Annotated in this window: 45 protein-coding genes (1 of these 45 running past the window's edge); 17 read left to right on the top strand and 28 right to left on the bottom strand. The window is 69.2% G+C overall.

Annotation, left to right across the window (positions count from 1 at the left end; all coding sequences use genetic code 11):
• A protein-coding gene (locus tag Vlu01_RS15410) for a hypothetical protein (protein ID WP_203999567.1) crosses the window boundary here: on the top strand, positions 1-369 show its 3' end. 984 nt of this gene lie to the left of the window's left edge; 369 of the gene's 1,353 nt are visible here — the last part of the coding sequence; its start codon lies off the left edge, out of view; the stop codon is at positions 367-369.
• A gap of 51 nt (positions 370-420) precedes the next feature.
• On the opposite strand, the gene Vlu01_RS15405 is transcribed toward Vlu01_RS15410, so the two are convergent.
• Both Vlu01_RS15405 and Vlu01_RS15400 read right to left on the bottom strand, forming a co-directional pair.
• Positions 421-891, bottom strand: a complete 471-nt coding sequence (locus Vlu01_RS15405; RefSeq protein WP_239095914.1) for an SRPBCC family protein — start codon at positions 889-891, stop codon at positions 421-423.
• A 60-nt stretch (positions 892-951) separates the two neighbouring features.
• A complete protein-coding gene (locus Vlu01_RS15400) occupies positions 952-6,450 on the bottom strand; it encodes an ATP-binding protein (protein ID WP_203999561.1) in 5,499 nt (1,832 codons plus the stop codon).
• A 307-nt stretch (positions 6,451-6,757) separates the two neighbouring features.
• On the opposite strand from Vlu01_RS15400, the gene Vlu01_RS15395 reads away from it, so the two are divergent.
• The 4 genes from Vlu01_RS15395 to Vlu01_RS15380 all read left to right on the top strand — a co-directional run bounded on the left by Vlu01_RS15395 (position 6,758) and on the right by Vlu01_RS15380 (position 10,522).
• Positions 6,758-6,979 (top strand): hypothetical protein, encoded by a 222-nt coding sequence (locus Vlu01_RS15395; RefSeq protein WP_099851929.1) that lies wholly within the window; start codon positions 6,758-6,760, stop codon positions 6,977-6,979.
• Positions 6,980-7,142: 163 nt separating this feature from the next.
• Positions 7,143-8,618: a DEAD/DEAH box helicase gene (locus Vlu01_RS15390; protein ID WP_203999558.1), complete on the top strand. Its 1,476-nt coding sequence runs from the start codon at positions 7,143-7,145 to the stop codon at positions 8,616-8,618.
• A gap of 132 nt (positions 8,619-8,750) precedes the next feature.
• Positions 8,751-9,125, top strand: coding sequence for a PadR family transcriptional regulator (locus Vlu01_RS15385; RefSeq protein ID WP_204000023.1), 375 nt, complete (start codon positions 8,751-8,753; stop codon positions 9,123-9,125).
• The gene (locus tag Vlu01_RS15380) at positions 9,122-10,522 is read left to right on the top strand and encodes a permease prefix domain 1-containing protein (protein WP_203999555.1); all 1,401 of its coding nucleotides are present in this window, start codon (positions 9,122-9,124) and stop codon (positions 10,520-10,522) included. Before Vlu01_RS15385 ends, Vlu01_RS15380 begins: the two co-directional genes overlap by 4 nt.
• A 39-nt stretch (positions 10,523-10,561) precedes the next feature.
• Here Vlu01_RS15380 and Vlu01_RS15375 read toward each other — a convergent pair whose 3' ends face one another.
• The 4 genes from Vlu01_RS15375 to Vlu01_RS15360 form a co-directional block, all read right to left on the bottom strand.
• Positions 10,562-11,314 carry a YqjF family protein gene (locus Vlu01_RS15375; RefSeq protein ID WP_204000020.1) on the bottom strand — a complete coding sequence of 251 codons (753 nt, stop codon included), beginning with the start codon at positions 11,312-11,314 and terminating at the stop codon, positions 10,562-10,564.
• 64 nt (positions 11,315-11,378) lie between these two features.
• Positions 11,379-12,971, bottom strand: coding sequence for a GGDEF domain-containing protein (locus Vlu01_RS15370; protein WP_203999553.1), 1,593 nt, complete (start codon positions 12,969-12,971; stop codon positions 11,379-11,381).
• A 50-nt stretch (positions 12,972-13,021) separates the two neighbouring features.
• Positions 13,022-14,254, bottom strand: coding sequence for an MFS transporter (locus Vlu01_RS15365; protein WP_203999551.1), 1,233 nt, complete (start codon positions 14,252-14,254; stop codon positions 13,022-13,024).
• A 227-nt stretch (positions 14,255-14,481) separates the two neighbouring features.
• Entirely contained in the window at positions 14,482-14,676 is a 195-nt protein-coding gene (locus tag Vlu01_RS15360) for a helix-turn-helix transcriptional regulator (protein ID WP_203999549.1), read from the bottom strand.
• A 638-nt stretch (positions 14,677-15,314) separates the two neighbouring features.
• On the opposite strand from Vlu01_RS15360, the gene Vlu01_RS15355 reads away from it, so the two are divergent.
• Positions 15,315-16,577 carry a hypothetical protein gene (locus tag Vlu01_RS15355; protein ID WP_203999547.1) on the top strand — a complete coding sequence of 421 codons (1,263 nt, stop codon included), beginning with the start codon at positions 15,315-15,317 and terminating at the stop codon, positions 16,575-16,577.
• A 63-nt stretch (positions 16,578-16,640) separates the two neighbouring features.
• Here the strand turns inward: Vlu01_RS15355 and Vlu01_RS15350 are convergent, their stop codons facing one another.
• The 6 genes from Vlu01_RS15350 to Vlu01_RS15325 form a co-directional block, all read right to left on the bottom strand.
• Positions 16,641-19,034, bottom strand: a complete 2,394-nt coding sequence (locus tag Vlu01_RS15350) for an RICIN domain-containing protein (protein ID WP_203999545.1) — start codon at positions 19,032-19,034, stop codon at positions 16,641-16,643.
• A gap of 196 nt (positions 19,035-19,230) precedes the next feature.
• Positions 19,231-20,082 (bottom strand): sugar phosphate isomerase/epimerase family protein, encoded by an 852-nt coding sequence (locus tag Vlu01_RS15345; RefSeq protein WP_203999543.1) that lies wholly within the window; start codon positions 20,080-20,082, stop codon positions 19,231-19,233.
• A gap of 7 nt (positions 20,083-20,089) precedes the next feature.
• Positions 20,090-21,277 (bottom strand): substrate-binding domain-containing protein, encoded by a 1,188-nt coding sequence (locus Vlu01_RS15340; protein ID WP_239095913.1) that lies wholly within the window; start codon positions 21,275-21,277, stop codon positions 20,090-20,092.
• Positions 21,278-21,288: 11 nt separating this feature from the next.
• Complete coding sequence (locus Vlu01_RS15335) at positions 21,289-22,272, bottom strand: ABC transporter permease (protein ID WP_203999539.1); 984 nt, start codon at positions 22,270-22,272, stop codon at positions 21,289-21,291.
• 1 nt (position 22,273) lies between these two features.
• Entirely contained in the window at positions 22,274-23,248 is a 975-nt protein-coding gene (locus tag Vlu01_RS15330) for an ABC transporter permease (protein ID WP_203999537.1), read from the bottom strand.
• A 76-nt stretch (positions 23,249-23,324) separates the two neighbouring features.
• Positions 23,325-24,836, bottom strand: a complete 1,512-nt coding sequence (locus tag Vlu01_RS15325; protein WP_203999535.1) for a sugar ABC transporter ATP-binding protein — start codon at positions 24,834-24,836, stop codon at positions 23,325-23,327.
• Positions 24,837-25,363: 527 nt separating this feature from the next.
• On the opposite strand from Vlu01_RS15325, the gene Vlu01_RS15320 reads away from it, so the two are divergent.
• Positions 25,364-28,915, top strand: coding sequence for a ThuA domain-containing protein (locus tag Vlu01_RS15320; protein WP_203999533.1), 3,552 nt, complete (start codon positions 25,364-25,366; stop codon positions 28,913-28,915).
• Between the two features lie 146 nt (positions 28,916-29,061).
• Here the strand turns inward: Vlu01_RS15320 and Vlu01_RS15315 are convergent, their stop codons facing one another.
• Genes Vlu01_RS15315 through Vlu01_RS15280 form a run of 8 tightly spaced genes read right to left on the bottom strand, consistent with a single transcriptional unit; the run spans position 29,062 to position 37,055 of the window.
• Complete coding sequence (locus tag Vlu01_RS15315) at positions 29,062-30,042, bottom strand: aldo/keto reductase (protein WP_203999531.1); 981 nt, start codon at positions 30,040-30,042, stop codon at positions 29,062-29,064.
• On the bottom strand, positions 30,039-30,914 hold the full coding sequence (locus Vlu01_RS15310; protein WP_239095912.1) for an amidohydrolase family protein: 876 nt from the start codon (positions 30,912-30,914) through the stop codon (positions 30,039-30,041). Before Vlu01_RS15310 ends, Vlu01_RS15315 begins: the two co-directional genes overlap by 4 nt.
• The gene (kduD, locus tag Vlu01_RS15305; protein ID WP_203999529.1) at positions 30,911-31,672 is read right to left on the bottom strand and encodes a 2-dehydro-3-deoxy-D-gluconate 5-dehydrogenase KduD; all 762 of its coding nucleotides are present in this window, start codon (positions 31,670-31,672) and stop codon (positions 30,911-30,913) included. The genes Vlu01_RS15310 and kduD overlap by 4 nt, the downstream gene beginning before the upstream one ends.
• Positions 31,669-32,694 carry a zinc-dependent alcohol dehydrogenase gene (locus tag Vlu01_RS15300; protein ID WP_203999527.1) on the bottom strand — a complete coding sequence of 342 codons (1,026 nt, stop codon included), beginning with the start codon at positions 32,692-32,694 and terminating at the stop codon, positions 31,669-31,671. Before Vlu01_RS15300 ends, kduD begins: the two co-directional genes overlap by 4 nt.
• 55 nt (positions 32,695-32,749) lie before the next feature.
• Positions 32,750-33,976: a mandelate racemase/muconate lactonizing enzyme family protein gene (locus tag Vlu01_RS15295; RefSeq protein WP_203999524.1), complete on the bottom strand. Its 1,227-nt coding sequence runs from the start codon at positions 33,974-33,976 to the stop codon at positions 32,750-32,752.
• A 1-nt stretch (position 33,977) separates the two neighbouring features.
• Positions 33,978-34,805, bottom strand: a complete 828-nt coding sequence (locus Vlu01_RS15290) for a carbohydrate ABC transporter permease (RefSeq protein WP_203999521.1) — start codon at positions 34,803-34,805, stop codon at positions 33,978-33,980.
• Positions 34,805-35,749, bottom strand: coding sequence for a carbohydrate ABC transporter permease (locus tag Vlu01_RS15285; protein ID WP_239095911.1), 945 nt, complete (start codon positions 35,747-35,749; stop codon positions 34,805-34,807). Before Vlu01_RS15285 ends, Vlu01_RS15290 begins: the two co-directional genes overlap by 1 nt.
• 40 nt (positions 35,750-35,789) lie before the next feature.
• A complete protein-coding gene (locus Vlu01_RS15280) occupies positions 35,790-37,055 on the bottom strand; it encodes an ABC transporter substrate-binding protein (RefSeq protein ID WP_203999516.1) in 1,266 nt (421 codons plus the stop codon).
• Positions 37,056-37,197: 142 nt separating this feature from the next.
• Here Vlu01_RS15280 and Vlu01_RS15275 point away from each other — a divergent pair, with 142 nt between their 5' ends.
• The gene (locus tag Vlu01_RS15275; RefSeq protein WP_203999514.1) at positions 37,198-37,968 is read left to right on the top strand and encodes a FadR/GntR family transcriptional regulator; all 771 of its coding nucleotides are present in this window, start codon (positions 37,198-37,200) and stop codon (positions 37,966-37,968) included.
• Positions 37,969-38,051: 83 nt separating this feature from the next.
• Here Vlu01_RS15275 and Vlu01_RS15270 read toward each other — a convergent pair whose 3' ends face one another.
• The 3 genes from Vlu01_RS15270 to Vlu01_RS15260 form a co-directional block, all read right to left on the bottom strand.
• Positions 38,052-39,449, bottom strand: coding sequence for an RICIN domain-containing protein (locus Vlu01_RS15270; protein ID WP_203999512.1), 1,398 nt, complete (start codon positions 39,447-39,449; stop codon positions 38,052-38,054).
• 348 nt (positions 39,450-39,797) lie between these two features.
• A complete protein-coding gene (locus Vlu01_RS15265; protein WP_203999510.1) occupies positions 39,798-40,901 on the bottom strand; it encodes a glycoside hydrolase family 53 protein in 1,104 nt (367 codons plus the stop codon).
• Positions 40,902-41,103: 202 nt separating this feature from the next.
• Entirely contained in the window at positions 41,104-42,036 is a 933-nt protein-coding gene (locus Vlu01_RS15260; RefSeq protein ID WP_239095910.1) for an alpha/beta fold hydrolase, read from the bottom strand.
• 81 nt (positions 42,037-42,117) lie between these two features.
• On the opposite strand from Vlu01_RS15260, the gene Vlu01_RS15255 reads away from it, so the two are divergent.
• Positions 42,118-43,344: a trypsin-like serine peptidase gene (locus tag Vlu01_RS15255; protein ID WP_203999508.1), complete on the top strand. Its 1,227-nt coding sequence runs from the start codon at positions 42,118-42,120 to the stop codon at positions 43,342-43,344.
• 100 nt (positions 43,345-43,444) lie between these two features.
• Positions 43,445-44,353, top strand: coding sequence for an SMP-30/gluconolactonase/LRE family protein (locus Vlu01_RS15250; protein WP_203999506.1), 909 nt, complete (start codon positions 43,445-43,447; stop codon positions 44,351-44,353).
• Here Vlu01_RS15250 and Vlu01_RS15245 read toward each other — a convergent pair.
• Positions 44,325-44,513, bottom strand: coding sequence for a hypothetical protein (locus Vlu01_RS15245; protein ID WP_203999504.1), 189 nt, complete (start codon positions 44,511-44,513; stop codon positions 44,325-44,327). The genes Vlu01_RS15250 and Vlu01_RS15245 overlap by 29 nt on opposite strands.
• Positions 44,514-44,714: 201 nt before the next feature.
• Here Vlu01_RS15245 and Vlu01_RS15240 point away from each other — a divergent pair, with 201 nt between their 5' ends.
• From Vlu01_RS15240 to Vlu01_RS15230, 3 genes are all read left to right on the top strand, one after another.
• Positions 44,715-46,790, top strand: coding sequence for a HelD family protein (locus Vlu01_RS15240; RefSeq protein ID WP_203999502.1), 2,076 nt, complete (start codon positions 44,715-44,717; stop codon positions 46,788-46,790).
• 175 nt (positions 46,791-46,965) lie between these two features.
• Entirely contained in the window at positions 46,966-48,945 is a 1,980-nt protein-coding gene (locus Vlu01_RS15235; RefSeq protein WP_203999500.1) for an acyl-CoA dehydrogenase family protein, read from the top strand.
• A 37-nt stretch (positions 48,946-48,982) separates the two neighbouring features.
• Entirely contained in the window at positions 48,983-49,669 is a 687-nt protein-coding gene (locus Vlu01_RS15230) for a GntR family transcriptional regulator (protein WP_203999498.1), read from the top strand.
• Here Vlu01_RS15230 and Vlu01_RS15225 read toward each other — a convergent pair.
• Positions 49,666-50,154 (bottom strand): MarR family winged helix-turn-helix transcriptional regulator, encoded by a 489-nt coding sequence (locus tag Vlu01_RS15225; RefSeq protein ID WP_203999496.1) that lies wholly within the window; start codon positions 50,152-50,154, stop codon positions 49,666-49,668. The genes Vlu01_RS15230 and Vlu01_RS15225 overlap by 4 nt on opposite strands.
• A 121-nt stretch (positions 50,155-50,275) precedes the next feature.
• On the opposite strand from Vlu01_RS15225, the gene Vlu01_RS15220 reads away from it, so the two are divergent.
• Positions 50,276-50,923: an FMN-dependent NADH-azoreductase gene (locus Vlu01_RS15220; RefSeq protein ID WP_203999494.1), complete on the top strand. Its 648-nt coding sequence runs from the start codon at positions 50,276-50,278 to the stop codon at positions 50,921-50,923.
• 105 nt (positions 50,924-51,028) lie between these two features.
• Here the strand turns inward: Vlu01_RS15220 and Vlu01_RS15215 are convergent, their stop codons facing one another.
• The 3 genes from Vlu01_RS15215 to Vlu01_RS15205 form a co-directional block, all read right to left on the bottom strand.
• A complete protein-coding gene (locus Vlu01_RS15215; RefSeq protein ID WP_203999491.1) occupies positions 51,029-51,496 on the bottom strand; it encodes an SAM-dependent methyltransferase in 468 nt (155 codons plus the stop codon).
• An 874-nt stretch (positions 51,497-52,370) separates the two neighbouring features.
• The gene (locus tag Vlu01_RS15210; protein ID WP_203999487.1) at positions 52,371-53,267 is read right to left on the bottom strand and encodes a hypothetical protein; all 897 of its coding nucleotides are present in this window, start codon (positions 53,265-53,267) and stop codon (positions 52,371-52,373) included.
• Positions 53,264-53,647 (bottom strand): PadR family transcriptional regulator, encoded by a 384-nt coding sequence (locus Vlu01_RS15205; RefSeq protein WP_203999484.1) that lies wholly within the window; start codon positions 53,645-53,647, stop codon positions 53,264-53,266. The genes Vlu01_RS15210 and Vlu01_RS15205 overlap by 4 nt, the downstream gene beginning before the upstream one ends.
• Positions 53,648-53,786: 139 nt before the next feature.
• On the opposite strand from Vlu01_RS15205, the gene Vlu01_RS15200 reads away from it, so the two are divergent.
• From Vlu01_RS15200 to Vlu01_RS15190, 3 genes are all read left to right on the top strand, one after another.
• On the top strand, positions 53,787-55,139 hold the full coding sequence (locus Vlu01_RS15200; protein ID WP_203999481.1) for a TolB family protein: 1,353 nt from the start codon (positions 53,787-53,789) through the stop codon (positions 55,137-55,139).
• A 128-nt stretch (positions 55,140-55,267) separates the two neighbouring features.
• Positions 55,268-55,963, top strand: a complete 696-nt coding sequence (locus Vlu01_RS15195; protein WP_203999479.1) for a proteasome protein — start codon at positions 55,268-55,270, stop codon at positions 55,961-55,963.
• 140 nt (positions 55,964-56,103) lie between these two features.
• Complete coding sequence (locus tag Vlu01_RS15190; RefSeq protein WP_203999477.1) at positions 56,104-57,309, top strand: polysaccharide deacetylase family protein; 1,206 nt, start codon at positions 56,104-56,106, stop codon at positions 57,307-57,309.
• Positions 57,310-57,671: the final 362 nt, after the last annotated feature.

Raw genomic sequence — 57,671 nt, 5'->3', positions numbered from 1 at the left:
GGCGGCTGCGCCGTGCTCCTCAAGGCCGACGTTGCCGCGCTCACGCGATCCGAGTTCGCGGTTCTCAACGACCGCCGGACGGCCGTCGGTAGTGCCGAGTTCGTCGCCGTGCCGTTGCCGGGTGAGACCGCCGGTGTGCTGGTGGCCGGGCCGCGAACGGGGGCGCGCGCCGAGTTGGTCGACGCCCGGGGATCGACGGTGGCGGACGGCCCTCTCGCGGCCGGAACGGGGGTCCTTCAGGTCGACCATCGCAAGGTCGCCAAGGTGAGAGTTCTCGACAGCGACGGGCAGCTCCTACTCACCGCTGCCACATCACACCTCACCGACTACCGTGACCACCTCGCCGAACCAACGCTCTGGGCCTGGTGAGGAGCCGGCGTCGTCCCCGGACCCGCCAAGCTTCGGGGACGGCCCGTGCGGCTACGCCGCCATGCGGCGGGTCAGCTCGGCCGCCCGGTACGCCGCGACCCGACGGGCCTGACCGGCCACGAAGCGTCGCAGCGGTGCCGGCGCCTCGGCGGTGACCCGCTCGTGCACCCGGGTGCCCTCCGGTACGGCGGTCAGCGTCACCACCGCGCGCAGGGACACCCAGCCCGGGCTGCGCACCTCGCTGACCAGCGGTCCGTGCGGCGGTGTCGACACCATGCGTACCCGGATGCGGTTGTCCCACCGCACCGGGCCGACCAGCCGGAACCGCTCGACGGCGACATACTCGGCCACTGCCCGGCCCTCGGTGTCATGGCTGTGCCGCACGCCGTCGACCGCCACGATCAGCGGCGACAGTCCAATGTAGCTGCGCGGATCGGCCAGGTGCTCATACACCACCTCCGGCGGGGCCGCGACGGTGCAGGTCGTCTCGAACGCGATCGACGGCTTCCGGTTCTCGGGCACGACCCATGGTGGCACGCCGGTGGCGCAGGCGTACCCCGCGCCACCGGCATGACCGACAACTCAGGACGGTACAGCCGTCTTCGCCAGACCCCGTTCGACGGCCGCGACGAGCTGCGGGCGCAGCTCCTCGGGGCGGATGATGGCGTCCACCGAGCCGACCTCGACGGCGCGCTGGATGCTGTGCACGCCGTCGAACTCGGCGGCCACCTCCGCCAGCTTCTCCGCCCGCACCGAGGCGCGTACGTCCATCAGCTGCGTCACCAACGCCGCCCGCTCCCCGCCGGTCGCCGCCGCGACGCGCGCCTCCAGCTCGGCCACCCGCGGATCCTTCGCCGTACGCGCGTTGACGTCACCGGCGAACACCACGGCAGCAGCTGGCGCGCCGCCGATGACAGAGGCGAACGAACCTTCCACCGCGAGGACCGTCATGTTCGGGTTGAGCGCCTTGGAGAAGACCACGAACGCGCCACCGTGGTACCGCGAGATCACGCAGAAGACGATCGGTCCGTCGAAGTTGACGATCGCCCGGCCGATCTCCGCGCCGTACTCCAACTGCAACTGCCGCATCGACTCCGGTGAGCCGTCGAAGCCGGAGAGGTTCGCCAGCACCACCAGCGGCCGGTTTCCGCTGGCCGCGTTGATCGCCCGCGCGGCCTTCTTCGACGAGCGTGGGAACAAGGTGCCGGCGGTGTAGGTGTCCGGTCCGTCGGTGGGCGGGAACCCGCGCCTCGGCACCGACCGGGACTCGATGCCGAGCAGGCACACCGGGATGCCGCCGAGATGCACGTCCTGCACCACCGCCGTCTCGGCGTCGGCCATGCCCGCCCAGCGTTCCAGGATCGCGTGATCCTGGTCAGCCAGGGCCCGCATCAACGTACGGATGTCGAACGCCTTCTTGCGGTCGGGATTGCGCTCCCGGGAGAAGATCTCGCCCACGGTGGTGAAGTCGCTGTCCGGCACCGCGTGCGGGTAGTCGGAGATGTCGCGCTCGACCGGATCGGTGGTGACCGCCCGGCGCGGCCGGGTCTCACCCGGTGCCACGTAGGCGTGGTCGTGGTACGTCATCAGGACCTGGTGCGCGCCGCGCAGGTCCGGTGCCCAGTACTGGGCCTGGCCGTTGGGGCCCATCACCCGGTCGTAGCCGCCGATGCCGAAGTTGTCCTCGGCGGACACCCCACCGGAGAAGTCCAGCGACTGCTTGCCGGTCAGCACCATCGCCGAATCCGGCGTCATCACCAGGATGCCCCGGGTGTGCATGAGCATCGTGGCCTCGGCGTTCCAGTACGGCTGGGCCCCCACGGTGATCCCCGCGACGACGATGTTGATCTCACCGCCGGCCTGGGTGAACTCGACGATCCGCTTCAGCGCGGCGGCCACCCAGTCCATGTTCTCGGTGCCCGAACTCATCGAGATCCGGGCGCCGGCGGACAACGCGAACCAGTCGACCGGTAGGCGCATCCGCTCGGCCAGGTCGAGCGCGGCGATCACCCGGGCACACTCCGGCTCGGCCAGCGCGCCCAACGCCCTGGTCGGGTCGCCGAGCAGCACCACCCGCGTGACGCCCTCCGGGTAGCGCTCCGTGGGCGTGCTCGCCACACCGACGACGATGCCGGCCCGGTTCTGCCCCTTCGGCCGCTGCACCGGGACCAGTTCGCCGGACTCGTCCAGGTCGTACTCGACGAAACTGCCGTCCCGGCCAGCCAGCATGTCGGTCAGCTCGTACGGGTACGACGTGCCGCGTCGCCGCGCCGACAGCACCTTCTGCCGGTAGTCGTCGAGCGGTTGGATCAGCTCCGCCGTCGGCTCGGTGACCGAGATCCGCATCCCCTCGTCGTAGGAGACCTGCACCGCGATGTCGATCAGCTCGCCGGTGGCCTCGTCCCGCTGGCGGCCGAGGAACAGCACCTCCTCCAGCCCGGAGTCCGCGGTGAGCGGCAGCACCCGCTGGGCGACGGTGTTCAGGTCCTCGATGCTCAGGTCGTTGGGCGGCCAGACGAAGAGGGTGATCCGGTTGGTGTCGAACCGCTTCTTCGCCGGGCGCTGCGCCTGCACCTTGCGGATCGCGTCGAGGCAGGCGTCGAGTGCGCCCTCGACCGCCGGCAGCGCCAGGATCCGGCCGTCGGTGTCGCGCAGCGGGGTGAGGTCGCGTACCTGGGCCATCGCGGCCAGCCGCTCGTCGGCCGGATTGTTCGGCGCGACGCAGTGGAAGAGGTACACCTCCTCGTCGGCCGAGGGCAGCCGGGTCAGGTCGAATTCGCGGAGCCGGGGCAGCTGCAGGCGCTGGGCGATCAGCGGGTGCAGGCCCCGGATCACCCGGTCCTCGCCGAGGTCGGAGCGGAAGGTGAAGTGGTGGTGCATCTCGGCGCCGTTGCGTCCGGCCACCGAGATCGTCGCCCGCTGCAGCACGTTCAGCAGACCCGCCTGGTCGAGCACCTCCCGCAGGGTCTCGGCCATCGCCTCCACGTCGGGCTGTTCGGCCCAGGTCAGGTACACGTCGGCGACAGACGAGCCGGGTTCGCGGCGGGCCGCCGGGCCGGAGCCGTCGCCGCCGGCCAACCCGGCGACCTTCGTCAGGGTCGCCGGCAGGCCGTCGAAGTCCGTGGCCGCGGCCACCAGCCGGAAGCGTTCGCCGTCACGCTCGTACCCGGCGGTGAAGAACGACTGCCCCGCCACCTCGACGGCTCGGGCGTCACTCGCGCCCCGGTTGCCGTAGTAGCGGCGGCTGAGCACCTCCAGCATCGGGCCGTGATCCACGCCCGGCCGGCCGATGCGTTGCGCGAGCAGCCGAACCAGCGGCTCGGGTGAGGCGACCATCGTCGCGATCCGCTCGGCGCGGTCGGCCGCGTCCGGGTTCTGGTCGAGGTAGCGCAGGTTGCGGCGCACGTCGGCGTACACCTCGGCCCGCTTGCGGCGCAGCATCGGCTGCGCCGCCCAGCGGAACACGACGCTGCGGGCGAGGTCGCCGACGACCGGGAACCGCCGCTGGGTGGCGAAGATCAGGTGTTCCAACGCCTGCCCGACCAGCTCACGCAGGCCCTCGGCCGGCGGAGGCTCGGTCAACCACCGTTGCAGGAAGGTGACGATCACCTTCACGTCGGCAGCCGCCCGCTGTTGCGCGAGGAAGATCCGGAAGACCGCCTCCTCCAGCTCCGGCGTGCGCTCGAAGCCGTCGACACCGTAGTGGGCAAGCACCCGGGCGAGGCGCTGGCGGAACGTCTCCGGCAGTGCGGCCCGATCGACGTCGAGACACTGCAGGTAGCTGTGGAAGTACTCGCGCGGGCTGTGCACCCGGGTGTCGGCCCGGCCCTCCTCGCCGGCCGGCCGGTTACGGCTGAGCTCGGACAGGTCGGCGAAGACCTGGAGCAGCTCGACCTCCTCCTCCAACGGCCGGTGCGGCAACTCTGCGCGCGCGGCCAGGTAGGCGACGAGGGCCCGGCGTTCGTCGCGGGGGTCCCGGTCGTAGCCGAGCAGCAGACTGCGCAGGTCGACGATGCCCCGGGCGACGCGATCCCCGGCGGACAGGTTGGTCGGCTCGGGTGGCAGCTCCAGGTCCACCGCAGCGGACTCGGCCGGCTCGCTCGCCGCCCCGTCACCGAGCGGTTCCAGGCGCAGCAGCGGTGCGCCGGTCTCCACCTGGCTGCCGACGGTGACCAGGCACTCGCGCACCTTCGCCGCGAACGGGGCGCGCAGCACGGTCTCCATCTTCATGCTCTCCAGGACCAGCACCGGCGCGCCGGCCTCGACCTCGTCACCCACCGCGAGCGGGGTCGCCACGACCAGCGCGGGTGACAGGGAGCGCAGCACCCCGCCCTCGTCCCGACTGACTCGGTGCGTCACACCGTCCACCTCGACCAGGTGGATGGGCCCGTGGGTGTCGGTGACCAGCCGGAACCGCCGACCGTTGACCAGGATCCGCCCGCTGTGCTCGTCGAAGCGTTCCAGCTCGACGTCCACCGTGGATGCGTCGCCGACGCCGACCCGGAACCGGTGCGCTCCGGTCTGCGCGACGCTGACCCGGTAGGTCGCGCCGCGCAGCTTCAGGTCGATCGGTCGGCCGCTGACGTGCTGGACCTGGGGACGCCCACCGTGGGCGGTGGAGAGCAGTCGCTGCCGTTCGATGTGCGCCTCGTCCTCGTACGCCTCGATGGCGGCGGCGGCCAAGGCGACGCCGGAGTGCCGGGTGGAGACCAGGCGGCCCTGCGCGCGGACCCGGTCGATCCAACCCGTGTCGGCGCTGGCGTCGATCACCTCGGGCTGTGCCAGCAGGTCGAGCAGGAAGCTCTTGTTGCTCGCGCCCCCCTCGATGATCACCGTGGTCTCGGCGACCGCGCGCCGCAGCCGGCTCAGTGCCTCGTCGCGGCTGCGGCCGTACGCGATGATCTTCGCGATCATCGAGTCGAAGTCGGCGGGGATCACGTCACCCTCGCTGACGCCGGTGTCCACCCGTACGCCCGGCCCACTGGGCAGCACCAGCCGGACGATCCGGCCGGGCGACGGCGCGAAGTCCCGGTCAGCGTCCTCGGCGTTGAGCCGGGCTTCGACGGCGTGCCCCGCCTCGATCGGGATCCGGTCGCCGAGCCGGCCGCCGGCAGCCACCTGGATCTGAGCCTTGACCAGGTCGAAGTCGGTGGTGGCCTCGGTGATCGGGTGCTCCACCTGCAACCGGGTGTTGACCTCCAGGAAGGCGAACATCCGGTCACCTGGGTGGTAGAGGAACTCGACGGTGCCCGCACCGCGGTAGTCCACGGCCAGGGCGAGCCGCTCGGCCGCCTCCTTCAGCTCGCGAGCCTGCTCGGCGGAGAGCACGGGCGAGGCGGACTCCTCGATCACTTTCTGGTTGCGCCGCTGCACCGAGCAGTCCCGTACGCCCAACGCCCAGGCGGTGCCCTGGCCGTCGGCGATGACCTGCACCTCGACGTGCCGCGCACCGGTGACCAGCCGTTCCAGGAAGACCACGCCACTGCCGAACGCGCGCAGCGCCTCCATGCTCGTGCGCTCGTACGCCTCGGCCAGGTCGGCGTCGCTGCGCACCACCCGGATGCCTCGGCCGCCCCCGCCGGCGGTCGCCTTCAGCATCAGCGGGTAACCGATCTCGGCCGCCGCGCGTCGGGCTGCGTCGAGGCTCTCCACCGCGCCTCGGCTCCACGGCGCCACCGGGACACCGACCTCCTCGGCGATCAGCTTGGCGCCGATCTTGTCGCCGAGCTTGCGCATCGCCTCCGGGCTGGGGCCGATGAAGGTGACGCCGTTCTTCTCGCACAGTTCGGCGAAGGCCGGATCCTCGGCCACGAAGCCCCAGCCCACCCAGGCCGCGTCGGCGCCCGTCTCGTGCAGTGCCCGTTCGAGGATCCGGTGGTCCAGGTACGGCCGCGCCGACGCGGGACCGAGGCAGTAGCTGTGGTCGGCCTCCCGCACGAAGGTGGCCGAACGCTCCGCCTCGGTGTAGAGCGCGACGGTCTCGATCGGCGGGGCGTCGGTCTCGGCGTTGAGCTCGCGAACAGCGTGGATCAGCCGCATGGCGGCTTCTCCCCGGTTGACGATGGCGATGCGGCTGAACACCGAGCAGGCCTCCGGAAGATCGTCCCTGACTGGAGGGGACTCTCCCTCGGACAAGGGGGTCCCGCTCCACCAACCTTCGTGGCTACCGGCAAGTAATGAAGGGGTGGGAACTACCACCTCCGGACAACGGATTTTGTCGGAACCCACCAAACCAGCTCTCCGCCGCCGACCCTCGGTGACTTCCGACACCGGGGACGAGCGGGCGACGAACACAGCCAGTCGAAGTAGCAAACACCCTGCGTGGCAGCAGTGTCCGGCCAAGATCATCAACGTTTCCCTAACGGACCTGGTGTTATACGGTCAGCAGGTGAGAGTTGAGCGTCACTGGTGGAACGGCGACCACACCCCGCGCGGGCGTCGCGACGTCTACATCCGCACCGACGGCGAGTCGTGGGAGGTCGAGGCCCGGGCCGGCGGCGGCACCGGCCGCTCGAAGATCTACCCCTGCCCCGGCCGCAAGTCGGCGGAAATCCTGGCCGGGGCATGGATGGGCGGCCAGAGCCGCTGGCGGGTGGTGGCACCTTCCTGAACCTCAGCCACGGCAACCTCCATGCCGCCGGTCGGGTAGGCTGATGGTGCGACCCGCTTGAGCGGGTCCGATTCGATGTTCCACGCCCCGCGCCTTCGATGCGCCGGGCCACGGCCGGCACCGCCGCGCCGGTGGGACGTCCCCTTCGACGTTCGGAGCCTTCATGGCGGCACGCCGCCCACAGCAGCAGAACACCTCACCCACCCTGCCGACCTTCGCCGACCTCGGCGTGCCCGAGGCGCTCACCCGCGTACTGGCCGCGACCGGGGTGGATCGGCCGTTCCCGATCCAGGCCGCAACCCTGCCCGACGCACTCGCCGGTCGGGACGTGCTCGGTCGGGGTCGCACCGGGTCGGGTAAGACATACGCCTTCGTCCTGGCCGTGCTCACCCGGCTGGCCGCGACCGCCACGCCGCGCCGGCCCGGACGCCCCCGGGCGCTCATCCTCGCGCCCACCCGGGAGTTGGCCACCCAGATCGACAGCGTGATGGCGCCACTGGCCCAGGCGCTGTCACTGCGGACCATGACCGTCTTCGGTGGCGTCGCCGCCCGGCCACAGATCACCGGGTTGCGCGCCGGGGTCGACATCCTGGTGGCCTGCCCTGGCCGGCTCGCCGACCACGTGCAGGCCGGACACGCCCACCTGGACGCCGTCGAGATCAGCGTGCTCGACGAGGCCGACCACATGGCCGACCTCGGGTTCCTGCCGACCGTACGCCGGCTGCTGGACCTGACTCCCCGTCGCGGGCAGCGGCTGCTCTTCTCCGCCACCCTGGATTCCGGCGTCGACGTGCTGGTCCGGCGTTACCTCACCGATCCGGTGGTGCACAGCGTCGACTCGACCCTGTCGCCGGTCACCGCGATGACCCACCACGTCCTGCACGTGCATGCCGAGGACCGGTTCGCCGTGCTGGTCGACCTGACCGCCGCGCCGGGACGGACAGTGGTCTTCACCCGCACCAAGCGAGGGGCCAAGACCCTCACCCGTCGGCTGGTCGCGGCCGGGGTGACCGCGGTGGAGTTGCATGGCAACCTGGCCCAGAACGCGCGTACCAGGAACCTCAAGGCGTTCTCCGACGGCGCGGCGCGGACGCTGGTGGCCACCGACATCGCGGCCCGGGGGATCCACGTCGACGACGTGGCCCTCGTCGTGCACGCCGATCCACCCGTCGAGCACAAGGCGTACCTGCACCGCTCGGGGCGTACCGCCCGGGCCGGCGCCGCCGGAACCGTCGTCACACTGATGACCGACACGCAGGCGCCCGAGGTGCGGGAGCTGACCCGCAAGGCAGGCATCGCGGCGACCACCACCCGACTGCGTCCGGGAGACGCCCTGCTGCGTGAACTCGCTCCTGGGGAACGGACGCTGGCGGTCGCCCCGGTCGCCGGTCAGCCGACCAACCGGCGGGAGGCGTCGCCCACCCCGGCAGGCCGGAGTCGCCGCGGGGGCAAGCCGGCGCAGACCGCGTCGACGCGGACCGCTCCGGCCGGCTCAGGACGCTCCGCGCCGGCCACCTCCGGGCGATCCGCTGCCGCCGCCTCGGCGCGGTCCGGTGCCTCGGCACGGTCCGGCACCGCGCGGTCCGGTGCCGCGGCCTTCTCCGCCCGAGCCCGGCCCGGACGCGGCAGCGGTCGCTGAGCGACGAAGCCCGCACCTTACGCATTTCCCTCCTGGATGCCCGCCGGCGATGCCGGCGGGCATTCCTTGCGCCTCCGGATACCTAGAACTACTATGCCTAGTAGTTCTAGGTATAGATGATGGGTGGGTCTCATGAAGGTCACCAAGGATCTCGTCGCCGCCTCGGCGACGCCGATGGTGCTGGGCATCCTGGCCGACGGGGAGAGCTACGGGTACGCGATCCTCCGACGCATCAACGAGTTGTCCGACGGCGAGCTGGACTGGACCGAGGGGCTCCTCTATCCCCTGCTGCACCGGCTCGAACGCCTCGGCCACGTGGAGTCGAGCTGGCAGTCGGTTCCCGGAGAGCGGCGACGCAAGTACTACCGGATCACCAGCAGTGGCCTGGCGGAACTCGCCGAGCAGCAGCGCCAGTGGGACACCGTGGTCAGCGCCCTCAAGGCGATCTGGGTCGACCCCGGCGACGTCCGGCGTTCGGCGGCGACTCCGCTCGGAGGTCTGGCATGACCGCGCCCGGCAGTCCGGACGGCACGACGGCCTCCTCCGGACAGGACACTCTGGAGGCCCAGTTCGCCCAGTGGCGACACTACGTACGACGCCGCCCCGAGTTGCAGCGCTCCGACACCGAGGAGTTGGAGGACCACCTGCGCGGCTCGGTCGACGAACTCGTCGCCGCCGGGCTACGTCCCGACGAGGCGTTCCTGGTCGCGGTCAAACGTCTCGGCGGGCTGGACGAGCTGTCCCGCGAGTTCGCCCGGGAGCACTCGGAACGGTTATGGAAACAACTGGTGCTGACCGGCGGCACCGATGACCCGGAGACGGACACCCGATCCCGACGTGATTTGATCGCGATGATCATCTGCGCGGTGGGTGCGGCCGTGTCGATCAAGATACCCGAGCTGTTCGGCCTGGGTTTCCAACAGGACGGCGCGTTCTACGCTCCCAACTTCTCGCTGTTCGCACTGCCCTGGCTGGCCGCGTACCTGGCCTGGCGACGCCGGGCCGGGACCGCGCTGATCGGTGTGATGGTGGCGTTGTTCGCGCTCGGCGCGGTCGCCGCCAACGTCTACCCGCTCGCGGAAGACTCCCAGTCGCTGGTGCTGACCACCATCCACCTGCCCATCGCCATGTGGTTCGTGGTCGGCCTGGCGTACGTGGCCGACGACCCGCGCTCGTCGCGACGACGCATGGACTTCATCAGGTTCACCGGCGAATGCTTCGTCTACTTCGTCCTCATCGCCCTCGGCGGCGGTGTGCTGACCGCCTTCACCGTCGGGACCTTCCAGGCCATCGGCATCGACCCGGAAGGCTTCATCTCCCAGTGGTTGCTGCCCTGCGGCGTGGTGGCCGCGGTGGTCGTGGCGGGCTGGCTCGTCGAGGCGAAACAGAGCGTCGTCGAGAACATCGCTCCGGTACTCACCCGCCTGTTCACACCGCTGTTCACCGCCGCGCTCCTGGCCTTCCTGGTCGCCCTCGTCTGGACCACCGCCGGCATCAACGTCGAACGGGAAGCGCTGATCCTGTTCGACCTGCTGCTGGTCGTCGTGCTGGGGCTGCTGCTCTACTCGATCTCGGCCCGCGACCCGCTGGCCCCGCCCGGCCTGTTCGACAGGTTGCAACTCGCCCTCGTGGTCAGCGCGCTCATCATCGACGTGCTGGTGCTGTGGGCGATCACCGAACGCATCACCGAGTACGGCACCACCCCGAACAAGGCCGCGGCGCTCGGCGAGAACGTGATCCTGCTGGCCAACCTCGCCTGGTCGGCGTGGCTGATGCTGGGATTCGTCCGGCGACGTACCCCGTTCGCCGCCCTGGAACGCTGGCAGACCGGTTACCTGCCGGTGTACGCCGGGTGGGCCTGGATCGTGGTCCTGCTCTTCCCGCCGCTGTTCAGCTACCTCTGAGGACGGGCCCGCTCGCTCAGCATTCGGACCGGCCTACGGTCAGCGGGTCTCCCGAGCGGAACCTGCTGACCGGGGCTGGCCGAAGGCTACCGGCACCCCCGGTGAGTAGAGCACGCTGGTCGGTGGCCCTTCCGGCGACGGCAGCCCGGCGGCGGTCACCAGTTCGTCGTCCACGGCGAGCAGCTCCGCGTGGTGCAGGGGCCAGCGGGGGTGCCAGTTCGGCAGGTGCAGGGTACGTCCGTACGCCCGGGTGTGCAGGCCCCACCGCGCGGTGACGAAGTGCTCCAGTGGCGTCGGCTCGGCGATCGGCCCACCAACCCGGACCTCGATCCGGCTCGTCGCGCCGGCCGGGCCGGGCCAGCGACGCCGGCAGCGGTAGCTGAGTCGGTCGCCGTCGCGTGCCAACCCCATCGACGACCACATGTACGGCAGCCGCAGGGTCGCCCGGGCGACCAACACCGGCACCAGCCGGGACGCGTCGAGCGAACGGAACACCACAGCCCGCCGGCCAGCGCCGTCCACCGAGTACAACCGGACGTTGGTCTCCCAGAAGCTGCCGAAGTACGGCACGCCGGGCCCGAATCCGAGCCCCAGCCCGACCATTCGGAAGCCGATCAGCCCGACGTAGGTCAGCCCGTCGAGCGTGTCGGGCCGGGTGCCGGCGGGCAGCAGCGGTGCGACCCGCTCCGGCTCGACCGGCCAGTGCAGAAAGACCAGATCCTCCCACCGTTGCCGAAGCATCGCACGGGTGAATCCCTGGCTGGGCGCGGCGTCGACCGGCTCGATGTGCACCTGCCGATCCTCCCGGATTCGGGCGGTTGCCGTCACCCGCCGGCACCGGACCGTCGATCGACCCTCAGGCACCCGGGTGGCGGCTGCTCACCCGGTTCCCGCCCGCCCGCTTCGCCGCGTACATCGCACCGTCCGCCTTCGCGAGGGTCTCCCCGACGGTGTACGCGGAGCCGCTGGCCACTCCGACGCTGACCGTCACCTGCCACGCCGTCATCCCGGCCACCGCCTCGACCGTCCGCTGGGCGACCTGCTGAGCGGCACCGATATCCGCGCCCGGCAGGATCGCCACGAACTCGTCACCGCCCAGCCGGGCGACGAAATCGTCCCGACGGACGCTGGCCTCGGTCACCTGTGCCACCGCCCGCAGCACGTCGTCGCCGGTGGCGTGCCCCAACGAGTCGTTGATGTCCTTGAACCGGTCCACGTCCACCATCAGCACCGCCACCGGGTCGGTCGCGGCTGCGGTGGGAGTGGTCAGGCTCTCCAGGAACTTCTCCAGCCCACGCCGGTTGGCCACCCCCGTGAGCGGGTCGATGCGCGAGGCCCGCTCGGCCCGCTCATGCTGCCACCGCAGCAGGTCGTACGACTGCATCGTCACCGCCGCGTGCAGCCACCGGTGTCGCTGGCGCCACAGCAGTTCCGCGAGCGCGTCACCGTAGGTGAGGCCCGGCACCGCGTCGCGCGCTCCGTCCTTGGCGAGCAGCACCGCGTGCGTACGGTGCAGCGCCGCGGTGATCAACCAGTCGTGGTCGGGGGACAGGCTGGCCACCGCCTCCTCGATGACGCGTAGCGCCTCGCCCGCCCGCCCGGACCGGCTCAGCGCGACGGCGTGGAACGGTCGACACAGCAACTGCTCCTGGTGACTCTGTTCGACGCCCTGTGCCTGCAACAACGCGAGGAACCTGGGGATGTCCTCGGCGGCGTCGGCCGGATCCTGCCGGTCGGCGCGGGCGCACGCCGCGAACAGCGACGCGGACAGCCGCCACACCTCCGCCCTGGGCCCGGAGGCCTCCGTCGCCGCCCGCACCGCGTGCTCCTCGGCCGCCGTGGTGTGCTTCTCCGCCTCGGCGACCTGGCCCACCTGATACAGCTCCAGGGCCCACATCAGGTTGAGTTCCGCCAGGTTGCACAGCCACATCGCCCGGTTGCCGTTGTCCGGATACCCGGGTCGACAGGTCGTCTCGTACGCCGCCTGGAACTGTGGTGCCGCCAGCTCGTAGAGACGCAGTTTCGCGTAGCCGATCGCCAGCCCGGTGCGGGCGTTGCCCTCGATCACCGGATCCGGTTCGCCGGCCAGCAGGGCCGTCTCCGCGCGAACGAGATCACGCAGCACTGCCTCGATGTCGTACTCGGCGATGTCCTGGTCGCCGAGGCGCAGCCGCCGGTCGGCGCGCAGCGACAGGGCGCAGGAGCGCCACCCGGCGCTGTTCTCCCGCTCCGCGGCGACCAGCATCAGATCGGCGGCGGCGATCGCGGCGCGCAGGTCACCGAGCCGGGTCAACGCCACGACACGCGCGAAATGCATCGCCGCTGGACCGTCGCGCAGTTCACCGGTCGACTCCCGCAGCGCCGCAACCGCTTCCGCCAACACCTGGGCCGCGCTGCCGGCCTGCGCCTCCTCCAGTAGCCGGAGGGCTCGGAGGGTCACATCGTCCATGCGGTCTCCTCCGCACCCGCCCAGGGAAGAACAGCCCGATGCTACGGTAATCAGCCCGATTCGGGCGGCTGCGACCACTCCGGACTCTGCGCCAGCGGTCGCCAGGCGGCCAGGGCGACAACCGCCATCACCATCCCGGCGATCCAGAACGGCGCGGTGATGCTCCAGGCGCTGGCCATCAGGCCACCGAGGAGAGAGCCGACCGCCGCCCCGCCCAGGTCGAGCACGGCGTACGAGCTGCCGACCCGACCGAGCAGTCGGGACGGCACCAGCCGTTGACGCAACGACGCGACGGTGACTCCCCAGACCATGCCGTGCGCGCTGAAGACGACCACGACGAGCACCACCACCCAGACCGTCGTCGTGGCCGCCAGGACCAGATGCGTGACCATCTCGATGACCAGCCCGACGCGCAGCACCACGGACTGTCCGAAGGTCCGGACGAGTCGGGTCGCCACCGCCGTGCCGGCCAACCCACCCACCGCGAATGCGGTGAGCAGGAGACCGTAGCCAACCTCGGAGACACCCAGACGTTGCCGGCAGTAGAGCACGAACACCGCGAACGCGGCGCAGAAGGCGACGTTGCCCACTCCCATGCTCACGGCCAGGGTCCGCAGCAGCCGGTGCCGCCACAACCACCGCACCCCCTCGGCGACCGAGCGGACGATCGACTCTTGTGCCGTGCTCGCCGGAGCCGATGTCGAAGCCGGCCGAATTCCGGTCAGCAGCGCTGCGGCGACGGCGAACGTGAGCGCGTTGAGGCCGAACGGTGCCGCCGCCGAGATGACGAACAGCCAGGCGCCCAACGGTTTGGCCACGAACTGGTTGCCGATCGTGAAGGTCGCGTAGAGGCGCGCGTTCGCGCTCGGCAGCCGGTCGGGGGCGACCACCGACGGCAGCAGCGCGCCCATGGCGGTGTCGGCCAACGTCTCCCCGGTACCGAGGAGGAAGAGCACCGCGTAGAAGACCGCCACCGTGACGGTTCCGGTGGCGATGCTGACGGTCAGCGTGGCGAGCGCGGCAGCGCGTACCAGGTTCACCGCCACCACCAGACGACGCCGGTCGAGCCGGTCGACGTAGGCGCCACTGAACAGGGCGAACAACAACCAGGGCAGCTGCTGTACGAAGACGGCACCGGCGATCAGCGCCGGGTTGTCGGTGATCGAGGCGACCAGCAGCGGACCGGCCGCCATGGTGATGCCGTCACCGACGTTGGACACCGCCGAGGCGGTCCAGAGTTTGGCGAAGTCCGCGCCCAGACGCGCGGATACCAGGGCACGCAAAATTGCTCCTCGAGCTGGAAGGGAAACGGCCGTAAGGGACCGCTCCGCAGCGAGGAGCACCGCCACCGTCGGTGGACCGACGGTGGGCCGCGGGAATCAGCGCACGGTGAACTCTCGCGCCGGAGCGGCGGCCGTGACCATGTCGAGGCGCATCTCAACTCCTGTCCGTCGACGGATGTCGACACGGAGGATAACCATCCGCAGAAGGCCGCCGAGCCGGTCGCAGCTCAGTCCAGGTCAGCGCGTCGCTCTGCGATCCAGCGCTCGACATCCTCGGCAAGCCAGACATTGCCCATCGACAGTTGCGCCACCGGCTCGGGGAAGTCTCGGCGGGTGGTGATCTGGTAGACGCGCTGCCGAGAGACCCCACCGAGCATGGTGCGGATCTCTGCGGACCCAACCAGCCGGAGCTTCCTCACCATGACCAGGACGCTAGGTGTCCGCCAACTAGTCGTGTATCACCTTTACAGAAGCCTAGTGATCACCTGCTCTAGTCAATTACTCTAGTCGTATGCCTAGGCTGAAATGGTTCCAACGCCCTGCTGAACCGATCGATGTAGTCCGGCCGGCCACGAGATACGCCCGCCGGGACGGGCAGACCAGGGAGCAGCCGGCCGGGAACGGCCCGACACGGATTTCTGCCCACCGCCGGCTGATGACCCGTGCGGCACAGTGGCGCTCAAGCTTCGCGTTCCGCAGGCTCCAACGGAGGAGGCACGGTGGCGCTCCCCCGGATCAGACCTGAGGTCCCCTTCCGTGTCCAGCTTGCCTGGTCGGTCATCGATACCCACCACATCACCGTCTGCTCCCGGTGCCGGTCGGACGCGGCCTGCCCGAGTCTCGAAAACGCCGCAGCAGTAGTCAACGCCTGGCGGACCTCGGTCGGGAGATCTCCGGTGGCTGTTCAGCGCGGCAAGCCCTCAGTTCCACCCGCCCGTCCGGTTCCGGGTGATCAGAAAGCTTGACTGGACGGCCTACGCCGAAGGAACTGACGCCGATCGGACTGCCGGCCGGCGCTCGACCGGACCTATACGGTGATGTTGCTCGATACAGTGGCCCGGTGGAGCACATCGGCCGACGGCGGTTCCTCGACGAGATGGTGGCCGTCACCCGGGAACGGGACGCCACCACCCACCTCTACGTGATGCTGCGCGAGGGCGGTGGCATCGGGGTCCAGTGGGAACAGCCCGGTGTCGACCACCTGCGCGAATACCGTGTCGTCGATCCGCGCGGGCCTGCCTGCCCGCACTGCGTCATCATCGAGACGGTCGTGGAACTGGCCCCGGTCCTGCCGTTGGACGTGCTGCGGACGGCCCGGTCCCGGGTGCAGTACGAAACCGTCCTACGCGCCGGCATGCTGCCGACGCCGGCATTCGCCCGGCAGTCCGGGAGCCGAACGGTCACCTGGCTGGGGGACTGCCACGGTGCGCCCGGCAATCCGCACACCGACGCGGACTGCGCCGAACACGCGGCGGTCGGTCCGTCGGTGGTCACCGACCCACTCGACGTCGACCCCGGGGCCGCGCTGCCCCGGGCGCTGCGTGAGATGACCGACGCCACCGACGTCCGGGAGCGGTTGCGGCTCGCCCGCGACTGGCGGGACACCGCCGCCGAGGTGGCCCGCCGCAGCCGGTATGCCGAGACGGCCTGGGGTTTCCTACGGAGTTCCGCGGTGCTGGGCGTTCCCACGGCCGGAGTGCCGGGTGTGGTCTTTAGCCTCGTCCCCGACGCGCCGGCCGACGACCGTCCCTTCGCCGACCGGTACGCGGCGACGGTACGCGCGCTGTCCGGCCAGGCGTCCCTGAACTACGCCGACCAGGTGTGCCTAGTGCCCGACCCGGTGCCCGGCGGCGAGCGGATGCCCAGCTATGCCGGTGCGGTGGACGTGGCCACCGCACAACCGGTACGCACCTTGCGGCTGCCGTCGAGCCGCCGGCCGCTGAGCCGGCTCGGTCGCGGGATCCTGCTGCTGTTCGAAACACGGCACGCGATGCTGAACCGACAGGTTCAGCGGGTCAAGCACTGGGAGTCGGAGGCGGCGCTGCACGTCTTCGAGTTCGGCATGCTGGAGGAACTCGGCGGCACCGCGTACACCTCGGCCGTCGACGCCTACCTCGACGCACTGCGCCGCGAGGGCGACCTGCTCGCCCGGCCACAGAAGGTGCTCCGCCGCGGCCAGCGCAAGGCCCTCGCCGGGGTGTTCGGCCGCATCGACGACGAGGAACTGCACCTGTGGGGTTCTGTCGCCTACCGCAACGCCATCATGTTGATGCTCGGCAGCCAGGCCGCCTTCGCCGAGCACCTTCGACGCCAGGCAACCTGATCGCGCGGGGTCAGCCGGCGCGCGGTGGGTGGGGTCGGCGTACCGACCCCACCCACCGTGGGGTCAGCTTCGCAAGTTCCACTGCTGGTTGGTGCCGCCGTGGCAGGCCCACAGGTGGATCACCGTGCCGTTGGTGGTGCCGTAGCCGCTGGCGTCGAGGCACAGCCCGGACTGCGCGCCGGTGATGGTGCCGTTGGCGTTGACGTTCCACTGCTGGTTGATCTGGCCGTTGCAGTCCCAGATGATCGCCAGCGTGCCGTTGCTGGTGCCCTGCCCGGACGCGTCGAGGCACTTGTTGCCGTACACCATCAGTTGCTTGCCAGCGGTGTAGGTCCACCGCTGGTTCGTCCCGGTGTGGCAGTCCCAGAGTTTCGCCTGGGCCCCGTTGGTGGTGCTGGCGCCCTCGACGTCCACGCACCGGCCGGACTGGGTACCGACGATCTGCACGCCCTGCTGGCTGTTGCCGCCCTGCGGACCGGCACCGGCCATCACCGCCTGCGCACCGGAGGGCCAGTTTCCGTTGGTCACCGTCACGTTGCCGGACACGACGTTGCCCCGGTCGCCGTTGGTCACGTTGGTGCTGCCGTTGGTCGACCAGTTGTTGGTGACGGTGAAGTTGCCCATGTTCTCGGCGTACCAGTAGTTGGCGGTGGCCCAGGTGCCGGTGGACGAGAAGACGTTGTTGCGGGCGGTGTAGTAGCGGGATCCCTCGTCGAAGTAGACCCCGAAGTAGCCGTTGGTCCGCAGGCAGTAGTTGTTGCTGATCAACCCGCCCGGGTTGGCCGACAGGGTGTAGATGCAGCCGCCGTCGTTCATCTGCTGCATCACGTCGTGCACGTAGTTGCCGATCAGCCGGTTGTTGGAGGCGGTCGTGGCGGTCGTGTATCGCGGCTGGTAGTTGTACAGGCCGCGGCCGGCGTAGTGTTCGCTTCCGCCCGCGTCGTTGGAGCCCCAGCCGTAGCCGATGGACATGCCGGTGTACGGCATGTTGTAGACCTCGTTGTACGAGACGGTGGCGTTGGTGACGTAGGTGGTGAGCACCGAGACGATGCCCCGGTACTCGATCCCGAGGTCGTGCAGGCGGTTGTTGCTGATGGTGATGTCCCGGTTCACCATGCGTTGGTCACCGGGGTGGTGGGCGTCGGCGCGTACGCCACCGACGACGATGCCACCGGCCGCGTTGCGGGCGATCTCGGAGCGGGTGACGGTGATGTTGCTGGCCCCCAGGCCCACCCCGCTGGCGTGGGCGTTGGCGTCGTTGCCGATCCCGATCGCCGTCTGTCCCAGGTTGACGAACTGGGAGTCGCTGAAGGTGATGTTGTTGGCGGCCGAGATCTGCACGGCGGCGGGCATCTGCTGCCAGTTCGGTCGAGTGGCCTCGAACTGCGGGCAGCCGTTGTGGCAGGAGGAGAAGCTGGGCCAGTTCCAGTTGCCGTGGATGTACGCCCCGGTCTGCTGGTCCACGTAGCCCTGGTTGCTGCTGGCGCCCAGCCAGGTCGTTCCGGTGAAGGTGATCCCGGTGAAGCTGATGTGGTGTGCCGGTGCGGCGTAGGTCCCGCCGAGATTGACCAGGGACTGTTGCGTGGGCAGTTCCACGCTGACGGTATTCATGTTCTGCCCGGCGAGCGGGATGTAGGACAGCGCGCCATTGCCCGGGTCGAGGTACCACTCCCCCGGCGTGTCCAGGAACTCGTAGGCGTTGGTCAGGTAGAGCGGTCCGGCCCGGTGCGGACTGGTGAAGGTGTCGTACCCGAAGTTGTTGTTGCTCCAGCCGGGCTGCTGCATCCGGATGAGGTTGCCGCTGATGCTCTGCACCGAGACGTACCGGTCGGTGAAGGAGTTGACGCTCTCCATCTGGATCCGGCTCTGGTTGGCCAGGTTGTTGAGGTAGCTCAAGGCGCTGCTGGTGAACCGCATGCCGGTGCTGTCCGAGCTGAAGTCCGCCCGGTTGACCTGGGTGCGGGCCCGGGTGGCGAGCGCGCCGTCGACGTAGAGCTGGCGGGTGTCGGTCCCCGCGCCGACGTTGGCACGCCAGATGTTGCGGGCGGCGTCCACCTGCGACCAGCCGGTGACCGCCCGCGCGCCGCTGATCACGGGGCGGGCCGATGGTGCCGCCTGCCAGATCACCTGGTAGCCGTTCGTGCCGGAGTCGGCGGCGGTGAACCGCAGCGGTGACGCGAGCCGGTACACGCCGTCGGCCAGTTGCACCACGATGTCTCCCGACATCGAGGCGTTCATCGACCGGACGACGGACTGCGCTCCGGTCAACGAACACGGTTGGGCGGCGGTGCAGCTGCTGCCGCCACCGGAGGGGGAGGCGTAGACGGTGGTGGTCGCGGCGAGAGCGGGGGCGGCGGCTGTCGTCACGGCGGCCACGGTGGCCGCAGCGGTCAGCGCCACCGTCGCCGCCGCGGCCAGCACCCGTCGGGGCGCGGCGGGGGATGGAGGTACGGACACGGAGGTCTCCTCACCTGAGCGGGTGGTGCGGCGTGATGAGTACGATGTGGACGGCATTTCATCATACGAATGATGTCTACGCAAGGATCGACTGAGATCACGCCCTTCGGCACGTACCGCCCCGCAACGGCCTTCCGCCGGACCGCTCTCGCGGGCGGCCTCCGTCGACGGAGGCCGCCCGCGAGGGCAGCGCGGATCAGCCCAGAATGCTCCGCAGATAGACGAGCCCGTCCCCCGCGAGCCGGTCCGGTGACGGAGCGAGCGGCCGCCAGATCGAGGCGGCGGTCGCGATCGTCGCGTTCTCCGGAGTGAACGACTCGATACAGATCGCGCCCCAGTAGCCGGTCGCGGCCAGCGCGGCGAGAAACCGGGGCCAGTCCAGGTGGTCCGCCCCGGGCGCTCCCCGGTTGGTGCCACTGACCTGCACGTGCTTGATGTGTGGGCCCGCCGCGGCCAGCACCGCGTACGGGTTCGCCTCCTCGATGTTCATGTGATACGTGTCGATCATGATGCCGACGTTCGACGGCAGACCGTCGATCATCTCCACCGTCTGTTCGAGCGTGTTGACGACACTGGTCTCGTAGCGGTTGAGCGCCTCCACGCCGATGGACACACCCCGCTCGCCGGCCCGGTCCGCGACCGGTGCCAACGCTCGACGGAAGTCCGCGTAACAGGCGGCACGTTCCGTCGGCGTCATCCGCCAGGTTCGGCCCACCGACGCGTAGACGGGACCACCGACGCACGGCGCACCGATGATCGCCGCACTGTCCACACAGGTGTTCAGGTACGCCACCGTGGCCTCCACCACGGCGGGTGCCGCATTGACCAGTTCCCGCCCGGGCGGGGTGACCGCACAGACGCCGGCCGCAGCCAGTCCGTACCTGGCGAGCAGGTCCCGGACGCGGTACGGGTCCCAGTCACCCGGCTGTTCGATCGGCAGTTCGACCGCGTCGAACCCGAGCGCCGCGATCCGTGGGATCAGCTCAGCCAGTGCCTCGCCATCGACCGGCGAGGCCCAGACCCAGGGATTGACACCGATGGCACGCAACGAGCGCCTACTTCCAACGCTGTGGGTAACCCGGCAGGTCGGTGCAGCCGCACATCGCGTAGTGCAGCGGCGGCATGTTCGGGTCGAGGTAGCTGTCCAGGTTCTCCTGGGTGATCGTCGGCTGCGGCAACTTCCACGGGGCGGACACCTGCTGGCCGTCGAGGATCCGCAGCGCCGCGATGATCGGCGTACGCCATTGGTAGGTCGGGTACGTGGGCGCGATCGCCGTGAGCCCTTCGTCCTTCCACATCTTCAGGAAGTCGAGCTGGTCCTCGCCGTTGATCGGAGGTACCGGCTGACCGGCATCCTGAAAAGCCTCCACCGCCGCGACGGCGACCGCACCCGCGTCCATCCACACGCCGTCGATGGTGCCGTGCCGCTGGATGTAGTCGTTCACGATCTTCTTGGTCTTGGCCGGGTCACCGTCGGTGAACTCGACCCCGACGACGTCGACCTGCGCCTTGTCGAACGCGACCTTCGCCGCGGACCACCGGGTCTCCAAGACGTCGACGCCGGGCAGGATGCGCAGCGCGAGGACCTTGCCGCCGGGCTTCATCCGCTGGCTGACGAACTCCGCTCCGACGTGGCCGAACCCGTACCCGCCGATCGGGTTGATGAAGGTCACCGGGCAGTCGGTGTCGACGCCACGGTCGAAGACGACGACCGGCAGACCGGCCTTGCACGCCGCCTCCACCGCAGGGGTGAGCGTGGCGGTCGTGTTCGGCGAGACGATGAGCGCGTCGCAGCCCTTGCCGAGCAGATCGTTGATGTCAGCGATCTGCTTCTGGTCCTTGCCTTCGGCGTCGACGTGGACGAACTCCTTGATCCGGTCGCCCTGCGCCTCGACCTCGGCCTGCATGGTCTTGAAGCCGACCTGTCGCCACGGGTTGTTCAGCGCCGCGTTCGAGAAGCAGATCTTGTGGGGGCCCGCCTTCTTGAATGTGGCGGTGTCCACCATCGTCGGGTTCAGCACCTGCTCCCAGGGCTTGTCGGCCGGGCCGGTCGGCGCGGCGTCGAGCAGCGCGAGTTCGTTGTCGTAGTCGGCCTGCACGAAGAACTTCGACTGCTCCCCGGTGCCGGCACCGGCAGCGGGTGCGGAGGAGGAATCCGACGGGGTCGCCGCCGGCTCGTCGGTGGCACAAGCGGTGAGTGACATCAGGATGAGCGCGGCCGTGGCCGCCATGCGTCGTTTCATGGAGAATCTCCTTATCTCGACGTGGAACGTCGGGTTGAAACCGCCACGGCGAACAGGATGATGGCGCCCTGGACCGTCGGTCTGAGTGCGCCGGACACGCCGTAGAAGTTCATGAGCGTGAAGAGCAGTTCGAGTGTCAGCGCGCCGAGCATCGCGCCGACGATCGAGCCCCGGCCGCCGCCCAGGGCGACACCGCCCAGGACGACGGCGGTGATGGCCCCGAACTCCAGGCCGGCACCGGCCTGGAAGGACACACCGCTGTAGCCGCCGATCAGAATTGCCGCGACCGCGGCGGCCAGGCCACTCAGCATGAAGGCGATCGTCCGGGTCCGGTGCACCCGGACGCCGCTCAGCTCCGCCGTACGCGGGTTGTCCCCGACCGCGACCAGTACCCGACCGAAGTCGGAGCGCATCAACAGCACCGCGAGCGTCGCGAGGATCAGCAGGATCACCAGGGCGTACGGCATACGACCGAGCAACGGCACGTCCTCGAACGCGCGCCGACCGAACCGGCGGAACTCCTCCGACAGCCCGCCTTTGGGTGCACCGTTGGACCAGAGGTAGACCGCGCCCACCAGAATCAGGAACATGCCGAGGGTGGTGATGAACGAGGGCACCCGCAGTCGCGTCGTGATCAGCCCGTTGACCAGACCGACGGCCAGCCCACCAGCGAGCAGCACCAGCACCACCGGCCAGGTCCGGGACGGGTCGCTGTCGATGAGCCGTGCCGCGACCACGACCTGGGCGGTGACCAACGAGCCGACCGACAGGTCGAACTCACCGGAGACGATCACGAAGTACTGACCGGCGGCGAGCAGGATGAGCGGAGCCGAACGGCCGAGGAACGACATCAGGGATGCCGGCGCCAGGAAGTCGGGCTGACGCACGGTGATCAGAACCAGCAGCACCACGAGTATCGCGAGCAGTGGTAGAAGGCCACCGGAGCGTACCCGGGCGAGCTGTGGCGGCAGCGGGCGACGCTTGACGAGTTGCATGTCAGACGGCCGCCTTTCGCATGGCCCGGCGGGCGTAGACGGCCACGGCGGCGATGATGATGGCCCCCCGGATCACCTGCTTGAAGAAGGCGTCCACTTCGAGCTGGTTGAAGATGGCATCGATGCTGGCGAGCAGCAGCACACCGCCGAGCGTGCCGACGACGCCACCACGGCCACCGGCAAGAGCGGTGCCGCCGATCACCACAGCCGCGATTGATTCCAGGTCGTAGAGGCCTTCGGTGCCCACCCGAGGAGCACCTGAACCGAGCCGACTGGCCAGATAGATCCCGGTGAGTCCGGCGCAGAGCGAGCAGAGCATGTGCGCGACGACCAGAACCCGGTCGTTGCGGACGCCGGAGAGCCTGGCGACCTCCGGGTCACCGCCGACGGCGACCAGGTGGTGACCGAACCGGGTCCGCGCGAGAGCGAACCAGCACGCTGCGGTCACGGCGACCAGCAGCAGGAAGGACAGCGGGACGGGGCCGATACGCTGGTAGCCGAGGGTCTGCACCAGCGTCGGAGAGGTGGTGCCGGCCGGCCCGTCGTAGCCGTTGTCGAGGTATCCCTTGAGCAGCAGCCCGACGCCGAGGGTGGCGATGAAGGCGTTGATCCGCAGCCGGGTGACCAGCAGCCCGTTGAGCAGGCCGACCGCGGCGCTGACGGTGAGCGCCAGGCCGATCGCCGGCAGCAGCGCGCCGTCGCTGCCGTTCATCGTCTCGGCCGCCACGAGGGTGCTCAGGCTGATCACGTAGGCGACCGAGAGGTCGAGCGAACCACCGAGGATGACCAGGGTCTGGCCGACCGCGACGAGACCCAGACCGGCGGCGACGTGCAGCAGGCTCACCGTGGTCGACTGATTGAACAGCTGACCGCCGTCGATCATGACGATCAGCCAGCCGACCGCCAGGGTGATGGCCAACGCCACGAACACGCCCGGTACGGGTCGCCGGGCCGCCCGCAATGACAAGAGGCTCACGCCGCCGCCTCGCTTCGCTCACCAGCGACGCGAGGCGCCACGCTGCTGAACCCAATGGTTCGCTCGCTCCGCTCGCTCACGCCGCCGCCTCGCTTACCGTGCCGACCGCCAGGGCGACGACGTCCTCCTCGGTCGAGCCGGCGGGCAGCTCACCGGCGACGCGACCGTCGCGCATGACCAGCATCCGGTCACTCATGCCGAGCAGCTCCGGCAGCTCGGACGAGATCATCAGTACCGCCGCACCCGCCCGGGCGAGCTGGCGGACGAGATCGTGGATCGCCGACTTCGCACCCACGTCGATGCCCCGGGTGGGCTCGTCGAAGAGCAGGATCAACGGGTCCAGTGCGAGCCACCTGGCCAACACCACCTTCTGCTGGTTGCCGCCGGACAGGAACCGGATCTCCTGGTCGTCACCGGCGGCCCGGACCTCGACGGTGGCGAGCAACTCCCGGACGCGCACCGTACGCGCGGCACGGCCCGAACGGACGGGGAAGACCGCGCGGCTCGCGAGCAGCGCGTTGTCGAGCACCGACTGCCGGGCCACGATGCCTTCGCCCTTGCGGTCCTCGGTGACGTACGCGATGCCGGCCCGCGTCGCCGCACGCGGTGAGCGCAGCCGGGTCGGCTTCCCGTCGATCGTGACCAGGCCGGTCGTGAACGGCTCCACCCCGAACAACGCCCGGGCCAGCGCGGACCGTCCGGAGCCCTGCAGACCACCGATGCCCAGCACCTCACCGGCGCGCAGGTCCAGGTCGATGTCGCGTAGTTTCCGGTTCCCGCCACCGCGCACGGCGAGCCGGACCGCACCGATGTCCTCCGGGGCCGCCCGGTCCGGGTAGTAGCTGGACAGTTCCCGGCCGACCATCTGGCGTACCAGGTCCTCCGCCGTGGCTTCGGTGGTGGGCATCGTCTGCACCCGGCGACCGTCCTTGAGGACCGTGATCCGGTCGGACAGGTCGAAGACCTCGGTCAACCGGTGCGAGACGTACAGCAGACCGATGCCCTGCTGTTGCAGCCGCCGTACCAGGCCGTAGAGCAGTTCGACCTCGTGGTCGGCCAGCGCGGCGGTGGGCTCGTCCATGATGAGCAGGCGCGCGTCGAGGGCGAGCGCCTTGGCGATCTCCACCACCTGTTGCTGGGCGACGCCGAGGCGGCCCACCACCGCGTCGGCGGGCAGCGTCGTCTCCCCGATGGTGGCCAACAGGTCCCGGGTGCGGCTGAGCATCTGTCGCCGGTCGACCAGGCCGCGCCGCTTCGGTTCATGGCCCAGGTAGACGTTCTCCGCGACGGTGCGCTCGGGCAGGAGGTTGAACTCCTGGTGGATGATGCCGATGCCGGCCCGCTGTGCGTCACGTGGGCCGCCGAACACGCACGACCGCCCGGCGAACTCGATGGTGCCGCCGTCCGGGACGTACCCACCCGAGACGATCTTCATCAGGGTGGACTTACCGGCGCCGTTCTCCCCCACCACGGCGTGCACCTCACCCGGAGCGACGTCGAGATCAACTCCGTCGAGGACGCGCACGCCGTAGAAGGACTTGCCGATGCCACGCAGGGCGAGCAGCGGCACCGGCGCTCGATCTGACATCAAAATTCCTTACTCATAGTAATCACCGAGGGCGACGGCGCGCCACTTCAGAACCGCCTACGACCGGCCAGTCACCTGGCTTTAGATATCGCAAGCAATGGTTCCTGTTGTCGTGCTCAAACTTTCGCTTGACACAACCGAAACATCGCACGTATGAAGATAGATGCTCGGGGATAGCTGCGCAATCCCCGATCTTCCCGGACTCCCGACCGGGCTGGTGACGGGCAACGACGCCGGGTCAGGTCCACTGGGGAACCATCATGCCAATGATCATTACCCCGACATGTTTGCGCTAACATCCATCAATCTCCATGTTCCTATCTATCTAGGCACCTTGCCGCCATCGATCCGGACCTCTCCCCGAACGTGACTCTGAGTTACATGGAACAGAGCCACTCAGGTACGCCGAGCCGTGCACCGACGACCGCACGCGCCCGCCGTACCACCAGACGTCGACCGACGTGCCGTGGGAGGTGCCCGGACTCGTGGCAGCACCCCCTGTTGCCCCGCCCCGACGAGGAGACGGCATGCGTCGCAAGACAGCCATCATCGGACTGATAACCGGTCTGTTACTGGCGCTCGCGCTGGTCCAGCCGGCATCAGCGGCTCCGGCCTTCCGCGCCCTGTTGTTCACCAAGACCACCGGCTACCGGCACGACTCGATCCCCGCCGGGGTCTCGATGTTTCAGCAGCAGGCCGCGTCCGACAATTTCGAACTGGTGCACAGTGAGGACTCCAGCGTCTTCACCGCAGCGAACCTGGCCACCTTCGATGTCCTGATCATGTTCCAGACCTCCGGCATGGTCTGGACCTCGGCCAGCCAACGCCAGGCGGTGGAGGGCTACCTCGCCAGCGGCAAGGGCATCGTGGCCATCCACAACGCCACCGACATGGGCATCGAAGCCGAGTACCCGTGGTGGGACCAGACCATCAACGCGGGCGCGCACATGCCGGAGCACTCCCCCGGCGTGCTACCCGGCACCGCCATCGTCGCCGACAAGAAGCACCCGTCGACGGCCAGCCTGCCGGATCGCTGGAACCGCAGCGAGGAGTGGTACAACTTCGACAAGAACCCGCGCGGCGAGGTGCACGTCCTGGTGACCGCCGACGAGCGCACCTACAACCCGGGCTCCCGGGCGATGGGCCCCGATCACCCGATCTCCTGGTGCCGTAACACCGGCGGTGGTCGGGTCTGGGCCACCGCCATGGGCCACGCGATCGCGTCCTACAGCGAGACCCACTTCCGCAACCACGTCCTCGGCGGTGTGAAGTGGGCCGCCGGCAACCAGCCGGGTGACTGTGGCGGCACCGTCTGGGGCAACTTCGAGAAGCGGACCCTCGACAGCAACACCGTCGACCCGATGGCGCTGGCCGTGGCACCCGACGGCCGGGTGATCTACGTCCAGCGAGGTGGCCAGGTCAAGATCTTCAAGCCGAGCACCAGCAGCACCGTCACCGCCGGCACCCTCAGCGTCTACACCGGCGGTGAGGACGGGCTCACCGGGCTCGCGCTCGACCCGAACTTCGCCAGCAACGGGTACGTCTACCTGTACCACTCGCCGGCCAGCAGCTCCACCGACGTCAACCGGGTCTCCCGCTACACGCTCAGCGGTGACACGTTGAACATGTCCAGCGGGGTCACCATCATCGACATCCCGGCGTACCGGGACCGGACGTACCCGGAGCCCGGCCACACCGGCGGGTACATCGACTTCGGGCCGGACGGCAACCTCTACATCGGCACCGGCGACGATGTCGCGCCGAACCTCGACCCCAACTGGCAGGGCTACGCCCCGCTGGACTGGCGCTCGGGCAAGCACATGCTCGACGCGGCGCGTACCGCCGGCAACACCAACGACCTGCGTGGCAAGCTGCTGCGGATCAAGCCCTCCGCCAGCGGCGGCTACACCATCCCGTCGGGCAACCTCTACCCGCAGGGTACGGCGCAGACCCGGCCGGAAATCTACGCGATGGGTTTCCGCAACCCGTTCCGCTTCTCGATCGACCCGGCCAACGGCTGGGTCTACCTGGCCGACTACGGACCGGACCGGAACCCGCCCACCACCAACCGGGGCCCCGAGGGTCTCGTCGAACTCAACGTGATCAAGGCGCCGGGCAACTACGGCTGGCCGTTCTGCCACGGCGACAACCAGCCGTACGCGCCGTACAACCCGGACACCGGCGCGGTCGGCGCCAAGTTCAACTGCGCCGCGCCGGTCAACAACTCGCCGAACAACACCGGCCTGACCAGTCTCCGGCCGGTCGTCGCACCCAACATGTGGTACGGCTACGGCAACTCGCAGAACTTCCCCGAACTCGGTTCCGGCGGCTCCGGACCGATGGGCGGGCCGGTCTACCGCTACGACCCGGCGAACCCGTCGGCGACGAAGTTCCCGCCGTACTACGACGGTGTCCACTTCTTCTACGAGTGGTCGCGCAGCTACATCAAGGAAGTGCACTTCGACTCCGCCACGGCGGTCACCCGCACCAACCCGTTCCTGCCCACCAGCCGGTTCAATAAGCCGATGGACCTTGAATTCGGTCCGGACGGCTCGCTCTACCTGCTGGAGTGGGGCACCAACTTCGGTGGCGGCAACAGCGACTCCGGCCTCTACCGGATCGACTACGTCCAGGGCGGCAGGTCCCCGATCGCCCGGGCAACCGGCACGCCCACCAGTGGCAACGCCCCACTGACCGTGCAGTTCTCCAGCGCGGGGTCGATGGACCCCGATCCCGGTGACACGATCAGCTACCAGTGGACGTTCGGCGACGGCACCACCTCGACGGCGGCCAACCCGTCGAAGGTCTACACCAGCAACGGCAACTACACGGCCCAGTTGAAGGTGACCGACAGCTCGGGCAAGACCGGCTTCGCCAACGTCCAGATCACCGTCGGCAACACCGCTCCGGTGGTCACCATCACCACGCCGGCCAACGGTGGCATGCTCACCTTCGGCGACCGGGTCTCGTACCAGATCACCGTCACCGACCCGGGCGGCGCCGCGATCGACTGCAGCAAGGTCTTCCTCAACCCGGCGCTCGGGCACGACGACCACGCGCACGAGACCACGGACTACGCCGGCTGTTCCGGGACCATCCCCACCGACCTGCTCGGCGGGCACCCGGACGGTGCCAACCTGTTCTACGTGCTCAACGCGCGCTACACCGACAACGGTGGCGCGGGCGGCGCTGCCCCACTCACCGGCCGGGCCCAGGTGATCCTCCAGCCCAAGCACAAGCAGGCCGAGTACTACAGCAGCCAGTCCGGCACCCGGGTCGTCGACCAGGCCGGCGCCCAGAGCGGCAAGCGGATCGGGGACATCTCCAACAACGACTGGATCGCCTTCACCCCGATGAGCCTGTCCGGTATCAACACCGTGAGCTACCGGCTGTCGTCGCCCTCCGGCGGCGGATCGATCGAGCTACGGGCCGGCTCACCGACCGGCACGCTGCTGGCCACCACGCCGGTGCCGAGCACCGGCGGTTGGGACAACTACCAGTCCACACCGCCGGTGAACGTCACAGCCCTTGCCGGCAGCCACACCCTGTACCTGGTCTTCAAGGGCAGCGGCAACAACTGGTTCGACCTCGACTCGCACACCTTCGGCGGCCCCGGCGTGGGCGTCGGTGACACCGGCGGCAGCGGGATCGCCGGCCGGACGTGGACGATCACCGCGCAACACAGCAACAAGCTGATGGACGTCAGCGGTGTGTCCACCGCCGACGGCGCACAGATCCACCAGTGGGCGGCCACCGGTGGCAACAACCAGAAGTGGCAGGCGGTCGACGCCGGTGGTGGCGCCGTCTACCTCCGGGCCGTCCACAGCGGCAAGTGTGCGGAGGTCATCGGCGGTTCCACCAGCGCCGGCGCCTTCCTCCAGCAGGCGACCTGCAACAACAGCAACCAGCAGAAGTTCACCGCGACGACCACCGGAACCAGCGGGGTCTACACGGTGAAGAGTGTGCTGAGCGGGCTCTGCCTCGATGTCAATGGCGGCGCCACGACCGACGGCGCCCGCCTGTTGCAGTGGACCTGCCACAGCGGCACCAACCAGCAGTGGCGGTTCGGCCTGGCCTGATCGTCGCGACCATCGCGATGGTCAGTGACGCCTCCCGTCGGGACCGGTCTCCGGGAAACGGAGCCGGTCCCGTTCGGGGTGACGGTCGCCCGTCAAGGGCAGGACTCGTACCCGTCCCACGAGGCCGGGTACGAGTCCAGACCGGCCTACATCGGCGCGGCGAGCAGCCCGGCGGTGGTCAGTGATTCCCAGAGTTCGTCGGGCACCACCGTGGTCGAGCGCTCTACGGTCTCGGCCGTCTGCGTTCCGTTGCGGACACCGACCACCGTCGAGACCACGGCCGGGTGTCGGCGGACGAAGGCGAGCGCCGCCTGCGGCAGGGTGACACCGTGCCGGTCGCAGACCTCGGCGATCCGCCGCGCCCGTTCAATCACCTCCGGCGGCGCCTGTTGGTAGTTGTAGAACGCGTCGGCCGGGGGGTGGTCCCGCGACAGCAGCCCCGAGTTGTAGACGCCCGCGATCACCACACCCACTCCGCGGCTCTCCGCGAGCGGCAACAGGTCACCGGCCGCGCCCTGTTCGAGCAGGGTGTACCGACCGGCACACATCACCACGTCCACGTCGGTCTCCCGGACGAAGCGGGCGAGCATCGCCGACTGGTTCATGCCGGCACCGATCGCGCCCACCACGCCCTGGTCACGCAGTTCGACAAGCGCGGGTACGGCCTCCGCGGCGGCCTGCGCCCAGTGATCGTCGGGGTCGTGCAGGTAGGCGATGTCGATCCGGTCGAGACCGGTACGCGCCAGGCTGGCCTCGATGCAACGGCGTACCCCGTCCCGGCTGAAGTCCCAGACCCGGCGTTGGCTGGCGGGAACGTCGAACCCTTCGGGATCGCGCAGGTGCGCGTCCTCCGGCGACGGCACCAGGAGTCGCCCCACCTTCGTCGACACCACGTACTCGTCGCGCGGTCTGTCCCGCAGCGCCCTGCCCAGGCGACGTTCGGACAACCCGAGGCCGTAGTGCGGCGCGGTGTCGTAGTACCGCACGCCCGCCGCCCAGGCGGTGTCGACGGCGGCGGCGAACTCCTCGTCCGTGGTCACCCGGTAGAGGTTGCCGCCCTGGGCCGCGCCGAAGCCCAGCTCGGTGAGGCTGATCGCCGGACGGCGCGGCAGTACGTGTGTCTTCACGACGCCCCCAGTCGATAGCAACGCAGCGCGGTACCTTCCCAGACCGCTGTGCGATCGCTCGGATCGAGACCTCCCAGCAACTCGGTGACCGCCTCGATCCAGCGCGGGTACGAGGTGGCGAGCAGGCACACCGGCCAGTCCGAGCCGTACATCAGCCGCTGCGGCCCGAACACGTCGATGGCGTGGTCGACGGCGGGTCGGAGATCCTCCACCGTCCAGGGCGACCGGGGCACCTCGGTCGTCAGGCCGGACACCTTTGCCGCCGTGTTGGGCGCTTCGGCGAGTGTGCGCAGCTCCCGTTTCCAGTGGTCGAACTCCGAGGTGCCCAACGCGGGCTTGCCGAGATGGTCGAGGACGAACCGCACCTCAGGCAGGTCACGCGCCAACCGAGCGGCCATGGGCAGTTGGTGTTGCCGGACCAGCAGGTCGAAGACCAGGCCGGCAGCGCCCACCGCGGCGATGCCGCGACGGACGTCCGGGCGGTCCAGATAGGCCGGGTCGGTCTCGCTCTGCACGAGATGACGGATGCCGACCAGGCGCTGTCCACCCGGTGCCGCGCGCAGGCGGTCGAGGCGGTCGACGACATCGTCGGCCGTCAGGTCGACCCAGCCGACGACACCACCGACCAGGATGTCGTCGGCCGCGGCCCGCAACAGGTCCAGGGTTTCCTTCACCGAGGCGATGGACTGCACGACGACGGTGGTGGTGACGCCCGCCGCCCGGGCGAGCGGGGCCAGGTCGGCGATGTCGAAGTCCGCGTCGATGGCCGCCATCGTCACCGGGTCGATCCACGGCTGCGGATGCCGTGCCCGGACCCACAGATGGTGGTGTGCGTCGATGATGCCGGCCATCCCGGGCGCTGCGTCGGTCATCGGCCCAGCCACCCCCCGTCGACCGGCAGCACGATCCCGTTGACGTAGTCGGAGGCCGCCGAGGCCAGGAACACCGTGGCGCCGCCGAGGTCGTCGGCGGCACCCCATCTGCCGGCCGGGATCCGGGCCAGGATCGCCTGGTTGCGGTCGGGGTCCTCGCGCAGGGCCCGGGTGTTGTCGGTGGCGATGTAGCCGGGGGCGATGGCGTTGACGTTCACCCCGTGGGCCGCCCACTCGTTCGCCAGCGCCCGGGTGAGACCGGCCACGCCCGACTTCGACGCGGCGTACCCGGGCACCGTGATGCCCCCTTGGAAGCTGAGCAGGGACGCGGTGAAAATGATCTTCCCGTGGCCGCGCTCCACCATCGTCCGCCCGATCTCCCGACTCAGCACGAACTGGCTGTTCAGGTTCACCTCGATCACGTGGTCCCAGATCTCGTCGGGGTGATCCGCAGCCGGCGCGCGGGCGATGGTCCCGCCATTGTTGACCAGGATGTCTATCGGCCCGAGCGCGATCAGATCATCGGCCAGCCGGCGCACGGCCGTCCGATCAGCCAGATCGGCGCGCAGCGCGGTGAAGCGCCGGCCGGCGGCACGCACCCGGCGTCCGACCTCGCTCTCCTCCGGTTCGAGGTTCGCGGAGACCCCCACCACGTCGGCGCCGGCCCGGGCCAGCGCCTCGGCCATGGCCAGACCGATGCCGCGCCGGGCGCCGGTCACCACCGCGGTCCGTCCGGACAGGTCGAACAGGTTCGTCACTGGTCACCCTCCTGCCAGTCCAGCAGCACCTTCATGACACCGCCACCCTCCAGCGCGGTGAACGCCGCGGTCGCCGACTCCGGCGGCTCGACCCGGGAGATCAGCTGCCCTGCCGGTATCGCGCCGGAGGCGACCAACCGGATCGCCTCCGCCATGTCGTCGCGCTGGTAGAGACGGGCGCCGAGCAGTTCCAGCTCACGCCAGAAGAACCGATGCAGATCGACCTCCCTGGGCCGGGGGTGGATCGCCACCATCACCAGCCGACCCCGGGCGGTCAGGACCTCGACCGCGGTGCCGACACCGGCAGCGGAGCCGGAGACCTCGAAGGCGACGTCAGCGCCCGCACCGTCGGTACGGTCGTCGACCAGCGCCGCCACGTCGATCGCGGTCGGGTCGACCGCCTCGATTCCGATCTCGCCCGCGACGGCGCGTCGAGTCGCGTCCGGCTCCACGAGCAGCACCCGCGCACCGCGGCCCTGGGCGACGGTGCCGATGAGCACCCCGATCGGCCCGCCGCCGACGACGACCACGTGCTCGCCGGAGGCCACCTTTCCGCGCCGCACGTCGTGCACCGCGACGGCGACCGGTTCGACAAGTGCTCCCTGGTCGAGTGGCAGTTCCTCCGGCAGCGGCAGGACCAGTTCCGCCGGCACGTTCCACGAGGACTGCATGGCACCGGGCGAGTCGATGCCGAGGAAGTTCATGGCGTGACAGATGTGCGAGTTGCCACGCTGGCAGGCGGCACACCGCCCACACCATCTGGTGGGCAGCACGGTGACCGGCTGGCCGACGGACCAGCCGGTGACGTCCTCGCCCAGGGCCGCGATCCGCCCCGACATCTCGTGCCCGATGATCGCGGCGGCACCGACCCGGGAGTCCATGTCCCCGTGGTAGATGTGCAGGTCGGTGCCACAGATCCCGGTGTAGGCCACCGCGATCCGCACCTCGCCGCGACCGGGCGCGGCCGGCTCACGCTCCTCGACTCCGAGGTTCCGTGCGCCCCGGTAGACCACTGCCTTCATCGATCCTCCGTATCAACGGCCGTACCCGACTTCTGCCGGCCACCGCCGGGTCCGATCAGTGACGCCCGGTCGGGGACACCTGATTGCTGTTGCGCGAGGCGGTGGCAGCCCGGGCCAACGGGAGGTTGACGGTGTCCGGTACGACGCCGTCGGTCGCCGCCAGCAGCCGCCGCCCGGCCTGCTCCGGCCGGACGTTCGGGCCGTCGACCGGCGGCGCCTGCGGGGGCTGGACCCGCTGTTCGTCCACCCGCAGGCCGAGTCCGGGTGAGTCGCCGAGGATGAACGCCCCGTCCTCGACGTGCAGGTCGACGGAGACACCGACCGGCGGCCAGAGATCCTGCAACTCGCTGGTCAGGTGGTTCGGCACCGAGGTGGCCGCGTGCAGCAGCCCGAGCGGGCTGTTGCCGATCGGGCTGACCGGCAGGTCGTACGCGTGCGCCAGGGCGGACACCCGCAGGAAATGGGTGACTCCGCCAACCGCTGACGTCTGGACGACGTCGACCGCGCCGGCGGCGATCAGCGGACGGTACTGCTCAAGCCCGGTGAGGTTCTCCCCGGTGGCGACCGAGGCGCGCACTCCCCGGCCGACGGCGGCGAGCCCCTCGGCGTCCCAACGCCGAACCGGCTCCTCGATCCAGATCAGGTCGAGAGTCCGTTCGAGTTCACACACGTGCCGGACGGCCTGCTTGCGGGTCCACGCCTCGTTGACGTCGAGCATCAGGCCGGGCCGCCTTCCCTGACCGGCCTCGGCCAGGATCTCCTTGACCAGGTGGAGTCGGCGTCGGTCCTGTTCGATGTCGAGGCCGCCCTTGAGCTTGGCCGCGCGCAGCCCGTGTTCCGCGTAGCGGGTGTACGTCGAGACGAGTTCGTCGTCGGTCAGACCGATGTCGAGGCCGGAGGCGTACGCCGGAACCCGCCGGTCGCGCCCGCCCAGCAACCGCCACAGCGGCTGCCCGGCCGCCTGCGCCTTGATGTCCCACAGTGCGGTGTCGAGCGCGCCGATGGTGCCGAACACCGGGCCCGCGTGACCGGCCTTGAAGGTGTGCCGCAGCATGCGGTCGTAGAGCGTGGTCACCGCACGGGGATCCTCACCCTCGATGGCCGCGAAGATCCGCTCGATCTCGACATGCGGACCGATACCGACGCCCGACAGCCCTTCGTCGGTCTCCACGACGACGATCGGCACCGAGACCTTCCCGTCGGCGAAGACCCCGTTGGCGTCGCCGACCGGGCGCCCCCATTCCTGGACCGTGGTGAGCGTCCGATATCCGGTGATGCGCATGTCAGCCCTTCGTGGAGCCGGCGGCGACGCCGTCGGCGATCTGGCGCTGGAGAAAGAGGTAGACCACAAGGACCGGTATCGCGGCGATCAACACCCCTGAGGCGAAGGTGGGGATGTCGTTGGAGTACTGCCCACGCAGCGAGGTCACGCCGACCATGAGCGTGCGATGCTCTGCCGACGGCATCATCACCAACGACATCAGCACGTCGTTCCAGCAGAACAGGGCGTTGAGAATGCCGACCGACAGCAGGGCCGGGGTGCCCAGGGGCAGCATGATCCGGCGGTACACGCCGTACACGCTGTTGCCGTCGATCCGGGCCGCGTCGATGACCTCGCGCGGGATGGTCTTGTAGTAACTCGTCATCAGGAAGACGGTGAAGGGCAGGAACTGTGCCACGAAGACCAGGACCAGCCCGGGGTACGTGTCGATGAGGGCGGTGTCGGCCATGATCCGGGCGAGCGGCACCATGATCACCTGGAACGGCACGAACAGGCCCGCGAGGCAGCCCAGGAACAGCGCCGAGGAGCCACGGAACCGAAGCTGGCTCAGGGCGAAGCCGGCCATCGACCCGAGCAACAACAGCAGTACGACCGAGGACGTCACCACGATCAGGGAGTTGACGAAGTAGCGGTCCATGCCGACGCTGTTCCATGCCGTGCTGATGTTGTCCCAGCGCAGGGTGTCGGTCAGGGCGAACCGGTCGAGGATGTAGTCGCGCCGGGTCTTCATCGCCACGTTGACGGTGAACAGCAGTGGATAGATCGTCGCCAGCGCGAGCAGCGACATCGGGATGGCCAGCAGCCACCGGCTCAGGCGTACGCGGGACATCAGTCCTCCCCTCCCGCCCGCCTGAGCAGCTTCACCTGAAGCAGCCCCACGACGAGCATGATCACGAAGAGCACCGTCGACGCGGCCGAGGCGAGGGCGGGCCGGTTCATCTGCCCCTGCTGGATCCAGATGTAGTACTCCGGAAGGTAGGTGGATCCCTCCGGTCCGCCGCTGGTCATCACGTAGAGCAGGCCGAACATCGAGGTCAGCATCCCGACCATCGTGGTGACGGCGACGAACGCGATGGTGCGGGACAGGCCCGGAATGATCACGTGCCGGATGACCTGGACCAGCGACGCACCATCCACCCGGGCCGCGTCCAACAGGGCGGCATCCAGGGTCGCGAACCCGGCCAGGAACACCACCAGCGCCATCCCGAAGGTGGCCCAGATGTGTACGCCGACCACCACGAACATCGCGACGTCCGGATTTCCGAGCCAGTCCACCGGGCTGATGCCGACCGCCCCGAGCACCGCGTTGACGGGGCCGTCGAAGGCGAGCAGCAGATTGAAGATCGCGCCGACGATGACCGGGGAGAGCACCGCCGGGAAGAAGTAGACACTGCGGTAGAAGCGGTGTCCGGGCACCCGGAGGTAGATGAACGTCGCGAGCAGCCCGGGGATCGCCACCGCCACCGGGAGCAACAGCACCAGCAGCCCGACGTTGCCCAGGGCGGTGCGGAACAACGAATCGTCGAGCAACTCGAGGTAGTTGTCGATGCCCACCGTCGTCCCGTTGCGCTCTCCGTCTCCGGTGAAGGAGAAGTTGACGCCGAGCAGCAACGGGTACAGCCGCAGCACCACGATGATCAGGATGGCGGGTGCGACCAGGACGTACGGGGCGAGGCGCTCGGCGCGGGAGCCGCCACGCAGGTGCCGTGACCCAGCGCCACGGCGGCGGCCGCCAGCTTCAGCCGCCGCCCCGTCGGTCCGTCCGGATGGCACCGGACGGACCGACGGCTGTGCATTTCCGATCGGCACGAATTCAGCCCGCCTGGTCGGAAGCGGCCAGCTGCTTCACCGCCTCGTCGACGCTGATCGAACCGCTGAGCAGCTGCTGGGAGACGCGTCCCATCAGATCCAGGGTCTTCGAGGAGAGCGCCACGTGCAGGGCGGGCTTCCCGCTCTTGAGCTGGCCGACGATCGTGGCGGCGGCCGGGCCGGCCTGCGACACGTCGATGGTGGTGTCCGAGGCGATCGCGCCGGCTTCGGCGTAGAAGGCCGTGAGCGCCTCGGTCGAGGTCAACGATCGCACCAGGTCAGCGGCGACCTTGGGGTCCTTGGTCCACTTCGCCACGGCGTACCCGATGCCGCCGTCGTAGGCCAGGCTCGGGGTGGTGCCGGCGGTGACGACCGGAGCGCTCATCACGCCGAGCTTGTCGGGCGTCAGGAACTCGTTGAAGTCCTTCCAGTGCCCCACGTCCGACATCAACCCGATGACGTGCGCGGCCTTGGCCGACTGAAAGAGAGCGAAGGCGTCGTTGAACATCGCGGTCGAGTTGGCTCCGTCGTTGTTCAGACCGGCGTCCCCGGCGTCCTTCCAGAGCTGGAAGACCCGCTTCACGTTGGGTGAGTTCCAGTCGCGTTTGCCGGCGATCCAGTCGTCGTACTCCTGGGCGGTGAGAACGCCGGAGCCCAGGGCCGACAGCCAGAACTGGATTCCGGCCCCCTCCTTGTTGCCGAGGGCGAAGCACTTGGCACCGGCCTTGTCGATGGCGGCGCAGTCGGCGAGGAACTTGTCCCAGGTCGTGGCCGGGCTGGCCGGATCCAGACCGGCCTTGGTGTAGAGCTCCTTGTTGTAGTAGATGGGGTGGCCCTGCAGCGTCACCGGGCCGGCGTAGGTCTTGCCGTCCTTGGTGAAGGCGTCCCAGCCGGCCAGCCGCTGCTTGTCATCGGCGACGTACTCGTCGAGGGGAACCAGTGCGTCGACCCGATCGCGGATCTGGCCACCACCGTTGAACAGCATCACGTCCGGGCCCTTGCCGGACTGGATGGCCGCACCGAGCAGCGTGTAGTACTGGTCGAACGGCTGCGCGACGAACTCGACCGTCACGTCCGGATGCTTGGTGGCGAAGTCGGCCTTCGCCTTGTCGATATACGCTGCAGCCGAAGGCTCACCGGATTTCCAGTCCCACACCACCAGTTTGCCGGTCGAGCCGCCGGAGGACGAGCTGGTGTCGCTCGCACTGCCACAGCCTGCCGTCGCCAGTCCAACAACGAGGACGGCTGACCACAATGCTCGTTGTTTCATCGTTGTTCACCTCTGAGGGAAGTGGCTGACGGCCCGCCGCAGCCAACGTGATCAAGAACATAACTCGTATGACGTGTGACGTCAATATCCGGTCGTACACTGAGCCAGGACGTCGCAGCAGGACGAGCCAATCGGAGGGGACATGACGCCATCGCAGGAGACGGCCCTGGAAAAGCTGGCCGCCCCAGCCTGGCCGCGTCGCCCCACCAACCTCGCCACGGCGGTCACCGCCGAGTTGGTGGAGCGCATCGTCCGTGGGGTACATCCGTCCGGCACGGCGTTGCCTCCCGAGCCGGTCCTCTGCGAGAGCTTCTCCGTGAGCCGGACCGTGGTCCGCGAAGCGGTCAAGATCCTGCAGGAGAAGGGGCTGGTGCAGGTTCGTCAGGGTGCCGGCACCATGGTCACCCCGCCCTCGATGTGGGACATGCTCGACGAACTCGTCCTCGGGGCCACCATCGCCCAGGACGACAGCCTCGCCATCCTCGACGATCTCGTGGTCACCCGACGCCTGCTGGAATCCGACATGGCCCACGTCGCCGCCCGGGTCGCCGACCAGGAGACCCTCGACCGGTTGCGCGCGCTGGTGGACCGGATGGACGAACTGGTCGACGATCACGTCACCTACCACGAGCACGACCGGGCCTTCCACGACACGGTCATGCAGGCCTCCGGCAACCGCATCGCCCGTGGCGTCGTACGCTCGCTGGAGAGCCAGGTGGTGAACACGGCCCGGTACATGGGCCGCACCGAGCGCTCGCTGTGCGTGGCGTCCAACCGTGGGCACCGCCGCATCTACGAACGGATCGCCGCCCACGACCCGGAAGGTGCCGCGGCGGCGATGTTCACCCACATCACCGAGGCGTGGCTGGTCCGGCGCGGTGGCTCGGAGAAGCCCAGCCGCCTGCAACGCTGACCCCGGGCACGACGAATCGGCGGGCCCGACCCCCTGGCGCACTGCCACCAGGGGGCCGTGACCCACCGTCGCGCGCGACCCGGTCAGGAGAACTGGGCGAAGAAGCGCCAGATCTCGCCCTTGGTCCAGGTGGTGACGCCACTCTCGGCGTACGTTCCGTCGACCGGGCCGGGCATGTGCCCGTTGTCGAAGGCCGCCCACTGCACCGGGTACCCGGCGCGGCAACCGGAGTAGGTCGTGGTGATGTGCGTACGGCTGCCCGCGCCCGGCTCGCGCGGGTTCTGGGCGGTGCACCCGTTGTTCCGGACGAAGGTGTCACGCAGTCCTCGGCCCTGGCCGATGCTGAGGACGTTGTCCGAGATGCCGTGCAACCCGAAGTACGCGATCGGCTGCGTACCACCGCTGCACCCACTGATCTGCGCACCGGCGATCACGGCGACCGCCCGGAAGACAGTGGCCCGGGCACAGGCGAGGGCGTAGCTCATGCCGCCGCCCCAGCTGAAGCCGAGGGCGAAGCGTTGCCTCGGGTTGACGCAGAGGTCGCTCTCGATCCGACGGATCATGTCGTCGACGAAGGTGACATCCTCGCCACCGGCGTTGCCCCAACCGTTGCCGAGCCCTTGCGGCGCGACCAGGATGGCGCTGTTGTTCGACTGCTCCTGCTGGCCGTAGTAGGACCAGGCGCTCCCGCTGGTGCCGCCGGAGGAGATCTCCTGCATGGTGCCGCCGCGCCAGTGGAACGCGAAGATCAGCCGGTAGGCATTGTTGTTGTTGTAGTTGGCCGGCAACCGCAGGATGAACTGGCGGCTCTTGCCGTTGCTCTGGATCGTGTGCGTGCCGTTGTTCAGCGTCGGAGCCTTGCCGCACCCGGTGCCACCGGTCGGTGGTGGCGACGTGGGGCCACCTCCTCCGTCGACCCGGGCCAGTTGCCACTGCTGATTGGCACCGTTCCAGTCGGCGTACTGCACGACGTTCGCACCATCAGCGGTCGACGCGCCCTGCACCTCCACGACCTTACTGCTGTGCCGGCTGATCAACCGAACATGACCACCATCCGAGTCAGCCAACCGGAACTGCTGATTCGCACCATTGTGATCAGACCACTGCACGACCGCCGCACCATCAGCCGTCGACGCGTTCGACACATCCAGCACCTTGCCCGAATGCCGAGACCTCAACCGGTAAAAACCACCACCGGAATCCACAAACTGCCACTGCTGATTCGCACCATCGTTACGCGTCCACTGACTGATCCGCCCACCATCATTGGTCGCCAGACCGTACACATCCAACGCCTTACCACTGTTGCGATTGACCAACACATACCAAGCATTGGTGTCCACCGTCGCCGCCGCCGCAGGCGCCGCATTCACCACCACCAGACTGCCGGCCACCAGGACCGCGGCGGCAGCCGCAGCCAACCCCGACCGCCAACCACGTCTGGACAGGGAGGTGGGACGAACCTCGCCAATGGACTTCATTGGTCCACTCCTTCGATCTGGGCCATCCACGCGCAGTCGGTGGATGCCGTGCGGATGTGCCGGCGTCAGGTGGTGGCGTCAGCACGGTGGTGTGGTGCGGGAAAGATCAGGCAGCTGAGTCGCCGGCCAGCGTGACGACGTGCCCACGGTCGAGGCTGGCCGGCGTGCAACCACGGCGGAGAATCCGGCTCCCGGCAGCCACGAGACCCGCCATGACAGGAAAGTTAGCGCTAACATCATAAGACGTCAAACGACAGAGGTCTATGGCTTGCTCGGGCTTCCGCAGCCGCCCGGGCCACCGCGCACCGTCCCCCGAGCCCGGCGGCGACCACCGAGCCCGGACCGCGATCACGGAGTCCAGTACAGGTGCGGATTGACCCGCCCGGACCAGTCGAAGACGGCCATGTTGTCCCAGCCGTTACCGGTTCCGTTGATGTCCGCCGGGTCCCAGCCGTTGCCGCGTACGGCGTACCAGGTCGGTTCCCAGTAGAAGACGCCGACCGCGCCGGCGTTGCGGGCGGTGTTCTGCACCCAGCTGAACTGCTGCGCCTGGCCGGACCAGGTGGCCGGGATGTTGTCGCAGCGTGCGGTGCCCGAGATGACGTTGGGCTGATGGTCGGCATCGGCCGTGGTGAACGGGTACGCGGTCTCGGCGATCACCACCGGCTTGCCGTAGCGGGATTTCACGTCGGCGATGACGTTGTACAGGTTGGCCAGCGTGCCGTGCCACATGCAGTAGTAGGACAGCGCGGTCACGTCCCAGGTGACGCCCTGCGCCCTGATCCCGTCATAGAACCAGCGGGCGTTGGCGTTGCTGTCCGCGTTCGCCGTGTGGATCCACACCTGGGTGCCGCCGTGGCACGCCTTGGTGGCCCGGTAGCCCTGCTTGAGCAGGCTCGCCAGCGGGGCGAAGTTGTTGTTCACGACCTGCCCACTGGGCCACAGCATGCCCACATTGATCTCGTTGCCGATCTGCACCGCGTCCGGCGTGGTGCCCTGCGCCTTCAGCGCGGTACACACGTCGTAGGTGTAGTTGTAGACGTCGGTCTGCAACTGGCTCAGCGAGTGGTTCGCCCAGGCTGCGGGCGGATACTGCTTACCCGGATCGGCCCAGGTGTCCGAGTAGTGGAAGTCGATCAGCAGCTTGAAGCCCTTGGCCTTGATCGTCCTGGCCTGTTGAAGCACTGTGGCCTTGTTGTTGTAGCCGCTGGCCGGGTTGTTCCAGATGCGCAGCCGCAGATAGTTGACGCCCTTCGAGGCGAGGATGTCGTAGGGGTCGGCCGGCGCGCCGGAGGCGTCGTGGTAGCGGGCGCCGAGGTCGAGGCTGCGGTGCAGCGAGGAGACGTCCGCGCCGCGCATGGTGAGGGTGTTGGCCGCCTGTGCGGGGGCGGTCAGGGCCAGCGGGGCCACGAGGACCACCACCCCCGCGAGGACCCGGAGGGACGGTTTCATGCTGCTCCTTCACATCCAGGGAGACAGGTGCCCGCGGGATCCGGGCACCTCCGGCGGGATCGCCGGACGGTTCGGGACCAGGTGAGGTGGTGACATGCGTCGATGGATTGGGTGTGACAGCAAGGGTGAACCATGCCGGCGCCTCCGCACCAGCCCCCTCTGGTCGCGTTGAAGCCCTGGGCCTGACGGCGACGCGCAGCGGTCAGGTGAGGAAGTGGTGCAGCGCGGCGGTCAGGTCGTCGGGGTTCTCCTCCGCGACGTGGTGACCGGACTCGATCGGGTGGCCGCGTAGATCGTCGGCCCACGGACGCCAGACGGCGAGCGGATCCCCGTAGAGATCGACCATGTCGTCCCGGGTCGACCAGAGCAGCAGGGTCGGGCAGCGGACGGTACGGCCGGCTCGCCGGTCGGCCTCCTCATGCTCACGGTCGACGCCGAGGCCGGCGCGGTAGTCCTCCAGCATCGCCCGCACGGTCGCCGGGTCGTGGATGGCCTGCCGGAACTCCCGGTGGTTCTCGACTCCCATGCGGTCCGGCCGGGCCTTGTCGCCGTACCAGGCGTCGGGATCGGCGCCGATGGCCCGCTCGGGCTTGTCCGGCTGGGCGAAGAAGAACCAGTGGTACCAACTCCGGGCGAGGGTGGCGTCGCACCTGGCGAGGGCCTCGCTGATGGGCACCCCGTCGATGACCACCAACCGACTGACGACCTCGGGATGGTCCAGTGCCAGGCGTAACGCCACGTAGCAACCGCGGTCGTGCCCGACCGCGGCGAACGTCGAGTGACCCAGCGCGTGCATGAGTCGGACCAGGTCCGCCGCCACCACACGTTTGGACTGCTGGGAGTGGTCGGGCAGAATCCGTGCCTTGCCGGACTGTCCGTAGCCGCGCATGTCGGGGCAGACCACGGTGAACCCGTGATCCACCAGCCGGGGGGCGACCCGATGCCAGGTCGATCCGGTACGCGGGTGTCCGTGCACGAGCAGGACGGCAGGACCGTGCCCGGCGTGCCGGACGCGAAGGTCCACCTCCCCCACGTCGATCCGCTCATCGGTGAACTGGTCGAACATGCCCGACCAGTACCCGCGTCGGCGCCGCTTCAACAGCCCGCCCAGGCAGGTCACCGGAGGCAAGTTCATCGATTATCTTGCATGTCTCGATCGCTGTCCGGTAAGAAGACTTAGGAATCGTTCAGGTTCCGCTTCCTGGGAGGAGCGACGATGAAACATGCCCTGCGCCGGCTACGCCTGGTGACCGTCACATTCGCTGCCTGCACACTCAGCCTCAGCCTGCTGTCGGCGCCCGCCGAGGCGTACCCGGTGCAGCCGATCGCGCCGCTGTCCGACCGGGCACCCGAGTCGGATCAGTTCTCGGCCGAGGGCGTGACGACCGTCGGTGAGTTGCGCACCGTCGACGGATCGCTGTCGTACGCCCGCGACGGCCGGACCCAGATCATCCGGCACCCCGGTGCCACGTACGTCAAGGTGCACTTCAGCTCGCTGCGGCTAAGCCCCGGCGAGTACGTCACCGTGTCCAGCCCGGACGGTCGGGAGAGCTACCGGTACGACCGCAATCTGAACCGGGCGACCAGCGCGGACTACACCACGGACGGACGGTCAGGTTTCTGGGCGATGTCGGTGGAGGGCGACACGGCGGTGGTGACGCTGCACAGCAACCGCTCCTCCCGGGGCAGCGCCGCTACCATCGACCGGTTCTGGCGCGGCTACGACCGTACGGAGATCGGCGAGCACAACTTCACCACGCAGTCGGTCTGCAGCACCGACGCCCGCCGCGACGTGGTCTGCTACCAGAGCAGCCACCCCACCGAGTTCGCCCGCAGCAACGCCGTGGCACGTCTGCTGATCAGCGGCGGCGGCATGTGCACCGCCTGGCGGGTCGGCAACACCAACCGCATGCTGACCAACAAGCACTGCTTCTCGACGCAGGCCGCGGTCAGCGGTAGCGAGATGCAGTTCAACTACCAGTGCGCCACCTGCGGCGGCGCGAACCCCGGGGCCGGCACCAAGGTCAGTGGCGCCACGCTCTACCGGGTGAGCAGCGGTGGTTCCAGCCAGCTCGACTACGCCCTGTTCTCGGTGAACAACTTCGCCGCCATCCAGGGGTACGGCACGCTCTACCTGGCGACGTCCGCCACCACCACCGGCACCCAGATGTACATCCCGGGGCACGGTGACGGCAGCCCGAAGCGTCTGTCGATCTTCGAGAACGCCCAGAACGGCGCGCGCTGCACCGTCCGGAACGCCAACTACAACACCTGGAACATCAGCTACAGCTGCGACACCTCCGGTGGGAACTCGGGCTCGCCGGTGCTGAACAGCAGCCACCGGGTGATCGCCCTGCACCACCTCGGCGGGTGTCCGTCCAACCAGGGCGCCAAGGCCCACCTGATCTACAACGAGATCGCGAGTCTGATCGACAACGGCTGACCACGACGGTGGCGACCCGGGGCCGGATCGCGTCCCCGGGTCGCCACGCCGCGCCGCCCCTGGTGAGGCACCCGCCGGGTGCCGCCCTACCATTCGGTGCATGAGCCCGGTTGAGCGCATACCTACCCGGTGGGACGTCCTGGACGAGCGGTTCCGGGCGGTGAGCGGTGACCGCATGGTGCAGCGGCTCTTCGACGGCGGGCGGTGGCTGGAGGGGCCGGCGTACTCCGCCGCGTGGCGCTGCCTGCTGTTCAGCGACATCCCGAACGACCGGGTGCTGCGGTGGGACGAGGTCACCGGCCGATGCGACGTCTTCCAGGCACCCGCGGGCTACCCCAACGGCCGTACGGTCGACCGCCTCGGGCGCGTCGTGACCTGCGAGCACGGCAACCGTCGGGTCACCCGTACCGAGCCCGACGGGTCGCTGACGGTCGTGGCGGACCGGTGGCAGGGCAAGCGGTTCAACAGCCCCAACGACGTCGTCGAGACCAGCGACGGCTCATTGTGGTTCACCGACCCGAGCTACGGCATCGACAGTGACTACGAAGGGCACCGGGCAGATCCGGAGTTGGACGGCTGCCACGTCTACCGCTGTTCGCCGGACGGCCGGGTGGAACGGGTCGCCGACGATTTCCTGCGCCCCAACGGCCTCGCGTTCTCCGCCGACGAACGCCGCCTCTTCATCGTCGACACCCAGCGTCGGCATCTCCGTCACTTCGACGTGGGCCCCGACTGGACGCTGCGTGACCGGGGCGTACTCGCCGAATGCGACGCCGGGTCCTTCGACGGGATCCGACTCGACCAGGAGGGCCGGCTCTGGGTCGCCGCCCACGACGGTCTGCACTGCTTCGACCAGGAGGGCACGCTGCTCGGCAAACTCCGGCTGCCCGAGATCTGCTCGAACCTCACCTTCGGTGGCCGCAAGCGCAATCTGCTGTTCATGACGGCCACGACCTCGGTCTACTCGCTCGCGCTCAACGTCACCGGCGCAGGCCCGACCACCAGGTAGGCGGGCCGGGGCTGTCGGCCCAACTCGCCGGGTACAGCGACGGCATTGCGTAGGCGGCGTCACGCAGGCCGTCGGGCAGCACCCGGTAGAAGGCCCGGTCGAACAGGCCATGGTCGGGTGAGAGCTGCACCGGCAGGTGCAGGTTGTACATCGACAGCACCGAGGATCCCGGCGGCGCACGGCGCTGCCCACGGGAGACATAGCGGATGTCGGCCCGGGATCACGACTCCCTGCGGCCACTTCCATCATATCTATCGGTCAAGTCGCGCAAATCGCCCTGGATGCCGATTTTGTGGGTCTGGCCGGTACATATTCTCGACCGGTCCCCTTTCAGCCACGTCTGACGAACCCAGGGAGCAGTGTGTCCGAGACAGTGCGGCAGCTCGCCATCGAGCAGCAGGTGGTCGACCGGGTGTACGCACGCCTGGAGGTCATGCGTACGCAGGCGCGGGAACTGGAGGCCGAGGGTCGTGACCGCGCCTCGGCCGGCCCGTCGACCGGGCTGGTCGAGCGCGACGCGATGGTGCTGAGCGCCTCGGCCAGGCTGTCCGACCTGGACGGGCAGGAGGAGGGCCTCGTCTTCGGCCGGTTGGACTTCGACGACGGCGACACCTACCGCGTCGGCCGGCTGGGCGTACGCGACGAGAACCGGGAGCCGCTGGTGGTGGACTGGCGTGCGCCGGCCGCCGCGCCGTTCTACCGCGCCACCCCCGGTGAACCGCTGGGCGTGGTGCGCCGTCGGATCATCACCTGCCAGGGGCCCACGGTCGTCGGGGTGGACGACGAGGTGCTGTCGGCCGGCGACGTCGACGGTGTGGTGGGCGAGGGCGCCCTGCTCGCGTCACTCACCCGGGCACGTGGCCTGCACATGCGGGACATCGTCAGCACCATCCAGCGCGAGCAGGACGAGGCGATCCGCGCACCGGCACACGGTGTCACCGTCATCACCGGAGGACCGGGGACCGGCAAGACCCAGGTCGCCCTGCACCGCGCCGCCTACCTGCTCTACACCGACCGGGGGAAGTTCGCCGACGGTCGGGTGCTGGTGGTCGGTCCGTCGACCGTGTTCACCGAGTACATCGGCAGGGTGTTGCCCGGTCTCGGTGAGGACAGCGTCCACCTGCGGGCGATCGGCGAGCTGTTCGACGGTGTCGTGGCGACCCGACGTGACCGCGCCGAGGTCGCCAGGGCCAAGGGTGACCTGACGATGGTGCGGGTGCTGACCGAGCTGGCCTGGGACACTCCCCCGAACGCGCCCGGACGACTGGGCCGGCTCGACGCCGACGACCTGGCGAAGGCCCGGCTCGACGTACGACGACGGTGCGAGGCACGGGGCATCAAGCCCAACGGTGCCCGCGCCGAGGCGGCGACGGTGCTCTCGGAACTGCTCAGCGGCCGGGAGATCCCGGCGGCCTTCCTGAACGCGTGGTGGCCGATGCTGACTCCGCAGGACGTGCTGCCCGCGCAGGACGGGCAGTGGTCGGTGGACGACGTCCCGCTGCTCGACGAACTCGCCGAGATCCTGGGCGAGCCGGTCGCGTCGACGCCGGTCCGGACCGGATGGCAGGTGCGTGAGTTGAGCAGTGGTCCGCGGCTGGCGGACGAATTCGTGCTCAGCCTGAGTCTCAACGACGGCTGGCAGCTCTTCGCGCCCGGACTCTCCACGCCGATCGCCCTCTCCGGCCAGTCGCTCGACAGCGGCAACGCCTGGGCGGCGCAGCGCTGGGCGGCGGCGATCATCCTGCGGGAGGGCCACGAGGTGGTGGGCTGGACCGACGGCTTCGACCCGTACGGCGAGGAGGGGTACCTGCCGGAGTTGGCCGAGCCGCTGCCGGTCGCCGAGGTCGCCGACCCGGTCGAGGACGTGTATCTGCACGTCATCCTCGACGAGGCGCAGGATCTCTCGCCGATGGAGTGCCGCATGATCGCCCGCCGAGCCGCCCACGCCTCGATGACGATCGTGGGCGACCTCGGTCAGGCGACCCACCCGCTGGCTGCCGGAAGCTGGCCGGAGTTGGTGAAACAGCTGGGCAAACGCGAGGTCAGGATGCTCGACCTGCCGACCGGCTACCGGGTGCCGCAGGTCATCGCCGACTTCGCCGCCCGCGCGCTGGCGCCCGGGATCGAGCCGACCCGCTCCTTCCGGCCCGGTGGAACCCTCACCATCCGACAGGTGGACGACCTGCGGACGGCGATCGCTGAGGAGCGCGGCACGATCATCGCTCCCGACGCGATCGCCGACTCGCTGGATGCGGTCCCGGTCAGCCAGGTCAAGGGGCTGGAGTACGACCGGGTGGTGCTGGTGGAGCCCGCCGACATCGTCGCCGCCGAGCCCCGCGGCATGAACCGGCTCTACGTGGCGCTGACCCGGGCCGTCGCCGAACTGGTCATCCTGCACACCAAGCCGCTGCCGGAGGTGCTCGGGGCCGAGCGCTGAGGGACAGCGCCGCTCAGATGATGACTGCGTCGCCGGGCGGCGCCCGGTCCCGGCGACTGCGGTGCCGTGCATCACGTACGCCGGCAGCTGCGCCTCGTAACCGGCCGGAACTGTAGCGGCTCGGTAACCTTGATCGGGTACGAGCTGTACCCAACCAGCACCCTGCGAGGTAGTCATGACCAGTCCCGCGCCCGGCACCGTCGACCTCGCCCGCCTACAGGAAGTGCTCGACGGTCCGTGGGCCGAGGTCCGCAACGCGCACCGCAAGCACCTCGATGCCCGTTTCCTCCCGGTGTACGGCGAGACCGGCGACCAGGCGCGGGAGCGGGTCACCGGGCTGCTCACGGAACTTCCCGTCGAACTGGGTATCGGCGCGGCCTTTCCTACCGAGTACGGCGGTGCGTCCGACGTCGGTGGCTCGATCATCGCCAGCGAGATGCTGGCGCAGGTCGACCTCTCGCTGATGGTCAAGGCCGGGGTGCAGTGGGGCCTGTTCGGCGGCGCGGTCGCGGCCCTGGGGACCCGACGTCATCACGACGCCTACCTTCGGGACATCATCTCCGGTCAGATCCTGGGCTGCTTCGCGATGACCGAGACCGGGCACGGCTCCGACGTCCAGCAGCTTCGCACCACCTGCACGTACGACCCCCGGACGCAGACCTTCGATCTGCACACCCCGCACGAGGCGGCGCGCAAGGACTACATCGGCAACGCCGCCCGAGACGGGCGGATGGCGGTGGTCTTCGCACAGTTGATCAGCGGCGGGGAGCGGCACGGCGTACACGCGTGGCTGGTGCCGATCCGCGACGAGCAGGGCAATCCCCTGCCCGGGGTGACCATCGGCGACTCCGGTCCCAAGGCCGGCCTGCACGGGGTGGACAACGGACGGCTCAGCTTCGACCACGTGTCGGTGCCCCGGGAGATGCTGCTGGACCGGTACGGCCAGGTCGCGGCGGACGGCACCTACTCCAGCCCCATCGAGAACGACTCCCGGCGCTTCTTCACCATGCTCGGCACCCTGGTCCGCGGCCGGATCAGTGTGGGCGGTGCCGCGTCGGCGGCCGCGAAGTCGGCGTTGACCATCGCGGTCCGCTACGGCGACACCCGCCGCCAGTTCACCACCCCTGACGCCGACCGGGAGGTGCTGCTCAACGACTACCTGGCCCACCAGCGCAAGCTGCTGCCCGCCCTGGCCACCACGTACGCCCTGCACTTCGCCCAGGCCGAACTGGTCGCCGCGCTGCACGAGGTGCAGGGCGGTGACGGCCCGGTCGACGAGCACCGGCAGCGGGAGCTGGAGTCCCGTGCCGCCGGCCTGAAGGCCGCGCAGACCTGGCACGCCAGCCGCACCATCCAGACGTGTCGCGAGGCGTGCGGCGGTGCCGGCTACCTGTCGGAGAACCGGTTGCCGGGGCTGCGAGCCGACACCGACGTCTTCACCACCTTCGAGGGCGACAACACGGTCCTGCTGCAGTTGGTCGCCAAGGGTCTGCTCACCGGTTACCGGGACGAGTTCGGCTCGCTGGACGGCTGGGGACGCGCCTCCTTCGTCGCCGAGCAGGTGCGGGAGATGGTGCTCGAACGCACCGCCGCACGGTCGCTGATCCAGCAACTGATCAGCGCCGTGCCCGGCCGCGACGAGGAGGTCGCCGTCACCGACCGGGGCTGGCAGCTCACGATCTTCGAGGACCGCGAGAAGCATCTGCTCGAAGGCGCGATCCGCCGCCTGCGCAACGGCGCGACCAGCAAGCAGGACCGGCCCTTCGACATCTTCAACGATGTCCAGGACCATGTCCTCACCGCCGCCGCCGCGCACATCGACCGGGTCACCCTGGAGGCCTTCGTCGCGGCCATCGAGGAGACCGCGGACCCGGCGGTCCGGGCGCTGCTCTCCCGCGTCTGCGACCTGTACGCCCTCAGCGTCATCGAGGCCCACAAGGGGTGGCTGCTGGAGCACGGTCGCCTCACGCCGGCCCGCTCGAAGGCGATCACCGCAGTGGTGAACGGCCTGCTCAAGGAGCTGCGTCCGCAGATGCGGACGTTGGTGGACGGCTTCGCCATCCCGGACGTCTGGCTGGACGCCGCGATCCTCCGGGAGGAGCCCGGCCGTCAGGACGCCATGGCGGCCCACGACAGCGCGGCCACCTCCGCCTAGGTTGACATGGCGGCGTACGAACCGTGCAATATGTTGCATGCCGATCCCTGCGCGTGCGGGCGTCGTCGCCCGGTCACTGCTGCGCGACGATGCCTTCCGGGCGATTCGCGACGCGATCGTGAACGGGACACTGGCTCCGGGTGAGCGGCTCAACGACGGTGAGCTCGCCCAGTGGCTCGGCGTCAGCCGCACCCCGGTGCGCGAGGCGCTGGCCCGGCTTGAGGAGGCCGGCCTGGTCCGCACCAGGCCGGGCCGTTACACGATGGTCAGCCCACTCGACCTGCGGGCGCTGCGCGGTGCCCAGTCGGTGACCACCGCCCTGCACGAGTTGGCGGTGCGCGAGGCACTCCCCAACCTGTCCGCCGCCGAACTCGACGCGATGCGCGCCGCCAACACCCGCTTCGCGCAGGCGCTGCAGGCCAACGACGTCGACGCGGCCATCGCGGCGGACGACGACTTCCACGGCGTCATGGTGGCCGCCTCGGCGAACGCGGCGCTCCGGTCGGTGCTCGACCAGTTCACGCCCGCACTACGGCGGCTGGAACGACTCCGCTTCGCCTCACTGAGCGGCCGCGGCTCCGTCGCCCAGCACGAGCGGATCATCGCGCGGTGCGAAGCCGGTGACGTCGAGGGCGCGGTCGCCGCCACCCGCGTCAACTGGCAGACCCTGGCACCCCTGCTGGAGACCGCGATCGACGAGGACGAGCCCGACACCCCGACCTAGCCGTCGCGCCGGGAGTCCTCCGCCGCCGCCTCGTTGACCTGCTGTGTCACCCGGCCGGCGACCTCCGAAAGCGCAGTGATCTGCTTCGAGGTGAGACCGTCGATGACGAATCGCCGCACCGCGGCGACGTGCCCGGGTGCCGCGGCCACCACGAGGTCCCACCCAGCCTCGGTCAACACCGCCCGGTTGTAGCGGGGGTTGTCCGGGTCGGGCTCACGGCGCAACAGCCCTCGCCGCTCCAGACGCTTGAGAACGTTCGACAACCGGGACAGCGAGCTGCTGACCTGACTGGCCAGGGCGCTGAGCCGCAGCGTACGACCGGGCGTCATGGAGAGCGCGCTCAGCACGAAGTAGTCGAACAACGTGAGGTCGTTGTCGCGTAGCAGTTGCGCGTCGAGCGCGCTGGGCAGCTTGAACATGAGGCTGGCCAGGGCGAGCCAGGCCTCGCGCTCGCACTCGTTCAACCACCGGGGTTCCTCCGGCATGTCGCTCAGCCTAGCCGCCGGATCTGACTGCGGAGGTGAGGCATCTCGCATTTGGTTCAAGCTTGAACCTCGACGGGTTATCGTCTACTTCAACCTTGAACCTCGTACGTATGGAGTTGTCGTGACCCTGTTCCGGCTGGATGCCAGCATTCGTACCCACGGCTCGGCGAGCCGCGAGATCGCGGACATCGTCGAAGAGGAGTGGCTCGCCGCACACACCGGTGACACGGTCGAACGTCGCCACATCGGCGTCGACGTCCTCCCCGCGACCGCTTGGGCGGCGGCGGTCACCGCCGGGATGACCCCACCCGAGGAGCACACCGCCGAGCAGCGTGCGGCCCTCGCCCTCGCCGCCACGCTGGTCGACGAACTGCTCGCCGCCGACGCCATCCTGTTCGCCGTGCCGCTGTACAACTTCGGCGTCTCCCAGCACTTCAAGACCTACGTCGACCTGGTCAACACCGACCCGCGAGCGACCATGAAACCGTTCCTGACGGGCAAGCGGGTGGCGCTGGCCACCGTCCGGGGAGGCGCGTACGGCGGCGGCACCCCCCGGGAGGGTTGGGACCACTCGACGCCGTACCTGCGTCGCATCATCGCCGACTGCTGGGGTGCCGACCTCACCGTGATCGAGCGCGAGTTCACCCTCGTCGGCGTCGACCCCGCCCTCGACTCGTTCACCGACCAGGCCGCGCGGATGCACACCGAGGCCCAGCAGGCCGCCCGCGAGGCCGGCCGCGCGCTCGGCGGCCTGCCGGTCCCGGCCTGACGGTACGCAGCCGTACCGCTGCCGCAGCGGACCCGGGAAGAAGCCGGGCAGCCGGCACCGCACACCGTCTGGATGTGCGGTACGAACTGCCCGGCTGCTCGCCGCCTACGGCTGGAAGTACTCCGACATCATGCCGCTGACCCATTCCGGCTGCACGACACCCGACGGCAGGAACTCCACGATCGTCGGCTTCAGGTCGATGACGGGGGTGCCGGAGACCGCGTCGAGGCCCACCACCGTCAACTCGCGGCCGTCGACGGATTCGATGGCGCAGCACGTCACCCCGATACGGTTCGGCCGGCGAGGACCGCGACCGGCGAACACGCCAACGGGTGGAAGGTCCGAGCGTCCACGGTACGGACGGGGTTCCCGATAATCGCCATGCTCCGGAAACTGATCGAAGACGAAGAGGACCTCCACGTGGGAGAAGTCCTCCAGACCCTGGAGGCACGCCTCACCGAAGCGCTCGTTGACGACGATCGTGCTGCGGACGGCACCCCAGTTGTCGGTGTGCTGGACGTCCGTCCTGTCATTGCGGACCGTACCGATCGGGGTGATCTCGAAGCTGGGCATGACTGGAGGCTAATCCCGGCCGCAAAGCAGTCACCCGACGCGCGACCGGTCCCCTCGGCACGCCGGACGACCTGCGGGGTGACCTGTCGTCGCCCGGCTGCCGTCAACTCCCGTTTGCAAGGCGAGAGAGCAGGTCGGATATCACCGCGACCAGGGCGCCTACACCCGCCAGGGTGGTCACTCCTCCGATCACTCTGTCGAGGGCAACGAACCTGGCCCGGCGACGAACGAGCCGGTCCTGAGTCCAACCCTTCCGCCTGAACCGGCCTACCGAGCCAACAAAACGGTCAGAAAGCTCCACATGCCTCGTCGCGATCCCGCGAAAGTCTGCTGCCAGGGCCAGCCCTATCAGGACCATCGAAGTTCCAGTCAGAAACCCGACCACCGTTCGCCCCACGAGACCTCCACGAGCGTTGATCGCCGGAACCTCCGCCGGAAGCCCCGAGGTTAACCAACACCACGGATGCGCGCCGGTCCCGACTCCTACCCCGGGATGGCGGGGATGATCAGTGTCAGCGCACACCACCACATCGCGGCGACCGTAGGTGTCGTCGGGCCCCTGCAGATCGATGTGGACCCGAGCCAGAGCGCACAGTTCCGGATACTCCGTCAACATGTCGGCTGACCGCCATCGAGAGAGAAGCCGAAGTCGGTCAGGGCTGACACCATCGTGTCCGCCTGCATACCGATTCCCTGGCCGGCGACCGGCAATTGGCGTAGCAGGGATTCGACGTGAACGTTCCCGGTCTCGTGAAGTTCCTTGCCGGATGGACGTCCGGCGAAGTCAGCATCGATGGGTACGAGGCGGCACCGCCGCAGCGAGCGACATCGCGCCCAGGCGGTCCGGTCGTTGCCGGACCGCCTGGGCGGTTGGTCAGGCTCGGGTGCGCTGCCGCATCCGGGTCGACACGACCGCGCCGGCTGCCATGAGGGCCGCGACGACCAGCGACGGCAGGGCGTCGGGCCGGCGCAGCAGTTCCCCCGTCGACAGGTCGTTGCCCAGTTGGTAGAGCGTGCCGAGCAGGAGGGTGGGCGCGACGGCTATGAGCAGGCGCTGGTCGGCCGTCGCCACCCACAGGAAGACGGCTATCCCGGCGATCACCATGGCGGCGGCGACGATCTGCGCGCTCACGTCGACCCGGCGGAATCCCCCGGCAGGGATCAGATGCAGGGCGAGTATGCCGACGGTGGCCAGCACGGCGTTGGCCCGGGGCGTCGACGGCACGTCCGCCGGACGCCACAGACCCGCAATGATCAAAGGCGCGGCGACAACCGGCGCCCAGAACTGCGGCAGGCCGTTGAGGAGCAGGTACTGGGAGATCATGGATGGCACCACCACCGCAGCCACCGCCAACACGGCAGCGGTGCGGGTGCGGTCAGCGACGAGCGCCACCAGCGCCGCGATCACCATGACCTCGAAGATGCCCTGATCACGCAGGACGGCCATGGGGTCCGAGAGTCCGCCGAACTGGAACGCCTCGACGATGTCGTCCAGGCCGATGAGCGCGCCCAACGCCAGCACCGCCATGGCGCCGAGGTGGATGCCCTGCCAGAGCAGCACGGCGGTCGGCCGGTCGGCGGTGCTGCCACCGTGCACCCGTAGGGCACCCCGGATCAGCGAGGCCGCCTGCCGGAGGCTGGGCCAGCGGCGGGTGGTCGGTTCGTCGCCGATCAACGTGTCGATCAGCTCGTCGGCACGTTCGCGGCGGTACGCGGCTGGATAAGCCCGCAGCAGCATCCGGTAGCGCTTCTCCAGGACATCGGAACTCATGCTGGTCTGATCCTCGCGGTAGAAGGTTGATGGGTGCTTCCCAGCGGGAAGATCCGTTGGGGCAGGCGATCCATGACCACCCGCGCGGCCCGGGCGAGCCGGTCGGCCTCCTCGGCGAGTACCTGACAGCCCTCATCGGTGAGCCGGTAGTAGCGACGGGCTCGCCCGTTGACGATTTCCTCACCATCGGCGGCGATGAGTCCCTCGCCGAGCAGTCGGTCGATCACCGAGTACAGCGAGCCGGCGGCGAGGGTCACCCGCCCATCGGACAGCTCCGTCACCCGCTTGATCACGGCGTAACCGTGGAGCGGTCCATTGATCAGGGCGGCAAGGACGAAGTACGACGGTTCCCGCAGCGCGGGACGCGAAGTCGATCGCATGCGCCGAATATACAAGTAACACGAGTATCCTGCCAGGGCGACCGTGCACTGTAGTCAGTCATTCGGTCGTCCCGTGGGTTCAGCTATCGGGTGCCGGACACGGACGAACGATCAGCCCACACCCCGAGACCAACCAGGTATGACGACACAATTCGAGGTACCCGCCACCCATCGCAGGACCTTCCGGTCTCCCCGGTACCGTCCAGTCAGCACGGCCGCGGCCGGGGTAGCCATGATCGGCGGCCTCGCCGCCGGCGTCGCACCTGCCGCCGCCGCTGCCGCACCGCCAGCTACCACCCGAATCAGCGTGGACAGCAAGGGGGGTCAGGCAGTCGAGTACCGCAGCGAGCCCTTCGCGACGAGCGCGGACGGCCGGTACGTCGCCTTCACCTCCGCCGCACCGAACCTGACGCCGGACGACACCAACAACACCTGGGACGTGCTGGTCCGCGACCGTCGGACCGGCACCACGAGCCGGGTCAGCCAGTCGAGCGCGGGAGTCGCAGGCGACAGCTCCAGCTACGGTCACTCTCAGAGCCCGGACGGCCGATACGTCTCCTTCACCTCCGACGCCACCAATCTGGTGCCCGGCGACACCAACGGCGTCTCCGACGGTTTCGTCCACGACCGTCGCACGGGTCGCACCACCCGGGTCACCCTGGCCAACGGCAACGCCCAGGCCGACGCCCGCAGCTACGCACCGGTCATCAGCGCTGACGGTCGGTACGTGGCGTTCGTCTCCGACGCGCCGCTGGTACCCGGCGACACCAACGGCGTGGCCGACATCTTCGTGCGTGACCGGCAGGCCGGTACCACCGTCCCGGTCAGTGGCACGAGCGCCGACGCACCGTCCGACGCACCGGCGATCAGCGCCGACGGCCGGTACGTGACGTTCACCTCTGAGGCGGCGCTGGTACCCGGAGACACCAACGGCATCGCCGACGTGTTCATCCGCGACATGCGCACCGGTATCCTCCGGCGGGTCAACGTATCCACCACCGGCGCACAGGCGAACGCGCTCACCGTCTCCCCGACGATAAGCGCGGACGGTCAGATCGTGGCGTTCGTCTCCGAAGCGGCGCTGGTGCCCGGAGACACCAACGGCGTGGCCGACGTGTTCCTACGAGACCTGCGCGCCGGTACGACCATCCGGGTCAGCGTGACTGCCGGCGACGGACAGGCGATCGGCGGCAGCAGTTACGGCCCGATGATGAGTGCCGACGGCCGCCACGTGGTCTTCAGCTCCGACGCCACCAACCTGGTGTCGGGCGACGCCAACGGGGTGGGCGACGTGTTCCTACGAGACCTGCGCGCCGGCACGACCGTCCGGGTCAGCGTGACTGCCGGCGGCGGAGAGGGCAACGACGGCAGTTACAACGGTGTGGTCACCAGAGACGGCCGGTACGTCGCCTTCGCCTCGGCGGCCACGAACCTGGTACCGGGCGACACCAACGGTGTGACTGACGCATTCCTGCACCGCCTGCCCCTTTGATCCACTCGATGTAGCGCGGAAGTGCCCCGGCTCACAGGAAGCCGGGGCACTCTTCGCCCTGGGTGTAGGCAGGCGGGATGTCGGGTACCTCGCGCCCTACCCCCGTACCCCTTGCCCAGGAGGACCCCATGACCGTCGTACTTGCCGTTGTCTGCAGCGACGGGGTGGTGATCGGCGCGGACTCCCAGATCACCGACAGCGAACGCGGTCTGAGCTTCCCCGCCCAGAAGCTGCACCCGCTGGGCTCCTGCGCCGCCTGGGGCGGCAGCGGCGCACGGGGAGTACTCAACGACCTGCGACCTCTCCTCGAGGACTCGGCCACCGCCATCCTCGAAGCACCCGACATCGGCGACGAATTGCAGGAGCGCGTCCTGCCCGTCTTCAAGAAGCACTACGAGAACTACATCCCGGACGTACCCGGCGAGGGCGACGGCGGCGGGGTGTCGGCATACCTGCTCGCGGCCGGCTACAGCCAGGGCGGGCCGTGGATCGTGGAGATCAACCCCAACGGGCTCATCGGCCGTTACGAGGACGTGGGCTTCCACGCCATCGGCTCCGGCGCGCCCATGGCCCAGCAGGCCGGCGCGCTGCTGTCCCACTTTCGGATGACCGAGCGAAGCGTCGAGTACGGCGTGGTGGGCGTGGTACGGGTGCTGGAGGCGCTGGATCGGACTTCGCCGTCGGTCGGCGAGCCGTTCAGCGTCGCGTGCATCCGCGAGGAGGGCGCCCATCACCTCGACGAGAAGGAGATCGCCAAGGCGCTGAAGGACTCCAAGCGGTGGCGCGACCTCGAACAGGAAGCGCTCGACCGGCTGTTCGACTGACGCCGGCGCTTCCGGAAAGCTTCCGGAAGTCGTTGACGTGTTCGAAACGCCATTGCAATACTCCGAACGCGATGGCATCAATCCCTGTCGATCAAAACCACGCGTCGTCAGGTGCCATCCGTCCCAAGGAGGACCTGCACATGTACGCCAGCATCGGCGGCTCCCGCCGCCCGTCCGCCCCCCGAACATCGCGTCTCACCGTCCGGTTGGCCGTGCTCGCCTCCAGCGCGGCGCTGACTGCCGCCGGTCTCGCGGTCGCCGCCACTCCGTCCAGCGCCGCCGTCTGCAACGGGTACGTCGGCATCACCTTCGATGACGGGCCGACCGGCAGTACCAGCGCACTGCTGTCCACGCTTCGCGCGAACGGCGTACGGGCGACCATGTTCAACGTCGGGCAGAACGTGCAGAGCAACCAGTCCGCCGCGCGGGCCCAGGTCGACGCGGGCATGTGGGTCGCCAACCACAGCTGGAACCACGCGTACATGACCTCGATGAGCCAGAGCCAGATGCAGTCGGACCTCTCCCAGACCAACGCGGCGATCCAGGCAGCGACCGGCGTCCGGCCGCAGTTGTTCCGCCCGCCCTACGGGCAGACCAACTCGACCCTTCAGTCGGTCGCCGCGTCGCTTGGCCTGCGCCAGGTGATCTGGGACGTCGACTCGCAGGACTGGAACGGCGCCAGCGTCAGCCAGATCGTCTCCAACGCCAGCCGGCTCCAGGCCGGCCAGGTGATCCTGATGCACGACGGCATTCAGAACACCCGCAACGCGATTCCGCAGATCATGGCAAACCTGAGCAGCCGCAACCTATGTCCGGGCATGATCTCACCGAGCACCGGCCGAGCGGTGGCGCCGGACGACACTCCGCCGCCGACCACTCCGCCCCCGACCACACCTCCGCCGACCACTCCGCCCCCGACCACACCTCCGCCGACCAGCCCGCCGCCGACCACGCCTCCGCCCGGCTCCGCCAGCCAGATCGTCGGTAGCCAGTCGGGTCGATGCATCGACGTACCCAACGCCTCACAGAACAACGGCACCCGGGTACAGCTCTACGACTGCCACGGACAGTCCCACCAAGCCTGGACCTACACCTCAGACAAACAACTACGGGTCTACGGCAACATGTGCCTCGACGCAGCAGGCTCCGGAAACGGCGCCGCCGTCCAGATCTACGCCTGCCACGGCCAAGGCAACCAGCAATGGAACATCAACTCCAACGGCACCATCAGCGGCGTCCAGTCCGGACGCTGCCTGGATGCGTGGAGCACCGCCAACGGAGCACAAGTCCAGCTGTACGACTGCCACGGCCAACCCAACCAGCGATTCAGCCTCGTCGCACGATAACCATCGCTGATCCACTGTTTGCCGGCAGCCGGGACGGCCAGGTGATCCTGATGCACAACACGGCTCAGGTGGGTGTGGTCGACCAGGTGCCCCTACGGTGAACTCCAACTGACCCTGGACCGTAGGGGCACCCCGGGCCGAGGCTGAACTCCATGTGTGAACCCTCGGCCGGCCGGTGCGGATGACACACCCACACGACCACCGCCACCTGGGCCAGCACAGCAGGCGAACCCGTCGTTTCCGCCGATACACCCTCGCTCAAGACCCTCTCAACGTGATTCATCAACGCCCAGTCGAGGCCAGATAAGGGCCCGGCGACGGGCGGTCCGTGAGCGAACCGACAATTTCGGTCGGGTTGAGTA

This window comes from Micromonospora lutea (assembly GCF_016863535.1).
Lineage (GTDB): Bacteria > Actinomycetota > Actinomycetes > Mycobacteriales > Micromonosporaceae > Micromonospora > Micromonospora lutea.
The sequence above is the reverse complement of the archived record's forward strand: the minus strand, read 5'-3'. Positions and strand labels throughout refer to the sequence as shown.

Excerpts from the sequence above, each read along its gene's own strand:
- Vlu01_RS15390 (WP_203999558.1), top strand. The coding sequence starts at position 7,143 with ATGGCGGCACGCCGCCCACAGCAGCAGAACACCTCACCCACCCTGCCG.
- Vlu01_RS15385 (WP_204000023.1), top strand. The coding sequence starts at position 8,751 with ATGAAGGTCACCAAGGATCTCGTCGCCGCCTCGGCGACGCCGATGGTG.
- Vlu01_RS15380 (WP_203999555.1), top strand. The coding sequence starts at position 9,122 with ATGACCGCGCCCGGCAGTCCGGACGGCACGACGGCCTCCTCCGGACAG.
- Vlu01_RS15370 (WP_203999553.1), bottom strand. The coding sequence starts at position 12,971 with ATGGACGATGTGACCCTCCGAGCCCTCCGGCTACTGGAGGAGGCGCAG.
- Vlu01_RS15360 (WP_203999549.1), bottom strand. The coding sequence starts at position 14,676 with ATGGTGAGGAAGCTCCGGCTGGTTGGGTCCGCAGAGATCCGCACCATG.
- Vlu01_RS15340 (WP_239095913.1), bottom strand. The coding sequence starts at position 21,277 with ATGAAACGACGCATGGCGGCCACGGCCGCGCTCATCCTGATGTCACTC.
- Vlu01_RS15335 (WP_203999539.1), bottom strand. The coding sequence starts at position 22,272 with ATGCAACTCGTCAAGCGTCGCCCGCTGCCGCCACAGCTCGCCCGGGTA.
- Vlu01_RS15325 (WP_203999535.1), bottom strand. The coding sequence starts at position 24,836 with ATGTCAGATCGAGCGCCGGTGCCGCTGCTCGCCCTGCGTGGCATCGGC.
- Vlu01_RS15320 (WP_203999533.1), top strand. The coding sequence starts at position 25,364 with ATGCGTCGCAAGACAGCCATCATCGGACTGATAACCGGTCTGTTACTG.
- Vlu01_RS15310 (WP_239095912.1), bottom strand. The coding sequence starts at position 30,914 with ATGACCGACGCAGCGCCCGGGATGGCCGGCATCATCGACGCACACCAC.
- Vlu01_RS15300 (WP_203999527.1), bottom strand. The coding sequence starts at position 32,694 with ATGAAGGCAGTGGTCTACCGGGGCGCACGGAACCTCGGAGTCGAGGAG.
- Vlu01_RS15295 (WP_203999524.1), bottom strand. The coding sequence starts at position 33,976 with ATGCGCATCACCGGATATCGGACGCTCACCACGGTCCAGGAATGGGGG.
- Vlu01_RS15290 (WP_203999521.1), bottom strand. The coding sequence starts at position 34,805 with ATGTCCCGCGTACGCCTGAGCCGGTGGCTGCTGGCCATCCCGATGTCG.
- Vlu01_RS15280 (WP_203999516.1), bottom strand. The coding sequence starts at position 37,055 with ATGAAACAACGAGCATTGTGGTCAGCCGTCCTCGTTGTTGGACTGGCG.
- Vlu01_RS15275 (WP_203999514.1), top strand. The coding sequence starts at position 37,198 with ATGACGCCATCGCAGGAGACGGCCCTGGAAAAGCTGGCCGCCCCAGCC.
- Vlu01_RS15270 (WP_203999512.1), bottom strand. The coding sequence starts at position 39,449 with ATGAAGTCCATTGGCGAGGTTCGTCCCACCTCCCTGTCCAGACGTGGT.
- Vlu01_RS15265 (WP_203999510.1), bottom strand. The coding sequence starts at position 40,901 with ATGAAACCGTCCCTCCGGGTCCTCGCGGGGGTGGTGGTCCTCGTGGCC.
- Vlu01_RS15260 (WP_239095910.1), bottom strand. The coding sequence starts at position 42,036 with ATGAACTTGCCTCCGGTGACCTGCCTGGGCGGGCTGTTGAAGCGGCGC.
- Vlu01_RS15255 (WP_203999508.1), top strand. The coding sequence starts at position 42,118 with ATGAAACATGCCCTGCGCCGGCTACGCCTGGTGACCGTCACATTCGCT.
- Vlu01_RS15250 (WP_203999506.1), top strand. The coding sequence starts at position 43,445 with ATGAGCCCGGTTGAGCGCATACCTACCCGGTGGGACGTCCTGGACGAG.
- Vlu01_RS15235 (WP_203999500.1), top strand. The coding sequence starts at position 46,966 with ATGACCAGTCCCGCGCCCGGCACCGTCGACCTCGCCCGCCTACAGGAA.
- Vlu01_RS15230 (WP_203999498.1), top strand. The coding sequence starts at position 48,983 with ATGCCGATCCCTGCGCGTGCGGGCGTCGTCGCCCGGTCACTGCTGCGC.
- Vlu01_RS15225 (WP_203999496.1), bottom strand. The coding sequence starts at position 50,154 with ATGCCGGAGGAACCCCGGTGGTTGAACGAGTGCGAGCGCGAGGCCTGG.
- Vlu01_RS15215 (WP_203999491.1), bottom strand. The coding sequence starts at position 51,496 with ATGCCCAGCTTCGAGATCACCCCGATCGGTACGGTCCGCAATGACAGG.
- Vlu01_RS15210 (WP_203999487.1), bottom strand. The coding sequence starts at position 53,267 with ATGAGTTCCGATGTCCTGGAGAAGCGCTACCGGATGCTGCTGCGGGCT.
- Vlu01_RS15205 (WP_203999484.1), bottom strand. The coding sequence starts at position 53,647 with ATGCGATCGACTTCGCGTCCCGCGCTGCGGGAACCGTCGTACTTCGTC.
- Vlu01_RS15200 (WP_203999481.1), top strand. The coding sequence starts at position 53,787 with ATGACGACACAATTCGAGGTACCCGCCACCCATCGCAGGACCTTCCGG.
- Vlu01_RS15195 (WP_203999479.1), top strand. The coding sequence starts at position 55,268 with ATGACCGTCGTACTTGCCGTTGTCTGCAGCGACGGGGTGGTGATCGGC.
- Vlu01_RS15190 (WP_203999477.1), top strand. The coding sequence starts at position 56,104 with ATGTACGCCAGCATCGGCGGCTCCCGCCGCCCGTCCGCCCCCCGAACA.